47 protein-coding genes and 1 pseudogene (1 of these 48 only partly in view) are annotated in these 50,558 nt (G+C 65.4%); 27 read left to right on the top strand and 21 right to left on the bottom strand.

All coding sequences use genetic code 11. From position 1 onward, the window contains the following. A partial coding sequence (locus NA5_RS41895; protein WP_218020172.1) for a hypothetical protein occupies window positions 1-224 on the top strand: 224 nt, incomplete at its 5' end. Next, window positions 203-2,191, top strand: a complete 1,989-nt coding sequence (locus NA5_RS28165; protein ID WP_062991343.1) for a glycoside hydrolase family 15 protein — start codon at window positions 203-205, stop codon at window positions 2,189-2,191. The genes NA5_RS41895 and NA5_RS28165, both read left to right, overlap by 22 nt. A gap of 39 nt (window positions 2,192-2,230) precedes the next feature. Here the strand turns inward: NA5_RS28165 and NA5_RS28160 are convergent, their stop codons facing one another. Further along, on the bottom strand, window positions 2,231-2,752 hold the full coding sequence (locus NA5_RS28160; protein ID WP_062991341.1) for a hypothetical protein: 522 nt from the start codon (window positions 2,750-2,752) through the stop codon (window positions 2,231-2,233). Between the two features lie 214 nt (window positions 2,753-2,966). Between NA5_RS28160 and NA5_RS28155 the strand changes: the two genes are divergently transcribed. From NA5_RS28155 to NA5_RS28145, 3 genes are all read left to right on the top strand, one after another. Further along, window positions 2,967-3,734 carry a hypothetical protein gene (locus NA5_RS28155; RefSeq protein WP_062991339.1) on the top strand — a complete coding sequence of 256 codons (768 nt, stop codon included), beginning with the start codon at window positions 2,967-2,969 and terminating at the stop codon, window positions 3,732-3,734. Between the two features lie 19 nt (window positions 3,735-3,753). After that, a complete protein-coding gene (gene cyaB / locus NA5_RS28150; RefSeq protein WP_062991337.1) occupies window positions 3,754-4,314 on the top strand; it encodes a class IV adenylate cyclase in 561 nt (186 codons plus the stop codon). Window positions 4,315-4,513: 199 nt separating this feature from the next. After that, window positions 4,514-5,794, top strand: coding sequence for a hypothetical protein (locus tag NA5_RS28145; RefSeq protein WP_157110675.1), 1,281 nt, complete (start codon window positions 4,514-4,516; stop codon window positions 5,792-5,794). Between the two features lie 16 nt (window positions 5,795-5,810). Here NA5_RS28145 and NA5_RS28140 read toward each other — a convergent pair whose 3' ends face one another. Both NA5_RS28140 and NA5_RS28135 read right to left on the bottom strand, forming a co-directional pair. Further along, window positions 5,811-7,343, bottom strand: coding sequence for an MFS transporter (locus NA5_RS28140; protein WP_062991333.1), 1,533 nt, complete (start codon window positions 7,341-7,343; stop codon window positions 5,811-5,813). Next, a complete protein-coding gene (locus tag NA5_RS28135; RefSeq protein WP_062991384.1) occupies window positions 7,340-8,221 on the bottom strand; it encodes an alpha/beta fold hydrolase in 882 nt (293 codons plus the stop codon). The genes NA5_RS28140 and NA5_RS28135 overlap by 4 nt, the downstream gene beginning before the upstream one ends. A gap of 68 nt (window positions 8,222-8,289) precedes the next feature. On the opposite strand from NA5_RS28135, the gene NA5_RS28130 reads away from it, so the two are divergent. After that, the gene (locus NA5_RS28130) at window positions 8,290-8,913 is read left to right on the top strand and encodes a winged helix-turn-helix transcriptional regulator (RefSeq protein WP_062991382.1); all 624 of its coding nucleotides are present in this window, start codon (window positions 8,290-8,292) and stop codon (window positions 8,911-8,913) included. A 50-nt stretch (window positions 8,914-8,963) separates the two neighbouring features. Here NA5_RS28130 and NA5_RS28125 read toward each other — a convergent pair whose 3' ends face one another. Next, window positions 8,964-10,037 (bottom strand): M48 family metallopeptidase, encoded by a 1,074-nt coding sequence (locus NA5_RS28125; protein WP_062991331.1) that lies wholly within the window; start codon window positions 10,035-10,037, stop codon window positions 8,964-8,966. Window positions 10,038-10,143: 106 nt separating this feature from the next. Between NA5_RS28125 and NA5_RS43310 the strand changes: the two genes are divergently transcribed. From NA5_RS43310 to NA5_RS28085, 9 genes are all read left to right on the top strand, one after another. Then, entirely contained in the window at window positions 10,144-10,233 is a 90-nt protein-coding gene (locus tag NA5_RS43310; RefSeq protein WP_324188356.1) for an Ms4533A family Cys-rich leader peptide, read from the top strand. 161 nt (window positions 10,234-10,394) lie between these two features. Continuing rightward, window positions 10,395-11,453 carry a sulfate ABC transporter substrate-binding protein gene (locus NA5_RS28120; protein ID WP_062991328.1) on the top strand — a complete coding sequence of 353 codons (1,059 nt, stop codon included), beginning with the start codon at window positions 10,395-10,397 and terminating at the stop codon, window positions 11,451-11,453. A gap of 208 nt (window positions 11,454-11,661) precedes the next feature. Continuing rightward, window positions 11,662-12,462, top strand: a complete 801-nt coding sequence (gene cysT, locus NA5_RS28115) for a sulfate ABC transporter permease subunit CysT (RefSeq protein ID WP_157110678.1) — start codon at window positions 11,662-11,664, stop codon at window positions 12,460-12,462. Then, on the top strand, window positions 12,459-13,265 hold the full coding sequence (gene cysW, locus NA5_RS28110; protein WP_062991326.1) for a sulfate ABC transporter permease subunit CysW: 807 nt from the start codon (window positions 12,459-12,461) through the stop codon (window positions 13,263-13,265). Before cysT ends, cysW begins: the two co-directional genes overlap by 4 nt. Continuing rightward, window positions 13,262-14,257 (top strand): sulfate/molybdate ABC transporter ATP-binding protein, encoded by a 996-nt coding sequence (locus NA5_RS28105; protein ID WP_062991324.1) that lies wholly within the window; start codon window positions 13,262-13,264, stop codon window positions 14,255-14,257. The genes cysW and NA5_RS28105 overlap by 4 nt, the downstream gene beginning before the upstream one ends. A 262-nt stretch (window positions 14,258-14,519) precedes the next feature. Then, a complete protein-coding gene (locus tag NA5_RS28100) occupies window positions 14,520-15,230 on the top strand; it encodes a hypothetical protein (RefSeq protein WP_157110674.1) in 711 nt (236 codons plus the stop codon). A 512-nt stretch (window positions 15,231-15,742) separates the two neighbouring features. After that, the gene (locus NA5_RS28095) at window positions 15,743-16,834 is read left to right on the top strand and encodes an Hsp70 family protein (RefSeq protein WP_245672431.1); all 1,092 of its coding nucleotides are present in this window, start codon (window positions 15,743-15,745) and stop codon (window positions 16,832-16,834) included. A 127-nt stretch (window positions 16,835-16,961) separates the two neighbouring features. Further along, the gene (locus NA5_RS28090) at window positions 16,962-17,966 is read left to right on the top strand and encodes an AurF N-oxygenase family protein (protein ID WP_062991318.1); all 1,005 of its coding nucleotides are present in this window, start codon (window positions 16,962-16,964) and stop codon (window positions 17,964-17,966) included. A gap of 1 nt (window position 17,967) precedes the next feature. Continuing rightward, window positions 17,968-19,551 (top strand): FAD-dependent oxidoreductase, encoded by a 1,584-nt coding sequence (locus tag NA5_RS28085; RefSeq protein WP_062991316.1) that lies wholly within the window; start codon window positions 17,968-17,970, stop codon window positions 19,549-19,551. A 156-nt stretch (window positions 19,552-19,707) separates the two neighbouring features. On the opposite strand, the gene NA5_RS28080 is transcribed toward NA5_RS28085, so the two are convergent. Then, window positions 19,708-20,469: an SDR family NAD(P)-dependent oxidoreductase gene (locus tag NA5_RS28080; RefSeq protein ID WP_062991378.1), complete on the bottom strand. Its 762-nt coding sequence runs from the start codon at window positions 20,467-20,469 to the stop codon at window positions 19,708-19,710. Between the two features lie 588 nt (window positions 20,470-21,057). Here NA5_RS28080 and NA5_RS28075 point away from each other — a divergent pair. Both NA5_RS28075 and NA5_RS28070 read left to right on the top strand, forming a co-directional pair. After that, window positions 21,058-23,274: an Hsp70 family protein gene (locus NA5_RS28075; RefSeq protein WP_169811371.1), complete on the top strand. Its 2,217-nt coding sequence runs from the start codon at window positions 21,058-21,060 to the stop codon at window positions 23,272-23,274. A 552-nt stretch (window positions 23,275-23,826) separates the two neighbouring features. Then, window positions 23,827-24,636: an HAD family hydrolase gene (locus NA5_RS28070; RefSeq protein ID WP_062991312.1), complete on the top strand. Its 810-nt coding sequence runs from the start codon at window positions 23,827-23,829 to the stop codon at window positions 24,634-24,636. A 165-nt stretch (window positions 24,637-24,801) separates the two neighbouring features. Here NA5_RS28070 and NA5_RS28065 read toward each other — a convergent pair whose 3' ends face one another. Continuing rightward, complete coding sequence (locus tag NA5_RS28065) at window positions 24,802-25,200, bottom strand: VOC family protein (RefSeq protein WP_062991310.1); 399 nt, start codon at window positions 25,198-25,200, stop codon at window positions 24,802-24,804. An 89-nt stretch (window positions 25,201-25,289) separates the two neighbouring features. On the opposite strand from NA5_RS28065, the pseudogene NA5_RS28060 reads away from it, so the two are divergent. Further along, window positions 25,290-26,226, top strand: a pseudogene (locus NA5_RS28060) (helix-turn-helix transcriptional regulator). A gap of 186 nt (window positions 26,227-26,412) precedes the next feature. Here the strand turns inward: NA5_RS28060 and NA5_RS28055 are convergent. Further along, window positions 26,413-27,099, bottom strand: coding sequence for an SGNH/GDSL hydrolase family protein (locus NA5_RS28055; RefSeq protein ID WP_062991308.1), 687 nt, complete (start codon window positions 27,097-27,099; stop codon window positions 26,413-26,415). An 8-nt stretch (window positions 27,100-27,107) separates the two neighbouring features. Beyond that, window positions 27,108-28,511, bottom strand: coding sequence for an MFS transporter (locus NA5_RS28050; RefSeq protein WP_062991306.1), 1,404 nt, complete (start codon window positions 28,509-28,511; stop codon window positions 27,108-27,110). A 105-nt stretch (window positions 28,512-28,616) separates the two neighbouring features. Here NA5_RS28050 and NA5_RS28045 point away from each other — a divergent pair, with 105 nt between their 5' ends. Continuing rightward, entirely contained in the window at window positions 28,617-29,231 is a 615-nt protein-coding gene (locus NA5_RS28045) for a TetR/AcrR family transcriptional regulator (protein WP_062991304.1), read from the top strand. Between the two features lie 21 nt (window positions 29,232-29,252). Here the strand turns inward: NA5_RS28045 and mhpA are convergent, their stop codons facing one another. Genes mhpA through NA5_RS28025 form a run of 4 tightly spaced genes read right to left on the bottom strand, consistent with a single transcriptional unit; the run spans window position 29,253 to window position 34,756 of the window. Then, window positions 29,253-30,785, bottom strand: coding sequence for a bifunctional 3-(3-hydroxy-phenyl)propionate/3-hydroxycinnamic acid hydroxylase MhpA (gene mhpA, locus NA5_RS28040; protein WP_062991302.1), 1,533 nt, complete (start codon window positions 30,783-30,785; stop codon window positions 29,253-29,255). Between the two features lie 22 nt (window positions 30,786-30,807). After that, the gene (locus NA5_RS28035; RefSeq protein WP_062991301.1) at window positions 30,808-32,685 is read right to left on the bottom strand and encodes an acyl-CoA synthetase; all 1,878 of its coding nucleotides are present in this window, start codon (window positions 32,683-32,685) and stop codon (window positions 30,808-30,810) included. Window positions 32,686-32,687: 2 nt separating this feature from the next. Beyond that, complete coding sequence (locus NA5_RS28030) at window positions 32,688-33,626, bottom strand: fumarylacetoacetate hydrolase family protein (RefSeq protein WP_062991300.1); 939 nt, start codon at window positions 33,624-33,626, stop codon at window positions 32,688-32,690. Next, complete coding sequence (locus NA5_RS28025; protein ID WP_062991298.1) at window positions 33,623-34,756, bottom strand: VOC family protein; 1,134 nt, start codon at window positions 34,754-34,756, stop codon at window positions 33,623-33,625. The genes NA5_RS28030 and NA5_RS28025 overlap by 4 nt, the downstream gene beginning before the upstream one ends. A gap of 126 nt (window positions 34,757-34,882) precedes the next feature. On the opposite strand from NA5_RS28025, the gene NA5_RS28020 reads away from it, so the two are divergent. Continuing rightward, window positions 34,883-35,536 (top strand): TetR/AcrR family transcriptional regulator, encoded by a 654-nt coding sequence (locus tag NA5_RS28020; RefSeq protein ID WP_062991376.1) that lies wholly within the window; start codon window positions 34,883-34,885, stop codon window positions 35,534-35,536. Window positions 35,537-35,642: 106 nt separating this feature from the next. Here the strand turns inward: NA5_RS28020 and NA5_RS28015 are convergent, their stop codons facing one another. Genes NA5_RS28015 through NA5_RS28005 form a run of 3 tightly spaced genes read right to left on the bottom strand, consistent with a single transcriptional unit; the run spans window position 35,643 to window position 38,692 of the window. Continuing rightward, entirely contained in the window at window positions 35,643-36,779 is a 1,137-nt protein-coding gene (locus NA5_RS28015; protein WP_062991295.1) for a 2Fe-2S iron-sulfur cluster-binding protein, read from the bottom strand. 12 nt (window positions 36,780-36,791) lie between these two features. Continuing rightward, window positions 36,792-38,279 (bottom strand): phytoene desaturase family protein, encoded by a 1,488-nt coding sequence (locus NA5_RS28010; protein ID WP_062991293.1) that lies wholly within the window; start codon window positions 38,277-38,279, stop codon window positions 36,792-36,794. Then, complete coding sequence (locus NA5_RS28005) at window positions 38,276-38,692, bottom strand: nuclear transport factor 2 family protein (protein ID WP_062991374.1); 417 nt, start codon at window positions 38,690-38,692, stop codon at window positions 38,276-38,278. The genes NA5_RS28010 and NA5_RS28005 overlap by 4 nt, the downstream gene beginning before the upstream one ends. Window positions 38,693-38,806: 114 nt before the next feature. Between NA5_RS28005 and NA5_RS28000 the strand changes: the two genes are divergently transcribed. Next, on the top strand, window positions 38,807-39,403 hold the full coding sequence (locus NA5_RS28000; RefSeq protein WP_062991291.1) for a PadR family transcriptional regulator: 597 nt from the start codon (window positions 38,807-38,809) through the stop codon (window positions 39,401-39,403). Window positions 39,404-39,501: 98 nt separating this feature from the next. Then, complete coding sequence (locus NA5_RS27995) at window positions 39,502-40,218, top strand: PP2C family protein-serine/threonine phosphatase (protein ID WP_218020171.1); 717 nt, start codon at window positions 39,502-39,504, stop codon at window positions 40,216-40,218. A gap of 1 nt (window position 40,219) precedes the next feature. Here the strand turns inward: NA5_RS27995 and NA5_RS27990 are convergent, their stop codons facing one another. From NA5_RS27990 to NA5_RS43305, 6 genes are all read right to left on the bottom strand, one after another. Further along, window positions 40,220-41,023: a sirohydrochlorin chelatase gene (locus tag NA5_RS27990; RefSeq protein WP_062991372.1), complete on the bottom strand. Its 804-nt coding sequence runs from the start codon at window positions 41,021-41,023 to the stop codon at window positions 40,220-40,222. 106 nt (window positions 41,024-41,129) lie between these two features. Then, window positions 41,130-42,419 (bottom strand): sulfate adenylyltransferase subunit 1, encoded by a 1,290-nt coding sequence (locus NA5_RS27985; RefSeq protein WP_062991287.1) that lies wholly within the window; start codon window positions 42,417-42,419, stop codon window positions 41,130-41,132. Between the two features lies 1 nt (window position 42,420). Beyond that, entirely contained in the window at window positions 42,421-43,350 is a 930-nt protein-coding gene (gene cysD, locus NA5_RS27980; RefSeq protein WP_062991285.1) for a sulfate adenylyltransferase subunit CysD, read from the bottom strand. A 73-nt stretch (window positions 43,351-43,423) separates the two neighbouring features. Next, complete coding sequence (locus NA5_RS27975) at window positions 43,424-44,158, bottom strand: phosphoadenylyl-sulfate reductase (RefSeq protein WP_174555281.1); 735 nt, start codon at window positions 44,156-44,158, stop codon at window positions 43,424-43,426. A 14-nt stretch (window positions 44,159-44,172) separates the two neighbouring features. After that, the gene (locus NA5_RS27970; RefSeq protein ID WP_084484472.1) at window positions 44,173-45,972 is read right to left on the bottom strand and encodes a nitrite/sulfite reductase; all 1,800 of its coding nucleotides are present in this window, start codon (window positions 45,970-45,972) and stop codon (window positions 44,173-44,175) included. Window positions 45,973-46,107: 135 nt separating this feature from the next. Further along, complete coding sequence (locus tag NA5_RS43305) at window positions 46,108-46,200, bottom strand: Ms4527A family Cys-rich leader peptide (protein ID WP_357302009.1); 93 nt, start codon at window positions 46,198-46,200, stop codon at window positions 46,108-46,110. A gap of 212 nt (window positions 46,201-46,412) precedes the next feature. On the opposite strand from NA5_RS43305, the gene NA5_RS27965 reads away from it, so the two are divergent. The 5 genes from NA5_RS27965 to hrcA all read left to right on the top strand — a co-directional run. Continuing rightward, on the top strand, window positions 46,413-46,802 hold the full coding sequence (locus tag NA5_RS27965) for an SgcJ/EcaC family oxidoreductase (RefSeq protein WP_062991283.1): 390 nt from the start codon (window positions 46,413-46,415) through the stop codon (window positions 46,800-46,802). Window positions 46,803-46,864: 62 nt separating this feature from the next. Further along, entirely contained in the window at window positions 46,865-48,070 is a 1,206-nt protein-coding gene (gene hemW / locus NA5_RS27960) for a radical SAM family heme chaperone HemW (RefSeq protein WP_371856464.1), read from the top strand. Window positions 48,071-48,271: 201 nt separating this feature from the next. Beyond that, window positions 48,272-48,487 carry a hypothetical protein gene (locus NA5_RS27955; protein WP_062991281.1) on the top strand — a complete coding sequence of 72 codons (216 nt, stop codon included), beginning with the start codon at window positions 48,272-48,274 and terminating at the stop codon, window positions 48,485-48,487. A 503-nt stretch (window positions 48,488-48,990) separates the two neighbouring features. Then, entirely contained in the window at window positions 48,991-49,791 is an 801-nt protein-coding gene (locus NA5_RS27950; RefSeq protein WP_062991279.1) for an alpha/beta fold hydrolase, read from the top strand. A gap of 234 nt (window positions 49,792-50,025) precedes the next feature. Continuing rightward, window positions 50,026-50,558 carry the 5' portion of a heat-inducible transcriptional repressor HrcA gene (gene hrcA, locus NA5_RS27945; RefSeq protein ID WP_062991277.1) on the top strand. It continues 499 nt past the right edge of the window, so only the first 533 of its 1,032 coding nucleotides appear in the window; the start codon lies at window positions 50,026-50,028; its stop codon lies beyond the right edge, outside the window.

Here is a 50,558-nt window from a genome sequence, read left to right as displayed (position 1 = left end):
TGGGGGCGGGGAGAGGCTTGGACGGGCTTCGTCGCATGCGCTTCGACGGCTCGGATGCGAGACGGGCCGCGAACGTCGCTCGTAAGACTCGCTCCGTGGTGGCCGAGTTCACGTTGCATGTTTCGTGGCGGTCAGTGCGCGCTGGTCGATGGGTTTCGGCGCGCTCGGTGGACGATATGGGCGGACGGACCGAAGATGAGGTATGGCGTCTACCGATGATCTGACCGTCGACGAACCTGCTGACCTGCCCGTGCTCAGCAAGCTGAGTCAGGTACGCCAGCACGCCACCTATCCGCCGATCGACGATTACGCATTCCTGTCCGACTGTGAGACCAGCTGTCTGATCGCCAGCAATGGCGGCGTCGAGTGGATGTGCGTGCCACGACCCGATTCGCCGAGCATTTTCGGCGCGATGCTCGATCGCAGTGCCGGTCATTTCCGGATCGGCCCGTACGGGGTCAATGTGCCCGCGGCGCGGCGGTATCTGCCCGGCGGCATGATCCTGGAGACCACCTGGCAGACCGAGACCGGCTGGCTGATCGTGCGCGACGCGCTGGTGCTCGGCCCTTGGCACAACAACGATCAGCGCAGCAAGACCCACCGCCGCACGCCGATGGACTGGGATGCCGAACACATTCTGTTGCGCACGGTGAAGTGTGTGAACGGCACCGTCGAGCTGGAGATGAGCTGCGAACCCGCCTTCGACTACCACCGTGCCCCGGCCCGCTGGGAGTACACCGGCAAGGTGTACGAGGAGGCCACCGCGGTGCGCACCACCGATCCCACCGCAGGTCCGACGCTGGTGCTGACCACCGATCTGCGGCTCGGACTCGAGGGCCGCGAGGCCCGCGCAAGGACCAGGATGAAGGAGGGCGACGAGGTGTTCGTCGCGCTGACCTGGTCGGAGCTGCCCGCGCCGCGCACCTTCGAGGATGCGGCGCAGAAGATGTGGCAGACCACCGAATGCTGGCGGCAGTGGATCACCCTCGGCGATTTCCCGGATCATCCGTGGCGCAACTATTTACAGCGCAGCGCGCTCACGCTCAAGGGGCTCACCTACGCGCCGACCGGTGCGCTGATGGCCGCGGCCACCACATCACTGCCGGAAACACCTGGCGGTCAACGCAATTGGGACTACCGCTACACCTGGGTGCGCGATTCCAGCTTCGCACTGTGGGGCCTGTACACCCTCGGCCTCGACCGCGAGGCCAATGACTTCTTCGCCTTTCTGCGGGACGCCACCACCGGCGACAACGGCGAACCCGTTCCGCTGCAGGTGCTCTACGGTATCGGCGGCGAACGCGACCTCACCGAGAGCACGCTCGACAACCTGACCGGCTACGACGGCGCCAAACCCGTGCGCATCGGCAACGGCGCGTACAACCAGGACCAGCACGATATCTGGGGCACCATGCTCGACGCGGTGTACCTGCACGTGAAGTCCCGGCAACAGGTACCGGAGTCGCTGTGGCCGCTGCTCGAGCGCCAGGTCCAGGCGGCCATCGCGCACTGGCAGGAGCCCGACCGCGGCATCTGGGAAGTGCGCGGTGAGCCACAGCATTTCACCTCGTCGAAAGTCATGTGCTGGGTGGCACTCGACCGCGGTGCGAAACTGGCCGAACTGCACGGCGCGAACGAGCGGGCCGCCGAGTGGTACACCATCGCCGACCAGATCAAGGCCGATATCCTCACCAACGGCGTGAATACCGACGGTGTCTTCACCCAGACCTACGGCGGCGACACCCTGGACGCGTCACTGCTGCTTGTGGTGCTGAACCGCTTCCTGCCGCCCACCGACCACCGGGTGCGCGCCACCGTGCTCTCGATCGCCGACCGGCTCACCGAGAACGGCCTGGTGCTGCGCTACCGGACCGAAACCACCGATGACGGATTGACCGGCGCCGAGGGCACCTTCACCATCTGCTCGTTCTGGTTGGTCTCCGCGCTGGTCGAGATCGGCGAATTGCAGCGCGCCCGTCATCTGTGCGAGCGGCTGCTCGGCTACGCCAGTCCGCTGCGCCTCTACGCCGAGGAAATCGATTCGCGCAGCGGCCGTCATCTCGGCAACTTCCCGCAGGCCTTCACCCACCTGGCCCTGATCAACGCCGTGACCCACGTGATCCGAGCCGAACAGTCACACACCTCCGGCGGATTCCAACCCGCGCATACCCCAGCAAGCCACCCCGCCTGAGGACGTGGGGCGGGTACTCGACTCAGCTTTGCGGGACGATCAACCCTCGTCATCGAATGCGTCGAGCCAGCCGTTCTCATCGACCTCGCACAATGCTCCATCAGCCAGGTGGACTATCAGCTGACTGTTCAGAGGAGCCAGTGCAAGCTTGCGAGAGCTGTCTTCGTTGAAGATCGCGAGCAGCGCCAGAACCGACGGGTCGACGTCGTGGCGCCACGGCTTGATGTCGGACATCTCATTCACGCTCCCGACGCAGCAGAGAGGTCCGACACACTCAGCAGCGCCGCCCAGTAGTCGTCGCGAAACCGCGTCCCACAGATCGAGATGTCCGGGAAATGCCTCGCGAGCGGCCGCGAGATCCGGTGCCGCGGCGTTGTCGAAGAGCACCGTGCCGGGCGCAACGGCTGGAAGCCGTTTGTTGCCGGGCCGCCGAGTGGCGGCGGAGGCGTCCGCCCGATTCTCGATACGCAGAATTCGGGCCTCATTACCGACCAGACGCCAGATGACAACTTTCCGGCCATCCGGCGATTCGGTGGTCCGCAACCTATCGCGTCGGATCATTGCTCCTCGCGGGTCGGTGCTCCCGGTGCTGGGGGACACTGCACCCCGGCACCGGGAGAATTCGACGGGCCGGTTTGGTCTCTCCATCTGCCGATTGCAGTTGCGAAGAGTTCGACAACATCGGCTGGCGCACCGATGTATTTCGCGGGTGCGCCGTTGAACGAAATTCTTTGCGCCAATTGTCGTTCCGGCCCCTGTCTGGGAACGCCAAGACGTGCTGCAAGTTCTGCGCGATCGAGATGTTGCAAGCCTTCTGCGGTTTGTCCAGCAGCACACGGGAGCCAGTCAGCAGCGGCTTGCAACCGCGTTGGAGATGTCCCAAGGTCGTGTCAACGAGCTCATCAACCGCCGTCGGCGGGTAACCAGCCTCGGTTCTTTCGAGAGACTTGCGGGCGGGCTGAGGATGCCCGACAACGCGCGAATGGCGTTGGGGTTGGCTCCGATCGAGAGCAATCACGTGATGCTGACCGATCTCGCTGAGATCACCACCACCTACCCGTCGCAGGCCGATGCGGCGGAGGAGATCCGTGCGCTCGCGAAACTGGCAGAGACCGTGGATGTCATGGCAGTTCGTGGTCTCGGCCTGCTTGGATTGAACGATTCACTCTTGCGTGAACTCGTATCGCCTGAGGCTCGCCTACGAGTCTTGCTGTTGGACCCCGACTCGGACGCCGCAGCGTACCGAGCGAGCGAAATCGGTGAGTCGTCGGAATCGTTTGCCGCTGGCATACGGCTGTCGATCGCGCGTCTGAGGGAACTGGCGTCGGCCGGTCGAACTATCGAGCTCTACACCTACGATCAAGTTCCTGTGTGGCGGATTATCAAGCTGGACAGCACCTTCTTCGTTTCTGCCTTCACCGTCCAGCAGGAGGCTCACTCGTGTCCAACACACCGCGTCGAGCCGAACGCACGCGGCGTTTTGCATCACGCTTTTGCTCGCACGCTCGAACAAGCCGCGGTTACGTCACGCCGCATCATTTGACTCCCCGGAGGAATCGTTCGTGATCGAAGCCGAATACAAAGCGCGACTGTCCGACCCGGAAGCGGTCCGAGAGCGACTGCGCTCGTACGGAGCTGCCGAGGAAGTCAGTTATGAAGATGCGTATTTCGACACCACGGACCGGGCGCTGAACGAGGCCGATTGCGAGCTTCGCCTCCGCACGGTCACTGCAGTCGGTGGCGAGCAGCGACACTTGCTCACTTTCAAAGACGCGGCCGTCGACGTGTCGACGAGGTCGAAGCCAGAGTATGAGACTCACGTGAGTGACAAAAAGGCCATGGCGGAGATCGTGGCTCGGCTCGGATACGGGCCGTTCATCACATTCACCAAGCAGTGCGAGAACTTTCGATTCAATTCGGCGGGCCGAGACATACTGGCGACTGTGGTGACAGTCCCGGAGATCGACGGGACCTTCCTGGAGATCGAGACTCAGGCGGAGGAGGATGACGTCTCGGACGCGCTGGGGGATCTGAGGTCCGTGCTAGTGGAATTGGGTATCGCCCCAGATGAATTGACCACAGAGCAGTACACCGACGCGGTTGCGAAGAGTCGGGGACAGTAGCGACGGCTTGTTGGCGTATAAACTGCTCTTCGGAGATCATGAAGAGGGGGCGATGTCCAATGTCTATGGCTACCAGCGAGTTACACGAGCCGGATGCGTCGATTAGGCAAACGTTCGGTTCTGAGGGGGCTCCGGTGCCGTCGGGATGCTACCGCCTATCCCGATCAGTCTCGGCGAAGTCCGGCGTTTGCTGGCACACGTGACCACTCCAGTCCTCACCAAGGGGCGGCGTGTGCTCTCCTTTCGGGCTCTCGCGAGGGCGACGTATGTCGCCGTCGCGACTCTGCTCACGCTGCTGACCCTCGTCCCTCAGGTTCGCCTGTACCGGGACGATCAGCCTCGCGAAGATGTCATCGCCCAATTACGTTTTCTCCGTGCGAAATTGAACTCGGGATCCGGTGAGAAAATGCAAGGGATGTTCCCCGAGGGATACTTCTTCTCGCACGCCTTGTACGGATTGGCGTGGACCGACGTCGCGCACGTCGATGCCGCGTATCGAGACGACGCGCTCCGAGAGGCGCGATGGGCGCTGGAGCGTCTGGAATCTCCCTCGGGCCGTGCGGTTTTCGACGCACGTCTGCGCCCGGCGCACGGTGTCTTCTATGTCGGATGGTCCAACCGGTTACGCGGGGCCGTGATCGAACTGGCCGGAGCGGACGCGCCGGAGACCGCGCGATTCACCGCCGATTGCGAGGCACTCGCGGCCGCGTTCGATTCCGACGGGCCGTTCCTCGCCGCGTATCCGGGCCAGGCCTGGCCGGTCGACAATGTCGTGGCGGTGGCCGCGCTCAGGCTGCACGATCGTATCGTCGGGTCGCGTTTCGAGCCGGTCATCACCCGATGGCTCACCTCGGCTCGCACGCAACTGGACCCCATAACCGGTCTGCTGCCGCACCGAACGACACCAGTGCGTGAGGGTGCGCGTGGCTCGTCACAATCGATCATCCAGCGATTCCTACCCGAGATCGACCGGGAGTGGGCCAGCCAGCAATACAGCGCATTCCGCCGGTCATTCGTCGACACCACGCTGGGCCTGCCGGGAATACGGGAGTATCCGCGCGGCATCGATGGCACAGGCGATGTGGATTCCGGGCCGCTCATTCTCGGTATCAGTGCCTCGGCGACGTCGGTCACCATCGGCGCGGCCCGAGCACACGACGATAGATCCCTCGCCGGTCCACTCACCAGCCTTGGCGAAAGTCTGGGCATGCCAGTCACTTTCGCCAATTCGAAACGCTACGCTCTCGGCATCCTCCCCATTGGCGATGCCTTCCTGGCCTGGTCCTTCGCCGCGCCGCTCGCCAGCACCGCGACACCGTTCGCGCCCGTGGTCCCCTGGTGGTGGCGCATACCCTGGCACTCGCTCGCCCTGATTTTCCTCACCCTGCTCTGGTTCCCGATCGCCAGGCGACTCGTCCAGCGACGGCGCATGAGTCAGCGAATTATCCCGGCGACCTCACCCTCCGCTTCCCTTGCGTGACAACGCAATAGGTCGCTTACCTGGCTGTTGGAAATTGGGCTGCGGTCCGTTCCAGCGGATTGGGAAGGGCATGCTGGAACCGTCGGCCGGGCAGCGCGATCAGACCTGCGACGGCCGCCGTGTAGCAGAGGGCGGCGACCACGACGCAGCCCACGGAGAGGCCGGACAGGAACGCGTCCTGCGCGGCCCTGAGCAGGCGCGGGTTATTGGCGGCGATCCCGAATGCGACCGGTACCGAGTCGGCGGCTTCGGTGGCCTTCCCGGTGGCGGCGAACGCGCTGTCGAGCAGGTGCGAACCGAAGATCGATGAGAACGCCGAGCCGACCACGGCGACCCCGAGCGTCGAGCCCAGCTCGCGAGTGGCGTCGTTGACCGCCGAGCCGACACCTGCGCGGGCCGGGGGGAGCACGAGCATGATCGACTCTGTCGCCGGGGTAGAGATCAGTCCCATGCCGAGGCCCATGAACATCATCTGCGGGACTATCACAGTCCAGTAGGACGTGTCGGTGTCCGCGGTTGCGGCGACCCATGCCATGGCGGTGCCGAACGACAGGAGCCCGGTAACCACCACTGCGCGGGTACCCAGCCGGGGAGCGAGCAGCCCGCCGACTACCGAGGCGACCGCGATCGACAGCGCAACCGGCAGGATCCGGGCGCCGGTTGAGAGTGGGCCGAACTCGCGGACCACTTGGAAGTACTGGGTGATGAGGAAGATGAAGCCCGATAGTGCGAAGAAGGTGACCGCGACCGCCGCGCTCGCGGCGCTGAAGCGTCGATCCGTAAACAGCCGGACGTCGAGCATGGGATGCTCGGCCGCGCGTTCCACCACCACGAAGGCGACAGTCAGTCCGAGAGCCATCCCGAATCCGATCACCGTGGGGCCGCTGTGCCAACCGCGCTCGGGGGCCTCGATCACTGTGTAGACGAGCACTCCGAGCAGGGCGATCGAGATGGTAAGACCGCGGAAATCCAGGGCGGGAACGGAGGGCGCGCGCGATTCGGGCACCAGAAGGAATCCGAGAACGGCGGCCAGGAGCGCGAGTGGCACCAGTGCCCAGAACACGCTGCCCCAGTAGAAGTGCTCGAGCAGCAGTCCGCCGGTGACCGGTCCGGAGGCGACTCCGACTCCGACGACCGCGCCCCATCCACCGAGCGCGGCGGCGCGCTGTCGGCGGTCGGGGAAGGTGTTGGTAATGATCGACAGTGTGGTGGGGAAGATCAGCGCGGCGAACGCTCCCATGCCGAAGCGTGCCGCGATCAGCGCTCCGGTGCTGTCCACCATGGCTCCTGCCGCGCTGGTTGCGGCGAATCCGAGAAGTCCGGCCAGCAGTGCCGGTTGTCGTCCGTGGCGATCGGAGAGGCTGCCCGCCGCCAGCACCAATGCGGTGAACGCGAGGTTGTAGCCGTCGACGACCCATTGCAGTCCACGGGTGCCAGCGTCGAGCTCTGTGGCGATACTTGGCAGCGCGACATTGACGATTGTGACGTCGAGGTTGATAACGAGTACCGCGACATACACCGAAACAAGGATTCCTGCCTTGCGGCTCATGAGGGTTCCTCCGACCACCACTCGCGGATCGCGGCCGCGAACTGGTCGGGCGCGTCGGACTGCACGAAGTGGCCGCCGCCGTCGACGATCACAGTGTGGTGGCCGGGGAACAGCTCTTCCCACCGCCTGCGCTCCTTGTCCCCGAACACGACGTCGGCGTTGCCCCAGATGATGAGCGTCGGGAGCGACGCGAGGCTGGGAATGTTGGCTTCGACATCGGCGAGAAGGGCCCGCCCGGCCGTAATCTGCCGTGGCAGTACGGCGGTCGCTTCCCGCCGATCGGACGTGGCGAGCGCCTTCCGGTAATGGCCCATCTCCTCCGATGTCGGCTTCCGCAGCCGGTGCCCGACCGGAATCGTGGCATTGACGAACAGGTTGAGCTGTCTGATCAGCAGCCGCCCCACCGGGCCGCCCATCACCTGAGATGCGATGTGCGCCTTGGGATCACCGTTCATCGGCCAACCCCACGTGTTGGTCAGCACCAGACGCTCGAACGCGGCGGGCCGCTGTGCGACGGTGGCGAGGCCGATGGGGCCGCCCCAGTCGTGGGCCACAAGGGTGACCCCGCTCAGGGCGAGGGCATCGACGAAGGAGGTGACGACCTGGATATGTTCCTCGGGCAGATGCCGAGAGCCGGTGCGGGTCGAGGACAGGCCGAAGCCGGGATAGTCGAGCGCGACGCAACGGAACTCGTCGCGCAAGGCACCGATCACGTCGCGATACACAAAGGACCAGGTCGGGTTGCCGTGCAGGAACAGCAGTGTGGGCCCTGAACCTTCGTCGACGTAGTGGATCGTGTGCCCGTCGATGGCGACGAATCTGCTCTGGAACGGGAACAGTTCGTCATCGACCCATGCCGGTCTTTCCGTCTTGCGCATGACCACACCTCACCTCGCGACTAGACTTGATTTATTCAGGCACGCTTTAGAATGTCAAGCAGGTGGAGATGAGTCGAAGTTACGGTCAGTACTGCGGTCTTGCCAGGGCGCTCGATGTCGTGGGGGATCGGTGGAATCTGCTCATCGTCCGCCAGCTCCTCGTGGCACCCGCCCGCTACCGCGAGCTGCTGGATGGGCTGCCCGGTGTGGCCACCAATCTGCTCGCCGACCGGCTGCGCGACCTCGAGGCCGCCGGTGTCGTGGAGCGACGGCTGGCCGAAGAGGGCAACGCCGTGACCTACGCACTCACCGTGTGGGGTGCCCAGTTGCGCGAGCCGATCGAAGGCCTCATCCGATGGTCTACGCCGCTCATGGTCAGTGGCCCCGCCGACGACCGGTTCCGTCCCGAATGGCTCGCTGTGGCGCTGCCCGCCCTGCTCGACGCCAGGGTGCAGGCAGAGCGGTCAGCGACGGTCGGGGTTGCGATCGACGGGCAGCTGTTTCAGTTGCAGGCCACCCGATCGGGCCTAGGTGTCGGCCCGCACGATGGTCGACCTCTCGATGCCGTCCTGCGCGCGGAGGCCGCGATCGTTCTCGGCTTGGCGGCGGGCATGCTCGACCTCGACGGAATCCGTGCACTCGTCGACATCGAAGGCGATGAAACCGCCCTGCGAGCCGTCTTCGCTCAGTGACAGGCCGCGCGATACCTGATGGGGCACGGCAGCTTTCGTTCGAACGGCGGTTATTGTTCGTCGGATTCCCGGTCGGTCCCGGTGCGCCAGTCGTTGAAACGCTTGCCGATCTTGGAGACGGTCTCGCCGACCTCGTGCCCCACGGTGCTCACCGCGGATCCGACATCGCGCCCGAGACTGCGCACCGTGCGGATCAGCGGATCCTCCGACTGGTCGAAGTTCGTCCGATAGGTGCGCGCGGCCTCCTTGATCTCGTCGCTGATCTTGGTGTGCTTGTCGTGTTCGCGGCGCGGGTAATCCCCGCCGAGCATGCGGTTGTATTCGCCGGATTGAATCCAGCGGCGCAGTTCCGCGGCTCGCAGCACCGAAAACGGATGGCTTTGCAATTCCAGGTTGAGCAGCTTCAGGACACCGTCGCGCAGGTCGCCGGAGCGCTCATAGTCATCGGCCTGCTGCAGGAACGCGCCGTGGTTCATCTCCTTGATCCAGGTGCCGCCCGCGGTTTTCATATGCACTCGCACCGACGCCTCGACATCCTGACCGCACAGCAGTCCGGCCCGATCGCCGGACAACTCGGACTTGCGGCTCCACTCCATCAGCGCGGCGACGATCGCGCGCAATGCCCAGCCACCCACCGGCACCCAGCCCAGATTGGCCGAAATGCGCAGCAGATGCATGAGCATGGTGCGGTACACCGCGTGTCCGGACAGCGCGTGTCCGATTTCGTGGCCGACGATGAAGCGCAGCTCTTCGGTGTCCATCAGATCGATCAGTCCGGTCGTGAGCACGATGAACGGCTGGTCCATGCCGATGGTGAAGGCGTTCACCTGCGGGCTCTGCAGTACGAACATCTCGGGGGTGATGCGCGCGTCCAGGACTTCCAGACAGTCCTGCCGCAGCTGGTGCAGGGAACGGAACTGGCGTTCGTCAACGCGAACCGCGGTCGCCAGATAGAGCAGCCGGTGCTGGCGTTCCTGCAGTAATCCGGACAGAGTGCGCAGGACGGTGTCGAAACCGGCGAGCGAGCGCAGCGTCACCAGCGCGGTGCGGTCGGCGGGATGCTCCCACGCACGGGTGCTGATTTCGGGGAACCGGGCGCGAACGCGATCCGGGCTGGTAGTCATGGGATGAAACCCCCCTCTTCCAGGAACTTTGTCGGTTTTTGCCGTCTGCAAGCGGATAGCTAGCGTTGATTCGAGCCGGTGGCATTTCCTCTGCTACAGTCTGCCCGTGTCTTCGAATGCCGTCCCGCAGGTCCGCCATGAATTGGCGTTGATCGCTGTCGGCAATCTCGCGGTCGCGGACATTCTCTGTCGCTGATCGGCGCCGGGCGCTGCTGCGCATCCATTTTCTCTAGACTGGCGCGCAACTTTTCGCAGCAGTGTCCGTACCCCTGACCTTCGGTCGACAAGTCGCGCCGCAGTTCTACCGACGCGACAACTAGTCCACGTCGCGGCGGAGCACAAGGAAAGGTTCCACCCATGTCACCCAGGTCCTTGCTCCTCGGATCGTCCCGATCGCGCCGTCGCCCGGTGATCGCCGCGCTAACCGCCGTGGCCGCCGTCGTGCTCACCGCGTGCGGTGGTGGAGCGAGCGACACGGTGGGCGGTGGCGGTGCCGACGGTAGCGGCGGCACCCTGAACCTGTACGCCTACGCCGTCCCGAAGCCCGGTTTCGACAAGGTCGTGCCCGCGTTCAATAAGACCGACAAGGGTAAGGGCGTCACGATCAACGGCTCCTACGGCGCGTCGGGCGATCAGTCCCGCAAGGTCAAGGATGGCGCCGAGGCCGATGTCGTCAACTTCTCGGTGGAGCCCGATATCACCCGCCTGGTCGACGCCGGTCTGGTCGATCCGAGCTGGAATGCTGACGCCACCAAGGGGATTCCGTTCGGCTCGGTCGTCGCGATCGTGGTGCGCAAGGGCAATCCGAAGGGCATCAAGGACTGGGACGATCTGCTCAAGCCGGGCGTGCAGGTCGTCACCCCGAACCCGTTCAGCTCGGGCTCGGCCAAGTGGAATCTGCTCGCGCCGTACGCGGCAAAGAGCGACGGCGGCAAGAACCCGCAGGTGGGTCTGGATTACCTCAGCCAGCTCATCTCCAAGGAGCATGTGCAGGTACAGCCGAAGTCGGGCCGTGAAGCCACCGAGACCTTCCTGCAGGGCACCGGTGACGTGCTGCTGAGCTACGAGAACGAGGCGATCTTCTCCGAGCGCAACGGTGACCCGATCGAGCACATCGTGCCGCCGACCACCTTCAAGATCGAGAACCCGGTCGCGGTACTGAAGAACAGCAAGCATCTGGATACGGCGAACGCCTTCCGCGACTTCCTGTTCACCACCGAGGGCCAAAAGGCTTGGGCCTCGGCCGGATTCCGCCCGGTCGATCCGAAGGTGGCCGCCGACTACGCAAAGGACTTCCCGACTCCGCAGAAACTGTGGACCATCGCCGATCTCGGTGGCTGGAAGACCGTCGACAAGGACCTGTTCACTGCGAACACCGGCTCCGTCGCGGTCATCTACGACAAGGCCACCAAGTAATTCGGTGATCTGAAACACCCCGCGGTGTGTGCGACGGGCCCGTAGGAGGCAGCTTGCGTAACCACGAAGGGCCCCGCACGCACCGCAGATCGAAGCAGGATACTGGACGATTGTGACTGACAGCAGCAGCGCCGGGATCGGGCATGCGCCCGCTCCCGGCGGCTCCGAAGACGCCGCCCCCAAGGCTCCCGGCCGGACCAGGTCGTGGCTGCGGGTAACCGGTTCGGTGGGTCCGCTCGGCATCGCCACCGCGGTGCTATGGCTCAGCATCATCGTGCTGCTGCCGCTGGCTGCGCTGACCGTCACCTCATTCGATGACGGTTGGTCCGGGTTCTGGGACGCCATCACCGCACCCGCGGCCATCGACTCGCTGCGCATCACGGTGTTCGTCTCCGTGGTGGTGGCGATCATCAATGTGGTGATGGGCACGCTGATCGCGTGGGTGCTGGTCCGTGACGAGTTCCCGGGCAAGGGCATCGTCAACGCGCTCATCGATCTGCCGTTCGCGCTACCGACGATCGTCGCGAGCATCGTGCTGCTTTCGCTCTACGGTCCGCAGAGTCCGGTCGATATCCACCTCAACGCCACCCAGCCCGGCCTGGTGGTGGCGCTGGCATTCGTCACACTGCCGTTCGTGGTGCGCTCGGTGCAGCCGGTGCTCATCGAGGCCGACCGCGAGGTCGAGCAGGCCGCGCTGTCCCTCGGCGCGGACAACTGGACCACCTTCCGTCGCATCGTCTTGCCGACGCTGGCGCCCGCCATCATCAGCGGCGGTGGCCTCGCCTTCGCCCGCGCCATCGGCGAATACGGTTCGGTGGTGCTGATCGGTGGCGCCATTCCACGCAAGACCGAGATGGCCTCGCAGTACATCCAGAAGCAGATCGAGATCGATCGGCCGGTGAACGCGGCGGCGGTCTCGGTCGCACTGCTGGTCATCTCGTTCGCGACCCTGCTGGTGTTGCGGCTGTGGGCCGAGCGCACCGCGCGCAAAGAGCAGGAGGCGCGATGAATCTGTCCTGGCCGACCCGTATTTCGCTGCGCGTGGTTGCGCTCGGCTATTTGTTCATCCTGCTGGTATTGCCGCTGATCATCATTCTGTGGCGCACCTTCGAGAAGGGCATCGGCGCGTTCATCGACTCGATCTCCACGCCCGCGGCGATCTCGGCATTCCAGTTGTCGATCCTCATCGTGGCGATCGTCGTCCCGGTGAATGTCATCTTCGGCATCGTCACCGCGATCGCCCTGGTGCGCGGCAAGTTCCCGGGCCGCACGCTGGTGCAGGGCATCGTGGATCTGCCCTTCGCGGTCTCGCCGGTCGTGGTCGGTGTCGCGCTGATCCTGCTGTGGGGTGCGGACGGCTGGTTCGGCGGACTCGAAGACGTCGGCTTCAAGGTGATCTTCAATCTGCCCGGCATGGTGATCGCGACGATCTTCGTCACGCTGCCGTTCGTGGTGCGCGAGGTCGAGCCGGTGCTGCACGAGATCGGCGACGATCAGGAGCAGGCCGCCGCCACCCTCGGCGCGTCTCGCTGGCAGACGTTCTGGCGGATCACCCTGCCCGCGATCCGCTGGGGGCTGACCTACGGTGTCGTGTTGACCGTCGCGCGTGCGCTCGGCGAATTCGGTGCGGTGATCATGGTGTCCTCCGCGCTGCCGGGTAAGTCGCAGACGCTGACCCTGCTCGTACACGGTCGATACATCAACGACCACAACACCTTCGGCGCCTACGCCGCCGCGACCCTGCTGATGGGCCTTGCCCTCGTAGTTCTCCTGTTGATGACCCTCCTCGAACGTAAGCGGGGCACCAAGTGATCACCGTGACCAATGCGAAGAAGAACTACGGTTCCTTCGCCGCCCTGGACGATGTCAGCATCGAGATCCCGTCGGGCGAGCTGACCGCCCTGCTCGGCCCATCGGGTTCGGGCAAGTCGACGCTGCTGCGCTCGATCGCGGGCCTGGAATCGCTGGACTCCGGTGTCGTCGCCATCGCGGGCAACGATGTCACCCACATAGCGCCGCAGAAGCGCGATATCGGCTTCGTATTCCAGCATTACGCCGCGTTCAAACATATGACCGTGCGCGATAACGTCGCCTTCGGGCTCAAGATCCGCAAGCGTCCCAAGGGCGAAATCGCCAAGCGGGTGGACGAATTGCTCGGCATCGTCGGTCTCGACGGCTTCCAGCACCGGTACCCGGCCCAGCTCTCCGGCGGTCAGCGTCAGCGCATGGCACTGGCTCGCGCGCTGGCGGTCGATCCACAGGTGCTGCTGCTCGACGAGCCGTTCGGCGCACTCGATGCCAAGGTGCGCGCCGATCTGCGCACCTGGCTGCGCAGGCTGCACGAGGAGGTCCATGTGACCACCGTGCTGGTCACCCACGACCAGGAGGAGGCGCTCGATGTCGCCGATCGGATCGCGGTGATGAACAAGGGGCGCATCGAACAGGTCGGCAGCCCGGAGGACGTCTACGACCGCCCCGCAAACGAATTCGTGATGTCCTTCCTCGGCGCGGTGGCCCGGCTCAACGGACATCTGGTGCGCCCGCACGATATTCGCGTCGGTCGCGATGCCAGCATGGCGCTGGCCAAGGACGAGGGCACCGCGGAATCGGCGGGCGTCACCCGCGCCACCGTGGAACGCGTTGTGCACCTCGGTTTCGAGGTGCGCGTCGAGTTGCGCAATGCCGCCACCGGTGATCTGTTCGCCGCCCAGGTGACTCGCGGTGATGCCGAGGCGCTGCAGCTCAGCGATGGGGAAACCGTGTACGCGCGTGCCACCCGTATTCCGGAACTGCCTGCGGGATAAGGGCCCTGTTCGATTCGTGGCGTCCGTCGTGCACGCCGCGAATTCGAGTCCGCTTTATGGCCACGGATTCCGCATGCGCGAAATCCGTGGCCATTACTGGCGTGTCGAAACCGAACTCCGGTTTCCGCGTCTCATATTGTGCTGAATGCGAAACACACGCTAGTGGGTTCCGGTGAATTATCGGAACGTAATCCGATGTGAGCATTCGCAATGGTCGTCGAACGCGGCCCGTATGCGGGCGGCGGGAAGTTGATCGATCACCATGTCAATTCGAAGACAGATGTTCCTCGCGCTGGCTGGTGCCAGTGCGGCGGTGATAATCCAACCCGGTCCGGCAATCGCCGCACCACCACCCGGAACGCCCGCAGTGCGCGCACCGGATGGCCCGGTTATCACCGAGATCCCCGCGGACACGCCCGAAGTGGCCACAGTCGGTCCGGAATCGGTGGGGAAGCCGATCCCGAACTCATATGTCGGTCTGACTCCGGCGCAGTTGATACCGCACGGAATCCAGGGCGAGCAAAGGCATTTCACGCCGAATCCGGAGCAATGGGACAACGCGCGCACGATTGTCGAAGTGGTTCTGCGTCGCGATATGCCCGCCTATGCGGCGGTGATCGCGCTGGCCACCGCACTGCAGGAATCGCTGCTGCGCAACCTGACCGAGGCGGTCGATCACGACTCGCTCGGGGTGTTCCAGCAGCGGCCGTCCGCAGGCTGGGGTACGCCGGAGCAGCTCACCGATCCGCGCTACGCGACCGAGCGATTCCTGGACGCACTGCTGGTCCATGCGCCGGATTACCCGGCGATGCCGCTGTGGCAGGCGGCGCAGGCCGCGCAGCGCTCGGGCTTTCCGACGGCGTACGCGCGGTGGCAGGAGCAGGCCGCGCAGATGGTGTCGCGATTGCTCGGGCCGCGGCAGGGGCCGGTGCGGCGGGCGGCGAGTGCCCAAGCGGTGCTGGGGTGTTGCTGATCATTCGCCAACGGCCGCAATGGTTTTGATTTCCCGCACCGGAATCGCTCGCGAATTCCGATGCGGGAAATCGGAACTCGTTGCTGGAGCAGACAGGCCCGGGCGGTCACGGACTGGTCGGTATCGAACCGGTTGCGGATCTGCTCGCTGTGACCCGTTCGGCAACCTCTATCTATGCCTTCTTTAGATCTGTTTTCGCATGTAAGAACGTGTATCGGTAGGCGGGACGGCATGGTGGCCACTGTCTGGCAAACAGTGACAGGGCATCGTTGAATTCCGACGCGCCGTAAGGAGAATCGGCTAGACATCGGCGCGTCACGTCCCGTGCCAGGTGAGCCGGTATCGGCGCCGTGCTGTGCAACCAGTGTCAGTGGCGGCGGCATGCGGACAACCGTATGTCCGGTGGTTGGCAGGCCGGTCGCGGAGTGGTTGCGTGAATAGGGTTCGAAGCAAATCGGCTCGGCGATCAGAGGATTGCGATGGCGGTTGGTCTCGGTTTGAGCATAGGCACGGTGAACACGGTTTCCGCTCTGGCGGAGGAGGGTTCGGCCAAGGCTCCACCCGGTCGCCGCTCCGCCGCCGAACGCTCGCTCGCCATCACCCGTCGCACCACCCTCACCTTCGACAGCACCGGAATGGCAAGGGTGGGCATGATTCCGCGGCACGGACGCGCCATCACCGAATTCGCCGATCTGAGTCAACCCAAGACCAAGCAGGCCAGGGTCGGGCACCGCGCGCTCACCGCGGCCGATCTGATCGCGGTCGCCACGGAATGTCTGATCACCGAGGCACGTCGTGATCGTGGGGCGGTCGGGGCGCGGGTCATGCTGACACATCCGGCGTGCTACACCGAGGGGCGGGTGGGCGAAGTGCGGGCCGCGCTGGACGCGATCGGCCTGAGTCATGTCGAGCTGGTCGCCGAACCCGTCGCGGCGGCCACCTGGCTCGAGGTCGAACGCGGTCCGTTGATGCCGGGCCTAGCCCTGGTCTATGACCTAGGTGGGGCCAGCCTCGATATCACCCTCGTGCGCGTGGGCGCGGGCCGTCCGCGCAATCCCATTGTCGGCGTACCGATCCGTTCGACGGATTTCGGCGGGCGTGCTTTCGGCGCGCTGGTCGCCGCACGTGCCGGGAACGGGACCGCGCCCGCCGCCATCTCCGGTGTCACCGCCGACGAGTTGCGCACCATTCATATCCGTTCCTCGTTGCAGCTGGTCTATCGCTGTCTGCGGATGGCGGATGTGACCATGGCCGATGTGGACTGCGTACTGGTGGTCGGCGGCGCGGCCCGGCCGGTCGAGGTGGCCCAGGTGCTCGCCGATGAACTGGCGCGTCCGGTGATCACGGCCCCGGATCCGGAACGCACGATCGCCGACGGCGCCGCCATCCTCGCGCGTCGCGCCGCCGCGACGGACGAGGATGCGACCGGACATCACCGTCGGCGCAGAGCTACGACGCGCGCGCTCTTACTTTCCCGGCGCACCAGGCGCCGTTTGACCCGGGTGGCGATCGCGGCGGGGATGTCGGCTGCTGGAGTGGCGCTCGCGCTGGCGCTGCCCGCCGACACGGTGGTCGCGGGATTGTCGCAACTCGGGCTGCGGTAAAGGCAGACCCGGCGGCGTACCGCAGCGTCGCCGGGGATGCCGATCGTCGGTCAGGTTGACGTGACTCCTCGTAGGTGTAACTATGGGATACAGTAAATGTGTCCCACGAGGAGAGGCAGTGACGACGATGTCTACAGCCGTGACGCCCGCAGTCGATCCCGATCTGGCGAAGGCGCAGGAGTATGCCGCCAAGCTGCTGCTGCTCTCCGAAGGTTCGGTGAACAAGCATTTCGACCCGTTCGAGGACATCGACTGGGACAATCCGGATTTCGCCGCCGATGCCGGTGAAGAGCGCTGGGTGCTCCCGGTATCCGGTGATGCGCTCGGTCGCCACCCCTGGTACCAGGCGCTGCCGCTGGAGCGGAAGATCGCGATCGGCAAGTACCGCCAAGCCAATGTCGCCAAGGTCGGTCTGCAGTTCGAATCCATCCTGATCAGCGGCATGGTGACGCACAGCTTCGGCCTCCCCAACGGATCGCCGGAATTCCGCTACTGCTCCCACGAAATGATCGAGGAGCACAACCACACCCTGATGTTCCAGGAGATGGTCAACCGGATCGGCATCGACGTTCCCGGTATGGGCCCGCTCGTGCGCAAATTCAAGTACATCGGCGCGCCGGTGGCCGCCCTGTTCCCGAATCTTTTCTTCATGGCCGTGCTCGCGGGCGAGGAGCCGATCGACCACATTCAGAAGGCGATCCTGCGTTCGGGTGAGGAAGTGCATCCGATCATGCGCGGCGTGATGGCGATTCACGTCGCCGAGGAGGCGCGCCACATTTCCTTCGCGCACGAATTCCTCAAGCAGCATGTGCCCGAGAAGAATGCGGCCAACAAGTTGGTGCTCTCGATCGTCATGCCGATCGTCATGTTCATCCTCGGCCGTTCCATCTACACCCCGCCCCGGTCGTTCTTCAAGGAGTTCGATATTCCGGATGAGGTGCGCAAGGAGTTGTTCTACGGCTCGAAGCAAGCCAAGCAGGAGTTCAGCGACTTCTTCGGCGATGTGCGCACGCTGGCCAACGACATCGGCCTGATGAACCCGATCGGCAAGGCCGTCTGGAAGCTGCTGAATATCGACGGCCACACCACCCGCTACCGCTCCGAGCCGCTGCGCTCGGCCAAGGCGGGCTGACGTGCCCTACGTCGTCACGCAGTCGTGCTGTAGCGACGCGTCCTGCGTCTACGCCTGCCCGGTCAACTGCATCCATCCCACGCCCGACGAACCGGATTTTCTGACGGCGGAGATGCTGTACGTCGACCCGCAGGCGTGCGTGGACTGCGGCGCGTGTGCGAGTGCGTGCCCGGTCGATGCCATCACATCGTCGAAGAAGCTGACCGACGAGCAGAAGCCGTTCATCGAGATCAATGCCGACTTCTATCGGCAGGCGCGCCCGCGCCCGCTGCTGGCGAAGCCGGTGCCCGCGGCCGAGATCCACACCGAGCGTCAGCCGCTGCGGGTGGCGATCGTCGGATCCGGACCCTCTGCCATGTACGCGGCCGATGAACTGCTGACCCAGCCCGACGTCACAGTGACGGTCTTCGACCGACTTCCGGTACCCCATGGACTCGCCAGATACGGCGTCGCGCCGGACCATGCCAACACCAGGCAGGTCAATAAGCTCTTCGATATCATCGCGGCGCAGCCCGGTTTCGGGTCGTACCTGAATATCGAAGTGGGCAAACATATTTCGCACGCCGAGCTGCTGGCGCACTTCCATGCGGTGATCTACGCGGTCGGTGCCTCCTCGGATCGTAAGCTCGATATTCCAGGAGAAGGACTGGCGGGCAATGTATCCGCCACCGACTTCGTCGCGTGGTACAACGGGCATCCGGACCACGTCGGGCGCACCTTCGATCTGTCGCAACGACGGGCCGTCGTCGTCGGCAATGGCAATGTGGCCCTCGATGTGGCGCGCATTCTGGCCAGCGATCCGGAAACATTGGCGGGCACCGATATCGCACCGCATGCGCTGCAGGCATTGCGGGAGAGCAAGATCGAAGAAGTGGTCGTGCTCGGTCGGCGCGGTCTGCTCGAATCGGCTTTCACCGTGCCGGAATTCGTCGGACTGCTCGGCTCGGACGTCGATATCGCCATCGAGGGTGAACTGCCTGCGGTGACCGACGAGCTGCCGTATCAGGTCGAGCAGAAGCTGCGATTGCTGCACAGCGTTGCCGAGCGGCCGTTCGGTGCGCGCAAGCGGATCGTCTTCCGGTACCTGGCCGCCCCGATCGGTATTCTCGGCACGGACGAGGTGACCGGTATCGAGGTGGGCCGTAACGAACTCGTCACCGATCCGGATGGTCGCGTTCGTGCGGTGGCGACGGGGGAGACCGAGCGGTTGGATGCCGGGCTGGTGCTCACTTCGGTGGGGTATCGCGGTGTCGCCTTGCCGGGCTTGCCATTCGACGAACAGGCCGCCGTGATCCCGAACCTGAACGGCCGCGTGCTGGAACAGTCCGGTGGTGCGGTGCTGCCAGGAACCTATGTCACCGGCTGGATCAAGCGCGGCCCCACCGGATTCATCGGCACCAACAAATCCTGTGCGCAGGAGACGGTTCGGCAGTTGGCCGATGATTTCAATGCCGGTCGGTTGGGTGAACCCGAGGGCAACGCAACGGATTTCGACCACATGGTGCGCCGTCGTCGGCCCTCGGTCGTGGCCCGCCGAACCGAGATGCGGACCGGTATCGTGCGCCGTCTGCTCGCCCGTGCCTGAGCGGCGCATGCGCGCCCATGTCGCATTCGTGCTGTGTAACGGATTTCGTCCCACGCCGACATGGTGAGTGCGCGGTAGGGTCCGTGACGACGGTCGGCACCTCGGCGCTCGGCGACGCGATGAGGGCGAATGCCGGGCCGAGGTGCCGATTGACGATTATTTGGCGGTGAATCCGCCGTCGATCGCGAGTGCCGCGCCGGTGATGAAGCTGGCCTCATCGCTCAGCAGGTAGGCGCAGAACGAGGCGATCTCCTCCGGCGTGCTGATCCGGCCGAGCGGATGCAATGCGGCGATGGCCGCCACACCCTCGGGCGTCGCGCCCATCGAGTTGCGGAAAGCTGGCGTGTCGACCGCGCCGGAGACCAGCGCATTGACGCGAACGCCCTGTTCAGCGGCCTCCAGCGCCACCGCGCGGGTCAGCCCGACGACCCCGTGCTTGGCCGCCACATACGGCGCCACCGAACCCATGCCGACTACGCCGAGATTCGAGGCGTTATTGAGTATCGCACCGCCACCTGAGGCGACCATGGCCGGAACCTGGTGGCGCAAACCGTAGAACACACTGGTCAGGTTGAGTTCGAGATCGGCGCGCCACCCTGCCTCGTCGATCTGCTCGACCGGGCCGAACGCATTGACCGCACCCGCATTGTTGAATGCCGCGTCCAGTCGGCCGTATTCGGTGACTGCCGCCTGGGTCAGTCGAGCGACCTCGTCCTCGACGGTGACATCGGTCGGTACGAAGACCGCCCGGCCGCCCGCCGCGCGGATATCGGTCGCGACCTGCTCGCCCGCGTCTTTGCCTCGAGCACCGAGCACCACCGCCGCGCCCTCGGCCGCCGCTCGCATGGCCACCGCCTTGCCGACACCCGAGCTCGCACCGGTGATGAGCACGACCTTGTCCGCGAAACGTGTTGACATCGTATCCGAATTCCCTTCTCGTCCTTGCAATTTCATATCGATGCGGTGGTGCTTGATCTCGGTTCGTCCGAGCGCTCGCTCATCGCTGAATCCAGTCAATCGGTTGATCAGTGGTGCTGCTGGCGGAAATCAGCCGTTGCGTTTGATGTGTCATATTTCTGTGGTTGGGGCGCCCGTGCTACGAAATTCATAGCTCTGGCAATGATTTGGTTACCGACCAGTCGGTGTGGGTTGTCGGTTCTGGGCGGTTGTATTGCGTAAGGCGAATCAGGGCTTCGATTTGGGTTACTGTGTGGTAGCGGAATCCGGCTTACCGCAGTGGAATCGGGCCTTCGGTCGCGAAACGCCGAACGTCCAGGGGTCTGGATGAATCTTTGTCATGTGATCTAGCTGGGAGTTTGAAGCAGGGTCAACGGAAGCCAAACGTTTCATATCAATTCGACATCCGAATCGATCCGGCAGCAGCTAACCTGTGGGTGCTGTTTGGGAAGCGACCGCGGCCACACGGATCTCCTGTGTGATGGACGTGGTCTCGGTGCGTTGACGGGATAGCGAATGACTACAGGTCTGGGTTTCAGCATCGGTTCAGTGAACTCCGTTTCCGCCATGGTGACCGGTGAGCGACCGTTGTCGTCGGTGCGGACGCGCCGCACGGCGGTGACCTTCGACTGTGCGGGCGGCATCCGAATCGGGGGAATCCCCCAATTCGACATGGCGGTAACGGATTTCGCCGATCTGGCGCGTGACCCCGAGTCGATCGTCGTGGGAGGTCGACTCTGGTCGCCCGCGAACCTGGTCGCTGCCGTGGTGAACGGCCTGCTCGAATCCTTCCCGCCGACCGCGGGAGCCGTGGCCACCTATCCCGCGTGCTATTCCGATAAGCAGCTGTCGCTGCTGCGGCAGGCATTGAATCTGGCCGGAGCCGTGGATGTGCTGCTCGTACCCGAACCTGTCGCGGCGGCGGAGTGGCTCGAACAGGAACGCGGACCGCTGGAGTCCGGATTCGTGCTGGTATACGACCTCGGTGGGGCCAGCCTCGATGTGTCCATGGTCCGGGTCGGTCCGGACTGGGAGGATCACCCGATCGTCGGAAAGTCCGTGCGCTCATATGATTTCGGCGGTCGGCCGCTCGGCTCGATGATCGCGCGCTATGCCAGGGTCGCCGAACCCGGCGACAACGGGTCGATGCTGCAGATGACCTCGATCGTCGATGTCACGAGTATGCGCGCCCAACACATCCGGGATTCCCTCGACGTGGTGCGCGAATGTGTGGAATCGACGGGGCGGTGCCTGTCCGATATCAGCTGCGTCCTGCTGGTCGGCGGTGCCACCCGCCCCGTCGAGGTCGCGCGTATTCTCGCTGAACTCGGTCGACCGGTGGTGATGTCGGCCGATCCGGGCCAGACCGTCGCCGTCGGCGCCGCCGGGTACGCGGCCCGCACCTTCGCCCCGCTCTCGACCGGTGGTCGGCATCGAGCGCCGAAGGTCGCCGTATTCTCCAGTGCCGCAGTGGCTTCCGCAGTGGCGGTATCGGCCGTCACGGTATTCGGCGGACCGGACATATCGCCGATGCCGTCCCTGGTGGACGCCTTGCCGGGCAGCTTCCCGCTGGACAACCTATTGTTCGAGCCCGATGTCGAGGCGCTCGCCGAGGCAGGTTCCGCTGCCGTTGGTTGGGCGACCACCGCGGCGGGCTTCGGCTATTCCGGTCGGCCGGCCTACGGGGTCGCACCCTTCGCCCATACGACGCCGACGGGTCCATCGATCGGGCCCTCGGTAGCCGAGGCACATGGCGGCCGACATGGTGAACCGCGCAGTGCGACACCGCATTCCGGTGGTGGCACCTACGCCGACCCGGCGCAGTTCCTGAACCCCCTGCCGTTCATCCAAAGTCCACAGCTGAACCCGGCCGCGCCTGCCAGTGGCACGCCTATTCCGCGCGTCAGTCTTCCGGGTTCGATTCCCGCCCCGCCCAATTCGGCTCCTCCCGGTACCGGGACGACCCCGGGTGCCGCTACTTCGGCGTCCGGCGGCACCTCGACCGGTAACGGTGTACCGGGCACGACCGTGGGCGAAACACACACCGGGACTGGGCCGTCGGGCGGTAGCGGGTCGGGCGGCAGTGCGGGGGATGCGTCCGGCGGTGCGGCTTCGGGCACCAATGGTTCTACGGGGGGTTCCACCGGCGGTTCGTCGGGTACATCGGGCGGTTCGACAAGTAGCGGCGTGTCAGGCGGTTCGACCGGTGGTGGCACGTCGGGGGGTTCGACGAGTGGTGGCACGTCGGGCTCGACGGGTGGTGGGCCGTCGGGAGGCTCCACGAATGGTGGTGCGTCGGACGGTTCCACGGGTGATGGTGCGTCGGGAGGCTCCACGAGTGGCGGTCCGTCGGCAGGTTCTATGAATGGTGGTGTGTCGGGAGGCTCTGTGAATGGTGGTGTGTCGGGAGGCTCCACGAATGACGGTGCTTCGTCCGGTTCGACAAATGGTGGGGCGTCGGGAGGTTCGATGAGCGGTGGTGCCCCGGGAGGCTCGGCGACTGGTGATCACTCGGGCGGCTCCACGACTGGTGGTCACTCAGGTGGTTCGACGGGCGGTGGTATGTCGGGTGGTTCGACGAGCGGAGGCACGGTCGGCGGTTCGACCGGTGGCGGAATCTCAGGCGGGACGAGCGTCGGTTCGACCGGAGGCACCTCGTCCAACGGCAGGGCCTCGGGCGGAACTCCTTCTGGCGGCACCTCATCCGGTGGTACCTCCTCGCACGGCTCGGGCGGCTACGGCGGTGGCGGAGGCGCCCGCAGATAGTCCTTGGTAGCAATTCCCCGGCCTTGCGCCGCCTCCGGCAGTTCGCCGAGCGTAGTGATACGGCGGTCGAATTCGGCGTGGGCGACCACCATTCGACTACGTTCGACGGAGCCTCGGGCCCGAGCAGCGGTACGGCAGAAGCTGTCTGGACACGGCGCTAGTAAGCGCGCGAATTCCCAGGTGCGGTGCGGCTGTTCGTGCCTTCGGTGCGAGTCGGCGGCATCGGCGCCGGTGGCACTTCGTGCCGAGATCCTGTGGGGATCAGTCGAGTGAGGCAGGGTCTGGCAAAGGGCGTTGAAGTCCCGGCGGAAGGGTAAGCAGGCACTGTGAACGATCACCGGCGCAGCGTCGGCGGTTGGGTGAAAGTCGCTGGTCTGGACGGCTGTTGGCTGCTCGGCGGACTGCCACGTGATTTCATACATCGCACCGTTTGTCGGGATTCGCACTTCTCGTAGAGGTGTAAGAGAGTGCGGCGGTGGGTGTGCCGGGCTATTGGCGAGGGTGCGGCACATTCGGACCGGTCGAATTTCGGTGACGCCGAGTGCCATAGCGATGCACAATGGGTTGGTGGTACACGGGGGACCTCAGCTTATTGCGCTGGATGTCGACGGAACGTTGCTGCAGACGGGATCGCCGATCAGTGAACGGGTGATCGATGCTGTGCGGGCGGCGGTCGGGGCGGGCGCGCATGTGGTTGTCACGACCGGGCGGACGTTGATGACGACGCGGCCTGTGTTGCAGGAGCTCGGGCTGGTCGACGGACATGCGTTGTGCTCCAACGGCGCGGTGCACATCGATGTGGCGAAGGGGGAGCCGGTGGCGGTGCAGACCTTCGATCCGGGCCCTGCGGTCGTCGCCTTGCGTGCACTGTTTCCGGAGATGATCTTCGCGGTGGAGAAGGTCGGCATCGGCACCTGGGCGACGGGGGCGAGTCCGGGTGAATTCTCGATCGGCGAATACGTTCTCGTCGATGACGGCGCATTGAGCAGCGAGCCCACCCCTCGACTCAATGGCTGGTGGCCCGACGGCTCCTTGGAAGAGATGCTGCGCCTGCTCACCCGCCTGCGAGTCCCGGATGCGAGCTGGGTGCACGGCGAATTCGGTCCGTGGCTTACTGTTTCGCGCCGCGGCGTCTCCAAGGGTTGGGCATTGGAGCGACTGCGCACCGCGCTCTGCATTCCCCGCGCCGCGACCCTCGCCATCGGCGACGGCTACAACGACCGCGAAATGCTGCACTGGGCAGGACATTCCGTAGCAATGGCGAATGCACCGAACGAGGTCCGCACCTGGGCCGACGAAGTCGCCGACGATGTCGGCGACGACGGCGTAGCCAAAATCCTGGAACGCTGGTTCACCCACTGACCTGAACCAATGATCACCATGCGCTAGTGGCGGCAAAAATTGGCCTCACGAAGCGGTGGGAGACCCCGAGAGCGCGAGTCGCCAAGCGTTCTCGGGGTAAGGCATGCGTTGGGGGAGGAGCGGATAACCCGCGAACGCACCGGTCGGGCGCGCCCGGGGCGGGCCTTAGTTGCGGCCGAGGATTTCCAGGTAGTGGGGGTTCTGCATGATGCCGAGGATGTTGCCGAAGGGGTCTATTACGGAGGCGGTGATGAAATTTCCGTCGCCGCGGGGGGTGATTGGTTCGTATTCCTTGGCTCCGAGGGTCAGGAGTCGGTCGAAGGTTGCCTGCACGTCGTCGACATGCCAGTGCAGGATGGCGCCGCCGGGTGTGTTCTGGGCACCGGCGGGGGCGAATTTGCGGTTGATGATTCCCAATTCGTGCTGGTAGTCGCCGATGCGGAACTCGTAGTAGCCGCCGGGCACCGCATAGTACGGGGCGAAGCCGAGTACCTCGGTGTACCAATCCTTCGCGGCCTCGAGGTCGTCGGCGTAGAGCGAAACGGTGGCCATTCCTCGCAACATCTTGGTCTCCTCTGATCGGGGTCTGTGTGATCCATGATTCCGCGTAAAGTGCTCATCAAATGAGCACTTTTTTGGGCAGAATTGTGTTCATGCGAGCAGATCGGTTGGTGGCGACCCTATTGCTGATGCAGGCCCGCGGACGCGTGACGGCTGCCGAGATCGCGGCCGAACTCGAGGTTTCGGTCGCGACCGCGCGCCGCGACCTAGAGGCGCTCTCGGCCGCCGGGGTTCCGGTCTATCCGCAGCCGGGTCGCGGCGGCGGCTGGTCGCTGGTCGGCGGTGCGCGTACGGATCTCAGCGGTCTGAGCGAACCAGAGGCTCGCGCGCTGTTCCTACTGGCTGGACCGTCCGCGAACGCGGTACCCGAGGTCAAATCCGCGTTGCGCAAGCTGGTGCGCGCCCTCCCGCAGACCTTCCGCACGGATGCGCAGGCCGCGGCCGAAGCGGTGGTGATTGATCCCGCGCGCTGGGGTGAACGTGATCACGCTCGGCCGCAGCTCGTCGAATTGTTGCAGCGCGCGGTGGTAGAACGCCGCAAGGTACGGCTGACATATGAGCGGGCGGGAGAGCGCACTCGGCGCGTCGTCGACCCGTGGGGCCTGGTCGACAAGGACGCCATCTGGTATCTCATCGCGGGCACCGACCGTGGTAGGCGCACCTTCCGCGTCGATCGCATCGTCGATGCCGCGATCACCGATGAAACTGCCGACCGCCCAGCGGATTTCGATCTGTCCACAGCTTGGGAGGAGGTCGTCGGCGAGGTCGAACAACGTCGCGCCGCCACCGACCGCGCTCATCACGTCACAACTACTTCCGATTCTGCGCAAGCAGCAGGGGCGGCACTGCGCCGTGGACGGCCCGGTCGCCGACGGACGCGTCCAGGTCCGCATCACCGCACCGACACCGCGCATGATCGCCCAGCAATTGGCGGGCTGGGGTGCCGAAATCGAGGTGCTGGCACCGCGATCGGTGCGGGCGGAGTTGGCGGTACTCGGTGCCGAACTCGTCGATCGATACGGCGGGTGACCGGACGTGGTGCCGCAGGTGCTGCCCTGACCCGCATTCACCAGGGGATTCGGCGTTTGCGAGCCCCGAACAGGGCTGTTGCAAACGCCGAGAAGGTGTCGTCTCGACGGTCGCAAACGTCGAGGGAAAGACCGCCGAGCCGCGTCCGATCAGATCAGCTCGGACGCGGCCAGGTGCAGGTTTCGATCAGTGCGTGGGTGCGGGGAGCCGCCCGTGCAGTGCGCGCACCATTTCGGTGGCCACCACCGCATGCCCGCTCATGGTGAAGTGGATGAGATCGGCACTCATCAGATCCGGTCGCAGCCGCAGAGGATGGTCCCAAAGCTCAACGAGCACCGCGTCGTAATGTGCGGCCAGTTCGCGGGTGATGTCGTTGAGCGCCGCCATCCGTTCCCGCATCGGGCGCATCGCCGCCATCCGTTCCACCTCCCACACGTCCGCGAGGGTGAAGGTGCTCACCTGTGCCCCGCTGCGGGCCAGCGCGCCGAAGATCGCGTCGAGATTCGCGCGCAACTCGTCGAGATTCCCGCCGGGAGTGAACAGATCGTTTCCGCCGCAGCTGATATGCACCAAATCCGGTGCGAATTCGAGCACCCGCGGCAGCTGGTCGGCGCGGACATGTGCGGATGTCGCGCCGATCCGGCCGGTATTCAGATATGCGAGAGCGGGATTCGCCGCGGTCAACACCGCGGCGACGCGATCCGCCCATCCGGCGGTGTGGTATCCGGGACTCGGATCGCCGACGCCCTGGGCGATGGAATCGCCGAGTACCGCGTAGCGCTGCCATGGCGCGTCGGCGAGCAACTCGGCTGCGGCGGTACTCGACAGCAGCATCGGATCGTTGGCTTCGGTGCGAATATCATTGTGTGTCAAGGTAATTCCTAACTCTCAGCGGGAATGCGCGCCGGAATCGCGATTACCAATGCGGACGCGATGCCGATGCCCGCGCAAACAGCGAACAGCGTGTGGAAGGCAGCCAGCGCATCATCGGCATTGGCGGCGAATACCGCGGCAAGCACCGCGACACCGAGCGCACCGCCCACCTGCCTGGCGGTCAGATTCATGCCGATTCCGGCCGCGAAGCGTTGCGGCGGAAGCGAACTCGCGGCCGCGGTACCGAGCACCGTCACGACGATCCCGACACCGCCACCACCGAACAGTCCGGCCGGAACCCACGCCGACCACAGAGCCGGTGTCGTCCCGAAGACATCGGTGCTCATCCATACATTCGTGCCGGTATACATCAGTGCCCCGAGGACACCGAGCCAGCGCCGGGTGCTCGGCGCCGTGACGCGACCGGCAATAGTCGCGGTCACCATCGAGGACACCGCGCCCACCGTCAATGCGGCGGCCGAACCGAGCACCGAGTACTCCCAGATCGCATCGAGGAACAGCGGTCCGGCGAGCAGCCAGGCGAACATGGTCGCGCCGAAGACGAACGAGGCGGCATTGGCCAGCGCATAGGGCCTGCTCTGCCACAACTCGACCGCGATGGCCGGATTGTGGTGGCGCGCGGAGCGAATCAGGGCGGCCAGGATCAGCAGTGCGCCGACGCCGAAAACAGCGAGCGTGCCGGGTGCGGTCCAGCCCCACCGCTGCCCCTCGGTGACACCGGCGACCACGCCGCCGAGTCCGAGGGCAATGGCGATGGTGCCGATCGGGTCGGGCAGCGCACTGCCGGGTTGGCGGGTGTCGGGTACCGGAATGCGCAGGCCGGGCGCGATCAGCACGATCGCCACCGGGATATTGATGACGAATACCGCCCGCCAGCCGAAGGTCTCGACCAGCGCGCCGCCGATCGCCGGACCGACCACTGCCGCGAAGCCACCCGCGGCGGACCAGGCTCCGATGGCCGCGCCGATCTTTTCCCGCGGCGTGACGGCGAGGACGAGTCCGAGCGCGGACGGCACCATCAGCGCGGCCGTCGCCCCTTGCAGCAGGCGTCCGGCAATGAGCCAACCCGCGGTGGGCGCGAGTCCGCACAGCAGCGATGTCACGGCGAAACCGGCCAGTGCGACCAGGAACAACCTGCGTCGTCCGAGCGCGTCGGCGAACCGGCCCGCCGGGGTGAGCAGTGCCGCGAAGGCGATGGCATATCCGCTTACCACCCAGGTCAGCGTGGTCGTCGCGGTGCCGGGAAAGTCGCGGGCGATCGAGGGAAAGGCGATATTGACGACCGACAGGTCCAGGAAGGCGATGAACGCTGCGCCACAGGCGATGACGAGCGTGCGCACGGCGGCCTTCGAGGTCGGCGGACTATCGGTCCGCGCGGACACTTGAGTCATGGGGGAGATCCTTCGGTGAGGCGAAATCTAAACGTACGACCGTTCGTGCAATAAAAGTACGACCGTACGTTCGTATTTGCAAGCCGAAGGTGGAAGAATGGCGACATGGCACAGTCGACAACCACCGCGCAGGACACCGATCAGCGCCTCGCCAAAGGCGCTCGCTCCCGAGCCTCGATTGCCAGACATGCCGCCGACGTCGCCTCCATCGAAGGGCTGACGGGTTTGAGCATCGGCCGTCTCGCGACCGATCTCGGCATCAGCAAAAGCGGCATAGCCACCCTGTTCGGCACCAAGGAAGCACTGCAGGTCGCAGCGGTAAAGGTGGCCCGTGAGGCCTTTGTCGAGCGAGTGATCGCGCCCAGCCTGACCGAACCGCGCGGCCTATCGCGGCTGCGCGCCATCATGGATCGCTGGTTCGACCACATCACCGAACCGACATTTCCGGGCGGCTGCTTCCGGGTGGCCACCATCGCCGAATTCGACAGCAAGCCCGGCCCAGTCCGTGATGCCATCGCCGAGGATCACCGTGAATGGCTCGACTTCCTGGCCAAGCAGATCCGGCACGCTCAGGAAGCGGGCGATCTCACCACCCGCGACGCCGATGCCATGGCTTTCGAATTCGACGCGGTGATCAGCGCGGCCAATACCGCCCGGCAGATGGGTGATGATCGTGGTGTGGCAACCGCGCGCACCATTGTGAACGCACTGCTGAGCTGAGATCCACTGCAGCACAACAGCTTAACGCGTCGGTTTCGCGACTCGGCGAGCGTGATCGGGAGCGGGTGCCTTGAATCGCGGCAAGTCGGCGATGAGGTCGGACAGCTGACGGCTGGTTCGCAGCACTGTGCCGTCGGGACGGACGAGGGCACCGCGTCCACGCCCGAGCCAACGTCGCAGGTCGTTCCGGGCGATAACGACGACACCGCCGTGCTGTTCGATCGCGCGGCGTTGCGCCGATGTCGGTTGGACGGCGGTGATGATCGCGAAGCGACCCGCCACGATGTCGTCGACGCGACGGCCGTCGATAAGCGCGTTCGGGACCAGCTTGCCCGCGCGACCTCGGTAAAGGCGATGCGCCACAACAAGTTCAGATCGATGCAGCGGCGGTGTCTGTCCGTTGGTGACCAACTCGGCGAAGCCGGGCAGCCGGTGCAACCGTGGCACAACCAGGCGGCGCAGCAGATTTCCGAATTCACCGCCGTCGGTCATGGCCCGTCCGGTGAACTTGGCGAGCCGGATCATGGCGTGCGCGTGCGGTTTTCGTTCGATTTCGTAGGTGTCGAGCACACTCGCTGGCAGTCCCCCGGTGAGGACGCCCGCGAGCTTCCAGGCGAGGTTGGTCGCATCCCGAAGTCCAGCGCCCATGCCCTGGCCGATGAACGGTGGGGTCAGGTGGGCGGCGTCGCCGAGCAGGAAGATTCGGCCCCGACGCCAGCGGTCGGCGAGCTCTGCGCGAAAGGTGTATTCGGCGACGCGCACGAGCCGCAGCTCCTCGGACGGGGTGTTGCCGATCCACGGCGCGATCAGTGCGCGCAGGCTCGTCAAATCGCCGTAATCCGTCGCCGTTTCACCGGGACGGAGTCGGAATTCCCAGCGGTAGCGAGTCGCTCCGATCCGCATATAGGTCGCGGCACGAACCGGATCGCAAACCTGGTGCACCCCTTCCCATTCCCCGAAGTCGGCAGCGGTGTCCACATCGACGACGAGCCAGCGCTGCGCGAAGTTCAGATCGCGCAGCCTGGCCCCGATCGCGGAGCGAACCACACTGTTGGCACCGTCGCAGCCGAGCACATATCCGGCCGAGACCGACTCGGCGGCGCCGGTGCTGCGATCGGTGAAATCGACTCGCACGCAATCATTTTCCGGAAAAACGGCGACGACCTCGGCATTGCCGCGGAGGGTGATGCCCGGATACCGCCGCACATTGGCGCGCAGGATTGCCTCGAGTTCCGGCTGGTCGAACAGGTTCGCTTCCGGGTAGCCGTTGGCGCCGCCCGCCGGATCGCGGTCGAATTGGGCGAGTACGCGCATATGCGGATCGATCAATCGCAGGCCGAGCGCTGGACGCGAGATCGCGTCGAAGTCGTCGCCGACCCCGAGACGTGCCAGGATCCGACGGATTTCGCCGTCGAGATGGACCGCCCGCGGCTGCGGGTATATGCCGTCCCAGCGTTCCAGCACCAGGGTTTCGATGCCGTATTCGGCCAGTAATGTCGCCGCGGTGAGGCCCGTGGGGCCCGCACCGACGACGACCACCGGAACCGACTTCATCGGTGCGCTCCAATCACGAGTGTCATTGCCGGACTATGACTTTCCAGCGGATGGCATACCGGCCGAGTATCGCTCCGGCGGCCCCTTCGGCGGCGGGGTCCACTTCGACAGTCGCGACTATCGCCCCGTCTTCTACTGCCGCCGTGACGGCCCGCACCCCGGCGACCTGCTCGAGTGCGTCCCGCAGTTCACGTCGAGTCGCGTCGGCGCGCAGACCGAGCTTGTACGGCTTGCCGACATCGGTAACCGGCAAAGCATCCAGGACCACGACGGATTTCGGCACCGCCGCCCGTTCGGGCACCCGCTCGCTCGCCCAGGCAAGCAATTCCGATTCGGTGCTATCGGCATCGGCCGCGAGCGTGACATAGGCGACGGGCACTTCACCGGCATGGACATCGGGTCGTCCGACGGCACCGGCCGCGGTTACCTGCGGATGTGACAGCAGCGCGTCCTCGATCAGCGCCGGGTCGATATTGTGCCCGCCACGGATGATGAGATCCTTGGCGCGACCGTGCAGATGGATGAAACCATCCGCATCGATATGTGCCAGGTCGCCGGTATCGAGCCAGCCGTCGACCGTGCTGCCGAGCCCGTCGAGAACGTGGCCGTGCTCATCACGACCGGTCACATAACCGGCGAAAACCGTTGGGCCACTGATCTCCAGCACTCCGATCGCACCGTCGGCCAGCGGTTCCCTGTCGCCCGCCCGTACCACGCGCACCTGCTGGTAGGGCATCCGCTGCCCGACCGCACCCGGTCGCGGCAGGTCGGGATAGCTGCGGGCGGTCGCGCAGGTCGCCTCGGTGAGTCCATAGCCTTCGACCAAGGTGACACCGGTGTGCGTCTGGAAGTTCGTCCGCACCGCCGACGGCAGTGGTGACGCGCCGACCATCGCATAGCGCAGGCTGCTGATATCGGCGTCGACCGGGCATTGCGCCAGCACGGCATATACGGTCGGGACCGCGCTCATAGCGGCAATGCCGTAGTGCGCCACGATCTTCCAGAATTCGCCGTACAGCGCGACATCGCGATAGCCGAGCGGTCCGGCCCACACCACCGGCTGGCCCTTGAACAGCGGCGCGAGCAGCGTCACGACCAGGGCATTGACATGGAACAGTGGGAGCGCGGCGAAGATTGTCGCATCCGCGTCGAGCAGGGAATTGGCGGCGATCATCCACGCATTGGCGATCTCGCCGGAGTGGGTGTGCGCGGCCAGTTTCGGCACGCCGGTGGTGCCGCCGGTGTGGAACAGCGCGGCCAGGTCGTCGGAGGCCGGGAGCTGTCCGATGAATTCGGTCGAATCTTCCTCGGCGGCAAGCTCATCCAGATAGCCGATGCGTACCCCCTCGATCACCGGCAGCGGGTGTGGCTCGGCGGCGCTGGTCGGGCGCAGCACGAGGACGGCGTCGAGCAGGCCGTCATGTGCCAGCGCGAGCGCGGATTCCCAGGTGTCGGTGGCGAGTTCGGGCCCGGCCGCGATCAGCACCCGGGCACCGGAGCGCCGTAGCAGCTCGGCGATATGCCGACCGGACATCGCGCCGTTGATGGGTGCGGCGATACCGGCCAGCTGCGCGGCGAGCGTCGCGGGAATCAGCTCCGCGCAGTTGGGCGACATCAGTGCGACCGCGTCGCCGCGTCGGATATCCAGCCGGTGCAGCAGATTCGCATAACGGCGCACGTCGGCGAGTAGCTCGGAGTAGCTGCGCTGCAATGGTTCTCGCCAACGAGCCGCCTCCGGCAGTACGGTGAGCGCGTTTCGGCCTGGCCAGAGTTCGGCGGCCCGGACCAGCAGTGCGTAGGTCGATTCGGGCAGGCCGCGTTCGGCCAGCGGTACGGATTCGATCTCGGCCAGGTCGCCGGGGCCGGAGTAGCGCGGCCACAGCAGATCCGTTGTCGTCATGTTCACCGCGCGTACCGCACAACCGTGCGCTGGCGACCCAGATCGATCGCGCCGTCATCGGTGGCCACGGTGGCCTCGATGACGTCGCCGTCGCGCAGATACTTCGGGTTCTTTGCCTGTCCCTTGAAGAACAGCTTCCACTTCGTGGCCGCCGGGAGCAGCGAGCCGATGATCTCGACCGGCTTCGGCGGGGCACTGATCGCGGTGCCGATGGGAGTGCCGGTGAGCAGGAGATCGCCCGCGTCGACCCGCTGGAATCGGGTCAGCGCCTGCAGCGTCTCGACCGGGCCGTAGATCATATCGGCGACCGTCATATCCTGGCGCACTTCACCATTGACCAGCAGCCGCAAGCGCAGATCGGTGAACCGCTTCAGCTCATCGGCGTCCAACAGCACCAACGCCGGGCCGACCGGCGTGAAGGTAGGATACGACTTCGCCTCGTAGAACTGGGTTTTCGGCAACTGCACATCGCGTGCCGAAACATCGTTGGTCACAACGAGTCCCGCCACATACTCACCGATATTGTCAGCGGTGATCGCGGTTCCGACCGGCATCGCCTTACCGAAGACCAGACCGATCTCCACCTCGTAATCCAGCAGCCGCACATGCGCGGGCCGGATGACATCGTCGAGCGGGCCGCTGATCGAACCGGAGGATTTGCGGAAGAAGGTCAGCGGCACGGTTTCCGGATCGCCGCCCGAATCCCGCACGTGCGACGCGAAATTCGTCATCTGCGCGACCACTCGGCACGGTGCGGTCACCGGTGACACCAGCGCGAGGCCTTCGACGGGGACGACCTCGGTACTCGCCGCGGCCGCCGCCAGCGCCTGCCGGTCGGCGAGCAACTGACCGGTGGTGGTCGCGGTGGTATCCACTCGCGCGGCCCCCGCCGGTGTCGACACCCACCAGGTGTCGGCGGTTCGAAGAACGGAAATATTCATGATTTGGCAACTTTCAGTAGGCCGCGCAGGCGGTGTAGATCGAATTCGTTGTCCGCACGGAGCGCGTCGAATATGCCGCGCAGTTCGCGAACCGATTCCCGACCGGGTTTGAGGCCGAGGAAGTCCTTGGTGGCGGGTGGTCCCCATTGGGCCAGACCGGATGCGGTCATCGGTGCCCAGCCGGGCTCGAGCGTGCAGTCGAACATGTCGCCATCGCTGAAGTGCTCGACCATGAACCCGTCCGGGTCGCGCCAGTAGTCGAAGATCTGGCTGCCTTGGACGTGCCTGCCGATGCCCCAGGACCGCTGGTAACCGTGGTCGAGCAGATACTCACCGCCCGCGGCCATGGCATCGAGGTCGGCGACTTGGTAGGCGGAGTGCAAGTACCGGTTGACCGGACCCAGCGTCAGCGCGAGTGTGTGGTGGTCGGTAGGGGTGCGGCCGCGGTCGCACCGGATGAAGCTCATGACCGGGCCGCGCTCGCGTTGTCCCGAGTAATAATGGAAATCACTGACGATCATGCCCAGGTATTTCAGATACCAGTCGAGCGTCTCCCGATAACGGGTCGTCTGCATCACCACATGCCCGAGCCGCTGCACCTTGGCTGGTTCGCGCGGCGGGCGTTGGGTCAGGTTGGTGCGTGGCGATTCGTGGCCGAAATTGAAGGTGTGCGGCTGCTGGGCGGGCAGGGCGGCGAGCACATGCGTGTCGGCGACCACCCGCATCCGCAATCCGCTCGGATCGGGCAGTTCGACGGCTGAGCCGCCGATGCTCTCCGGCAGCGGTACCGGCTTTACCCCGGTGGCCTGCGCGAGCCGGAGCAGATCCGTGGCGGCCGCGGCCTGGAATGCGGGCCCGATGAACCTCGACCGGTTGCCCCGGCGGATGACCACACACGGTGCACCGGGGTCGGTGCCACGCAATTGCAATTCGTCGGCGGTGCGCAGCACGGTCGTGAAACCGAAAGCGAAAGCGAAGATTTCGGCGGCGGCCAGATCGGGTTTCTCGAATTCCAGCCACGCCAGGTCATGCACCTTGATGATCGGATTCCGGGCCCGCCCCGGATGCTCACCCGCCGCGGCGCCGAACTCGCTGTGCAGACCCGCATGCGGATCATGCTGGTCGATCATCGGCCTCTCCCTTCGAACAAGTGAACATATCGTCACTTACGAAGGTATGGTCAGTCAAGCAGATCTGAGGAATTCGTCATTACTGACCCGACAGGTTAGGATGGCCGGATGGACCAGGGAGAGGTGATGAGCGAGCAAACCGGGACCGAACCCAATCGCTTGGAGCGGCGCAAAGCCCGTACCCGGGCGGCGCTGGTCAGCGCGGCCCAGTCCTTCCTCGCCGCCGGGAAACCGAATGTGCCGATCCTGGAGATCACCCAGGCCGCCGATGTCGGGATGGGATCGTTCTACAACCACTTCCACAGTCGCGAGGATCTGTTCCACGCCGCGATCGAGGAGGCGCTCGACCTGCACGGCGCGACCCTCGACGTGCTGACCGAGGGCATGGACGATCCCGCGCATATCTTCGCGCAGAGCTTCCGGTTGACCGGTCGTCTGCACCGCAGAAATCCCACGTTGAGCAAGGTGCTGCTCAATCACGGTCTGGCGCTGGTCAGTTCTACCAAGGGCCTCGCTCCCCGGGCGCGCCGGGATATCGAGGAGGCCGTTCGCGCGGGCCGGTTCCAGGTCCGCGATGTGGAGCTGGCCATGACCATCGTCGCCGGTGCCTCGCTATGCCTCGGTCAGCTCCTGCACGACAATCCGGAACGCGACGATGCCGCGGCCGCGGACGAGGTCACCGAGGATCTGCTGCGCATGTTCGGCATTCCGGCGGACGAGGCGCGCGAGATCTGCCAGCGGCCGTTGCCGCCGATCGAAGCGCTGCCGGACACCGCCTGATGTCACGACCGGCCGATCTCGCGCGGGCTGACGCCGAACCGGCGGCAGTGCTCAATGCGCTGTCGGTGCCGAGTCCGGCGGTGATCGGCCGGGCTGACGCCGCTGTTCAGATGTCGATCTCCACATCGCTGATCGGGTAGGCCACGCAGGAGTGGGTGTAGCCGAACTGCTCGTCGGACAGCCGCAGTTTCGCCTCCTCGGCGGTGTGCACCTCACCCTTGACGACCCGTACCCGGCACAGGCTGCATTCGCCGGATCGGCATGCCGCCTCGGGCCGAATGCCATTGTCCTCCAACGCATCCAGCAATGGGCGGTTCCGCGGTGTGCGGAAGGTGGTGTCGCCGACAGTCACGGTGACCTCCTCGCCAGGATTCACGTCGGCGGGCCAATGCGGTTGAGCGGCAGGGTCATTAGGTGCTCCGTTGGCTTCGAAGCGAATTCGCTTGCGCGGCTGACCGAGTGCGCGAAGTTGGCCGAGCGCGTACGGATAGAGCGCCTGCGGGCCGCAGACGTAGACCATACGGCTGTCGAGTTCGCCGGTCAGAGTGCGGATGGTGTCAGCGGTGAGGAATCCGGTGGGTCCGGTCCAGTCGGCGTCGGGTTCGGTGATGACGTGATCGATGACGACACCGGGGTTGCGGGCGGCGAGTGCGGCGAGTTCGGTGCGGAAGATGATGTCGTCGGCGGAGCGGGAGCCGTAGACGAGATGGAAGGTGCGGTCCAGCTCGCGATCGACGATGTCGCGGATCATACTCATCGCCGGGGCGACACCAGACCCACCGGCGAGGAATACCAGGTCGTCGCCATGGAACAGCGGGTTGTGGTGGAACGTGCCCATCGGCCCTGTGGTAGTGAGCACATTCCCGACCTGCACCGTGTCGATGAGCAGATTGCTGATGCGTCCGCGTGGGACTCGCCGCACGGTCAGGTCGTAGTGGTCGAGCGTGGCCGGGCTCGACGAGATGGCGTAGGGGCGGCTGGTGCCGTCGACGAAGACGTTGACGTATTGACCCGCTAGGAAGGGTGGCAGTTCGAGCTGGTCGACGCCCTCGAGCCGGAAGGTTTTGGTGGTCGCGGTCTCCTCGATGATCTCGGTGACGATCAGCCGCAGTCGCCGAGGGTGGTACGCGTCGATAGTGGCGCGGGTTTCGCCGGGATGGTCGCGGGTGTCGGGGATGCGGGAATCGATGTCGGCGAGGATCTGCGCCGCGCCGTCGAATCTTTCCGCGAGGGGGTGTTTCATGATGTGCTCCGTTCAGGCGGCCTTGGCGCGTAGCAGGCGGCGGGCCACGCGCGCACCCGCTTCGAGGGTGGGTTGGAATCCGCCGATGCCTGCCCAGGAACCGGCCAGATGCAGTCCGGGAATGTGGGTTTCGCGTTCGCTGTTGCGGAACAGCCAGTTCTCGGTGGCGTCCTGGTCGTAGCCGTAGATCGTGCCGCCGGGGTGACCGAGGTAGCGCATCATCGTCAATGGTGTTGCGACATCGACTTCTTCGATGGCGTCGCGGATACCGGGGGTGACGGTCTCGCACAGGTCCAGCAGCGTTTCGGCATAGGCGAACTTGGCGCGCGCGTATTCCGAGGGCGCGACATTGCGCCAGATATCGCCGTACTGCAGGGTCATCAGGCTGACATGGGTGGCGCCGGTGGGCGCGAACCCGATGGGCGCGACATCGTAAGAACTGACGCATATTCCGCGCGCGGGCTGGAAGGATCGCCACGCGTCGTAGGTGCGGTCGTCGTCGGTGTCCATATTGACGAACGTGGTGCTGGTGGTGAATCCGAGTTCGGCAGGGGTGGCGTCCAGGCCCATGTGCAGTACGAAACCCGAGACGCCGATTCGCCTGGTGCCCAGGTCATCTCGCACCACGGCGGGCAGATCGATGCCTTCGAGCATTCCGTAGGTGATCGGCAGCGCGGCATTGGAAACAACATCGGACGCGGTGACTTCGGTGCCGTCATCGAGTCGGACGCCCGACACCTGGCCTGCATCGGTGAGAATTGCCTCGACCGCGATGTTGAACCGCACGTCGCCGCCCGCCTGTAGGAAGGCGTCGAGGATGGCGGTGGACATGGCTTGCGAGCCGCCGCGCAGGTGCCATGGCTTGAATTCGAAATAGGCGAACAAGGTCAGCGCCAGATCCTGGAACCGCAGCTTCGACGGCGGCTGTCCGAGATAGGTCCAGTACATGCCGAGCGCCACCTTGATCCGGTCGTCGTCGAAGTACTCGTCGAGCACCGCCTTCAGTGGCCGGAGTCCGTATTCGAACAGCACCGGGTCGATCTGCTCGACCGGCATCCCGCGCATGGCGGCGATCTGCCAGAACGTCACCTTTTTGAGCAGTTCGAAGAACTTCGCGGTGCGGTCGCGGTTGCCGGGGAACTCGGCTTCGATGGCGTCGATCGCGGCATCCCAGTCGGCGGGCAGCGTGAGGTCGAGTTGGCCGGGAATCACCGCGCGGTACAGGTCGTGCTCCTGGACGAATTCCAGCTTGTCGGCGATACCGAGCTGCTGGAAAAGCCCCTCCCGCAACGACATCGGCTGACCCTCGACGCCCACACCGGAGAGTTGGTGCAGCGCGACCTCGAATTCGAAACGTCCACGGCGGAAGGAGGTTCCGCAGCCGCCCGGCACATTGTGCCGCTCCAGCAATAGCGTTCGCGCACCCGCGCGCTGCAAGGTGGCCGCGGCCGTCAGTCCGGCGTTGCCCGCGCCGATGACGATGGCGTCGTAATCATTCACGCCTGCGCCGCCTCACGCCGGATTTGCTCGGTGGCCTCGGCCTTGATCCGCTCGAACTGCTCACCCATCCGCGTGGACAATGCCTGCGCGGCCGATAGCGGACGCACCATCACCATGAAGTCGTCGATCTTGCCGTGCTCGTCGAAATGCAGGAAGTCGCAGCCGGTGAGCTGCTTGCCGTCGACAGTGGCCTCGAAGACGAAGGCGTGGTCGCGACCGTTCGCGTCGGCTATCTCGCGCACGTAGCGGAAGTCCTCGAAGACGCGGATGACGGCGCGCAGGATGGCCGCGGTGATGGCCTTGCCCGGATACGGTTTGAACGCGACCGGACTGGTGAACACCACGTCGTCGGCCAGCAGTGCCTCGATGGCGGCCTCGTCACGTGCCTCCACGGCTGCGCGGAAGGGGTGCATCGCTCCACCTTTCATAGTCAATTATTTGTCTATCAAGCCCGAACAGTATCCGTGTGGCGCACCTCATGTCCAGAGTTGATTAGACAAGAATTTTCATAGTGATAGCCTGGGGCGATGGCGTTACGTGATGCGGTGCTTGCCGCTCTGCTGGAAGGGGAGGCGTCCGGCTATGACCTGGCCAAGGGCTTCGACGCCTCGGTGGCCAACTTCTGGATGGCCACTCCCCAGCAGCTGTACAAGGAACTCGAGCGGATGGCCGCCGACGGCCTCATCGAGACCCGGGTCGTGCACCAGGAGCGCCGCCCGAACAAGCGCCTGCACGCCATCACCGCGGCCGGTCGAGCCGCGCTGCGCGCGTTCATCGCCGAGCCCGCCAAGCCGACCGCCGTCCGTGACGAATTGATGGTCAAGGTGCAGGGCATGGACACCGACGATGCGCCGAACGTGCGCGCTGGGATGGCCGAGAAGCTGGAATGGTCCGAGGCGAAACTGGCCCGCTACGAACGGCTGCGCGCCCGCCTGCTCGACGGGCGCAGCGAGCAGGCGTACCTGGTCGAGGCCGAGCGCATCGGTCCCTACCTCACCTTGCTGCGCGGAATCTCCTTCGAGCAGGAGAACATTCGCTGGGCGGAGTTCGTCCTGGCGACTATCGATAGGCGCATCGCTTCGGGGGCTGCGGCAGCGGATCTGGACTCGATCACCCCGCGCTGAGCATCCGCACCGCGTCTTCGGCCGAGCGAACAGGGTGCGCGTCCAGCCCGTCCCTCAGGGCGCTCCGCGCAATGGCGCCCGTATGCCAGAATTCGCGAGTGCGCAATCCCATGGTCGACGTTGCGGTGGGCAGCGATATCGGCAGGCGCTATGTGGCGAATTTCGATGTCACCTATCTCCGTGAGCGGCCGCTGCTCGCGGTGGTGGCCGATGGCATGGGAGATGGACCGGGGAGTGCGGCGGCGGGGCGGACCGCGGTCGATATCTTCGTCGACCACGTCGCGGATGCGGTGGAACTCGGGCCGGACACGCTGCGTGCCGCGGTGGCGGCGGCGCATGCTCGGGTGAGTCTGATCGGCCAGGAATTGCGAACGTTGGCCGGATGCACACTGACCGCCATGGTCGCCGCGCCGCAGGGCTGCTGGCTCGTGCAGATCGGCGACTCCCGGATGTATCGGCTGCGTGCCGGGCTGCTCGAACTGCTGACGACCGACCATACGATGGCGTGGCTCGGTGCGGTGCACGGCTGGTATCCGTTCGATTCGCCGCAGGCAGCCGCGGCGCGGTATCAGCTGACCCGTTACATCGGGCACGGGGACGGGCCGGAACCGGATGTGCTGAGCGTGACGATGCGACCCGGCGATCGGTACCTGCTCTGCACCGACGGCGTCTCCGAGCAGGTCGCCTACGACGATCTCCGGAACTGGTTGAGCCGTGGCGTTGATCCGCAGGCCGTTGTCGTCCGGCTTTTGGCTGCCGCCGATCGCGCGGGGGGAAACGATAACGCGACGGCCATCGTCGTCTATGTCGACTGAGTCAGGCAGACAGGCTCAGAGCATCCGTGAGCGCGGTGTCGTAACGGTCCCAAACGATTTCGGTCAATGCCGTATCCGGTCCGATGACTTGCGTGTGCACCACATCTGGCGCGGCGGCCACCAGGCGATCGGTGAGCAGGCCCGGTGCGAGGAACCACGGCGCCACCAGTACCCGCTCGGCACCTCTGGCGTGCAGACGTGAAATTGCCTGGGCGACAGAAGGTTCCGTGGTCGCGAAACATATCTCGGTATGCCAGCCGGTCATACCGGCGAGCTGTCGAGCGACCTCGCCGGTCCGGGCATTCGCTGCCACCGCTGCCGCCCCGACCGCCGCCACGACGACTCCGATCGCCTGCCCGTCGAGTGGTTCGCCACCCTGTGGCCGAGCGCTATCTCCCAGTGCGGCCAGGGTGCGGTCGCGCAGCGTGGTGATGAGTCGCGGGTCCGGACCGAGTACATCGGCTTGGGTCAGCGTGAGCTGCGGGTGGGCGGTGCGGGCGGCGGCGAGTAATCCGGGTAGATCGACTCGCGCGTGAAAAGCGCTGCCCAGCAGCAGCGGAGTCACAACCGCATGCGTATGTCCTTGCGCGGCAACAGCATCCACGACCTGCTCGACCGATGGCGCATTCAGATCGAGAAATGCGAGCCGCACATCGATATCCGGCCGGGCGGCGGCGATATCGGCGACCACGGCCGACATCGTCGCGGCCGAGCGCGGATCCCGACTGCCGTGCGCCACCGCGATGAGCGCCGGTCCGGGTTCCGCATACCCGCCGATCGGTGTGACCCGAAGCGGCCCGAACATCGGTCTGCTCGGTCCGCGTCCGCGGTCCGACAAGCGCTCCAATTCCGCCCACATGGACCCGCCCGGCAGCCGCGCCACCGAGCCGATACCGCCGGGCGAATTCACCTCAGACTCCGACCTCGACCGCGGTCAGCACGTCACCGACCAGTCCCGCGGCGAGAGTATTGCCGCCCGCCGGATCGATGAGCAGGAAGCTGCCGGTGTGCCGGTTGACGCGATAGTCGTCGGCCGCGATCGGCTCGGCGACGCGCACCGAGATGCGGCCGATATCGTTGAGCGCCAACGATTCCGGGCTCGCCTGCGCGGTCAGGTTCTGCTCGTCGAACCGCTCGACGAGTGCGCCGACGATCGCCTGCGTGGTGCGGGTGCCGTGCTTGAGCAGCAGTCGCGCGCCGGGGCGCAGCGGCTTATCGCCGAGCCAGCAGACGGTCGCGTCGAAGGAGTCGATCGGCTCCGGCGCGTCGGTGGGGGAGGCGATGATGTCACCGCGCGAGATATCCACATCGTCGGCCAGGATCAGCGTGACACTGCGACCGACCTGGGCGACGGCGAGCTCGCCATCGGGGGTATCGACCCGCTCGACGGTTGAGCGAATTCCCGAGGGCAGCACCACGATTTCGTCACCTGGTGAAACCGAGCCCGCCGCGATCTGGCCCGCGTAGCCGCGGTAGTCCGGGTATTCGGCGGTGCGCGGACGGATCACGTACTGCACCGGGAAACGCAGGCCGATCGCATGCTCGCCCGAGCTATCGGCATCCACCGGCACCGATTCGAGGTGCTCGATCAGCGAAGGGCCGTCGTAGTACGGGGTGTTCGCCGAGCGCGAGGCGATATTGTCGCCGTGCAGTGCGGAGACCGGAATCTCGAGCACGTCCTCGGCGGCCCAGCCGAGGGTGCTGGTGAGGGTGTTGAATTCGGCTGAGATCGCGGCGAATACGGTCGCCGGATCGTCGACCAGGTCGATCTTGTTCACCGCGAGCACCAGCTTCGGCACGCCGAGCAGTGCGAGTACTGCGGCATGCCGACGAGTCTGCTCGATGACGCCCTTGCGCGCGTCGACAAGCAGGATCACCAGCTGCGCGGTGGACGCGCCGGAGACGGTGTTGCGGGTGTACTGCACGTGCCCGGGCGTATCCGCGAGCACGAAAGACCGCTTGGGCGTTGCGAAGTAGCGGTAGGCGACATCGATGGTGATGCCCTGCTCGCGTTCCGCGCGCAGCCCGTCCACGAGCAGCGAAAGATCCGGCGTGGCAAGGCCTTTGTCCACCGACGCCCGGGTGACGGCGTCGATCTGGTCGGCCAGTACGGATTTCGTATCGTAGAGCAGGCGTCCGACCAGGGTGGACTTACCGTCGTCGACAGAACCGGCGGTGGCCAGCCTCAATAGGTCGGACATATCAGAAATATCCCTCTCGTTTGCGGTCTTCCATCGCGGCCTCCGACACTCGGTCGTCACCACGAGTCGCACCGCGCTCGGTCAAACGGGACGCGGCCACCTCGGCGAGAATCGCCTCGTTATCGGCCGCGTCGGAAAGAATCGCGCCGGTGGAGGACCCGTCGCCGACGGTGCGGTAGCGCACCGAACGGGTCTCGAGCACCTCGCCCTCGCGTGGGCCGCCCCAGACGCCCGGCGTCATCCACATGCCGTCGCGCTGATACACCGGACGCTCGTGCGAGTAGTAGATGCTCGCCAGATCGATGTCCTCGCGCGCGATGTAGCGCCAGATATCGAGTTCGGTCCAGTTGCTCAGCGGGAAGACTCGGACGTGCTCGCCGGGAGCGTGCTTGCCGTTGTACAGATTCCACAGCTCGGGCCGCTGCCGCTTCGGATCCCATTGTCCGAAGGCGTTGCGCAGCGAGAAGATTCGCTCCTTGGCGCGCGAGCGCTCTTCATCGCGGCGGCCGCCGCCGAAGACCGCGTCGAAGCGGTGCTCGGTGATGGCGTCCAGCAAGGGAACCGTCTGTAGCGGATTGCGGATACCGTCCGGCCGCTCGGTGAGTCGGCCGTCGGCCAGGTAGTCCTCGACCTTCGCGACATGCAGTCGCAGGCCGTACTTGTCGACCACCTTGTCGCGGAATTCGAGCACCTCGGGCAGGTTGTGCCCGGTGTCTACGTGCAACAGCGCGAACGGCAGCGGCGCGGGCCAGAAGGCCTTGAGCGCCAGATGCAGCAGCACCGTGGAATCCTTACCGCCGGAGAACAGGATCACCGGCCGTTCGAATTCGCCCGCCACCTCACGGAAGATGTGGATCGATTCCGACTCCAACGCCGCGAGGGTGTCGAAATCGGTGATGCCGAAGGAACGTGCGCTGATGGTTTCGGTCATGCTGTGTCCTCTTTCGCATGCCCGAGGGGCCCTACGTGGTTACGCAGGCTGCCTCCTCCGGGCCCTGACTCGGTCATGCTGTGTGCAACCCGCATTCGGTCTTGGCGAGGCCGGCCCAGCGGCCGCTTCGCGGATCGGAACCCGGCTCCGGCTTCCGTGTGCACGGAGCGCAGCCGATCGACGGATATCCCTCTTCCACCAGGGGATTGACGAGGATGCCGTGCTGTTCGATATAAGCCTGCATCTCGTCGTCGGACCAGGCGGCGATCGGGTTGATCTTCACCAGTCCGAACGCCTCGTCGAACGAGATGAGCGGGGCGTTGGCCCGGGTCGGGGCCTCCACGCGGCGGATGCCGGTGACCCAGGCGTTGTAACCACCGAGCGAGCGCTTCAGCGGCACAACCTTGCGCAACCGGCAGCATTCACCGGCATCGCGCGCGAACAAATCCTTGCCGAGCAGCCGATCCTGTTCGGCCACAGTATTTTCCGGCCGCACATTGATCACATTCACGCCGTATACGGCTTCCACCGCGTCGCGGGTGCCGATGGTCTCGGCGAAGTGGTAACCGGTATCCAGGAACAGCACGTCCACGCCCGAATGCACTTGGGCGGCAAGGTGAACCAGCACACCGTCCTGCATATTCGAGGCGACGATGTAGCCGGCGCCGAAGGTGTCCTCGGTCCACTGGAGCAGATCCAGTGCCGAGGCGTGTGGCCCGAGTTCGGCCGCGCCCTTTTCGGCGATCGCCCGCAACTCGTCTTCCGACAGCTTCGCGGGCAGGTCCGCCTGTACTTGATCCGTTGTCACGCTAGTTCTCCCATTTACCGAAGGTCGGCCTCGTCGGCACGAACCGCCCACTGAGCGAACCGTTCGCCGTCCTCGCGGTGCTTGATGAAGTTGCGCACCACCCGTTCGATGTAGTCACCGAGTTCATTGGTGGTCACCTTGTGCTGACGCAGTTTGCGACCGAAGGCGCTGTCGAAGCCGAGGCTGCCACCGAGATGAACCTGGAAACCCTCGACATGATTCCCGACGCCGTCATCGATCAGCTGACCCTTGAAACCGATATCGGCGACCTGCGCACGCGCGCAGGAGTTCGGGCAGCCGTTGATATTGATGGTCACCGGAACATCGAGCTGCGCATTGAGATCCGCGAGCCGCTCCTCCAGCTCGGGCACCAGCGCCTGGGACCGCTTGCGGGTCTCGGCGAAGGAGAGCTTGCAGAATTCGATTCCGGAGCAGGCCATCAGATTCCGGCGCCACAGCGACGGACGTGCCTGCAGCCCAAGGGGTTCCAGCTCGTCGATCAGCGCGTCGACTTTATCGTCGGCGATGTCCAGAACGATCAGCTTCTGATACGGGGTGAACCGGATCCGGTCCGAGCCGTACTTCTCCGCCGCCTCGGCGACCTTGGTGAGCACGGTGCCCGAAACCCGGCCCGCGATGGGGGAGAAGCCGATCGCGTTGAGCCCGTTGCGCAGCTTCTGCACGCCGACGTGATCGATCGGCTTCTTCGGCTGCTCCGGCGCGGGACCGTCGATCAGCTTGCGCTTCAGGTACTCGTCCTCGAGCACCTGACGGAACTTCTCGATGCCCCAGTCCTTGATCAGGAACTTCAGCCGGGCCTTGGTGCGCAGGCGGCGGTAGCCGTAATCGCGGAACAGCGAGACGACGGCCTCCCACACATCGGGGACCTCATCCAGCGGCACCCACGCGCCGACGCGCTGGGCCAGCATCGGATTCGTCGACAGACCGCCGCCGACCCACAGATCCAGACCCGGGCCGTGCTCGGGGTGATTCACCCCGACGAACGCGACATCGTTGATCTCGTGCACCACATCCTGCTGGCCCGAGATCGCGGTCTTGAACTTGCGCGGCAGGTTGGAGTACTCCTTCTTGCCGATGTAGCGGCGCACGATCTCGTCGATCGCGGGCGTCGGGTCGATGATCTCGGTCAGCGATTCACCGGCCAGCGGCGAACCGAGCACCACACGCGGGCAGTCGCCGCATGCCTCGGTGGTCTTCAGGCCGACGCCTTCGATCCGCTTCCAGATCTCGGGGACGTTCTCGACCTCGATCCAGTGGTACTGGACGTTCTCGCGGTCGGACAGGTCGGCGGTGTCGCGGGCGAATTCGGTGGAGATCCCGCCGAGGGTCTTCAGCTGCGCGACGTTCAATGCGCCGCCATCGCAGCGGATGCGCATCATGAAGTACCTGGCCTCGAGAATGTCGATGTTCTCGTCACCGGTCCAGGTGCCGTCATAGCCCTGTTCGCGCTGGGTGTAGAGACCCCACCAGCGGAACCGGCCGCGCAGATCGCCCTTGTCGATGCTGTCGAAGCCCTGCTTGGAATAGATGTTCTCGATCCGGGCCCGGACATTGAGCGGGTTGTCGTCCTTCTTGGACTGCTCGTTCGGGTTCAGCGGCTCGCGGTAGCCGAGCGCCCACTGGCCCTCGGCCTTGCGGCGCACCGGCTTACCGGTGCGGACTCGCGGGCCCGTCGGTGCCTCGGTCCTGGGACGGTCCGGGCGGACGCGTCGTTCGGAGGCCGGGCGCTGCGGGCGCGCGTGCGGCCCGGAACCGGGCTGATCCGTTGGACCGGCGTCGGTGCTCGACGTCATGGGGTCGCTCCTGCTGGGTGGGGGTACATCCGTGCTGAAGGCGTGAGGGGCTGAACTCACGCCTGCGGTGTCAGCGGGCCGATGTCCGTCGAAATCGGGAATTACCGGGCGATCCCGGGAATGCGCGCCGCTGAGCTACCGGTGCGAACCGGGCAGACAGCAGGCGCTGCAGACGCGCTTGTAGTCGACGTGGCGACGTGCCACAAGTCGTACTCCAGATCCGCGCATGCGGCCTATTGTGCCACGTCAGCGTGGCCCTTCCGACCGCCCGGCCATATTTCCCGCGAAATCGAGGGAAATTCCCTGGACTATGCGGTTCGATTGTGATGGCTGTCATAGTTGGCGGCCTGAATGCGTCGTGTGATTCGTCCAGATCGTCATCCGTGACGCGAAACACTCGGATTGACCTCGAGCTAGGTCGAGGTTGCAAGCTCGGTGGCATGAGTACCGATACCGAACTCGACGCCATCCGCGCGGTCGTCGCCACCGTCCAGCACTCCCAGCAGAACGAGCTCGTGGACGAATTCGTCGGCCTGTTCCGCGAGGACGCCATCTGGACGACCGCAGGCGGCAAGCGACTGTTCGGCCGCGCCGCCATCGCCGAGTTCACCGCCCAGGTGCTGCCGGGCGCGATGCGGGACGGCACGGCGACCTACGAGGTCGAGCATGTGCTGTTCATCCGGCCGGACGTCGCCGCGGTCAAGGTGGTCCAGCGGTACTTCGACGGCGACGGTCAGCTGACCGGACAAGGCTCGCCGATGTACGTCATGGCCAAGGAGGACGGCCGCTGGCTGCTCACCGCCAACCAGAACACCATGGTCGCCGACTGATATCCGCCGCGCAGCGGGTGCCTGGTGACAGGGTGCGGGACAGTGGCGGTCACACTGGAGTGGTGAGTTCCGCCGCCGCCCCGATCGAAACCGAGACGCCTGCCCTCGTGCTGCGCGACTTCGGCGACGGGCCGTTCGGGATCTACATTCACGTTCCGTTCTGTGCCACCCGCTGCGGGTACTGCGATTTCAACACCTATACCGCCGGTGAGCTGGGCACCTCGGCGTCACCGCAGTCCTGGCTCGAGGCGCTGCGCGGGGAATTGGCGACTGCGGCCGAACGGTTCGCTGCGCTGCCGACCGCCACGCCCGAGGTGGCGACGATCTTCGTCGGCGGTGGCACGCCGTCCCTGCTCGGCGGTGACGGCTTGGCGGATGTGCTGGACTCGGTGCGCGCGAACTTCACCTTCGCGGTCGATGCCGAGGTGACCACCGAATCCAATCCGGAGTCGACCTCGCCGCAATTCTTCGAACGGATCCGCGCGGCCGGGTTCACCCGGGTCTCGCTCGGCATGCAATCCGCGGCCCAGCATGTGCTGAAGGTGTTGGATCGCACCCATACGCCGGGCCGGGCGGTGGCCGCCGCAAAAGAGGCTCGCGCTGCCGGATTCGAGCATGTGAATCTCGATCTGATCTACGGCACCCCCGGCGAACGCGACAGCGACCTGGACGCGAGCCTGGACGCGGTGCTGAGCGCGGGCGTCGATCACGTATCGGCCTACTCCCTCATCGTCGAGGACGGCACCGCACTGGCCCGTCGGGTTCGCCGTGGCGAACTCCCCGCCCCCGACGACGATGTGCTGGCCGCCCGCTACGAACGCATCGACGCACGCCTCGGCGCCGCGGGCCTCACCTGGTATGAGGTATCCAATTGGGCCGCAGGCGATTCCGCGCGCTGTCGGCACAACCTCGGCTACTGGGACGGCGGTGACTGGCTCGGCGCAGGCCCCGGTGCGCACAGCCACGTCGGCGGTGTCCGGTGGTGGAACGTCAAACACCCTGCGCGCTATGCGGATACCGTCGCGCGCGGCGGTCTTCCGGCCGCGGGCTGGGAAATCCTCACCGCCGACGAGCAACACACCGAACGCGTCATGCTCACCGTCCGCCTGCGCACCGGTCTGCCCCTGAACGAATTGGCCCCAACGGAATCCGCCGCCGCCACCCGAATCATCGCCGACGGCCTGGCAGTTCGCTCGGGCGACCGCCTGATCCTCACCGACCGTGGCCGCCTACTCGCCGACGGCGTGGTCCGAGACCTGCTGACCTGAGCGTCTTCGGATCTTCGCCATGGATATCCGTTCGTGGCCGCCGTCGGTGCCATCTCGGTCGCTGTTGCCCCGCTGCTGGATATCGACGACGGCGAGCATTGTGACTCATTCGCACTTCACCGACGGGTTCATCGAATGCTGGCGGTTGCACTATCACAGATCGGTAAAGACGCGTAGGCTGCGGACAACCCAAGGAGTCTTATGCCATCGGCACGACATATCACCCTTATCTCCGAGCAGAGCGAGTTCGCTGAAGCCCGGGCCGCGGAAAAGGCCGAAAATGCGCGACAGTGCGCGATAGCCGCCCGGACGGTCGCCAGCCACGCCGAGGACGCGGCTGACTGCGAGTCTCTGCTCGCGATGCTCGGCCTGGACGCCCTGGCGGGCAAGATGGCCAGGGCAGCGTCCGACCTGTAGTTGCGGGCTCGCCCACCCGCCGCCTGCGCCGGAGTGGGACTTCGACAAACCGCTTCCGCGGCTGGTCGAACACCTGCGGCAGAACCGAACCGCGCAACGTGAAGAGTGGGGCCGGGCGGCTCCCGCACAAGCTTTGACTACGTTGCACAACGTCTACCGTGTGCGACGTAGTCACTCGCTATGCGACGTGCTCGAGCCTTTGCGGCACCTCCCGGGTTGAGCGTCGGTGTCGGGGCAGCATCAACCCGTGACGTCACCACTACGAGATCTGGCTTGCCCTGAGGCAACGCCATGTCCGTTGCAGCGGAGTTAGGGACCATGAGCGCTCGCGGGTGGGCGGTGGTTTCGCGTTCCGCGTTGCCGTGCAGGTGCGCGCGGGTGGTCGTAGTCGGCGTTCACGCGGAAGGGCGTAAGCGACCGATCGGTCCATCTTGCCGTTGGTGCTCGGTAAAAGGTGACAACATCATCAGCCGACAGCATCAACGACGACAGGCAGGGCTCTGATGAATATCACCCGTAGTCTCCGCGCCTGCATCGCGGCGCTCACCCTTGCTTTCACGCCCGTCCTCGCGGCCGCACCCGCGACCGCCGACCCCCTCCCGACGATCGTGCTCGTGCACGGTGCCTTCGCCGACACCACGAGTTGGGACGGCGTGGCCGCGTCACTACGCGACCACGGTTATCGAGTGGTTGTTCCCGACAACCCGCTGCGTGGTCCCGCCTACGACGCCGCGGCCATCCAGCGCACGCTGGACACCATCTCCGGACCCGTTGTCCTGGTTGCGCATTCGTATGGCGGTTTCGTCATCAGCAACGTCCACGACCCGAAAGTTCAAGCGCTGGTCTACATCGCCGCCTTCGCCCCCGTACAGGGCGAATCCGCCCTCCTCGAAATCAATCCGATCAGCTTCCCCGGCAGCCAGTTATTGCCCCCGGCGCTCCAGGTACGCCTCGTCGACGACGCAAATGGCGTGGCAGGCAAGAACCTCGACGGCTACGTGGCCCCGGACTACTTCAACTCCGTCTTCGCCCAAGACGTCTCCCCCGCAGTGGCCGCCGACATGATCGCCCACCAGCGCTCCCTGGCCGTATCCGCTAATCTCGAACCCTCTGGTGTCCCCTCTTGGTCCTCGACACCGAGCTGGTACCTCGTCTCGGCCAACGACCGGGTAATCCCGCCTGCCTCGCAACGCTTCATGGCGAACCGTATGGGTGCCAACACCAGCGAAATCGCCGCCTCCCACGCATCTCTGGTCTCGCAGCCGACGCAGGTCGCTGCTGTTGTAGAGGCCGCCGCAAAGTAACCAGTCCATCGCCGGGACCTCCGGCACGCAGGTGATCGGCTGGCCGAATCGGCTATCGCTCAGCGGGATCGGCCGGCCGACCAGCGTCCAGGGTGTGCGAACGGGCAATTGTCGAGTGGGCAATTAGACTTGATAAACAGATGTACCAAGTAACCTGCATCGAATTCGGGTGGATGCGGACGGTGCGCACGTGACCGTTACGACGTGCCCGAGGACGAGCGAGGAGGTGGGCCGATGTCGAGCACCGAGGATCGGCGCTTCGAGGTCCTGCGTGCGATCGTCGCGGACTATGTCGCGACCAAGGAGCCGATCGGATCGAAGACTCTGGTGGAGCGGCACAACCTGGGGGTATCCAGCGCGACGGTTCGCAACGATATGGCGGTGCTGGAAGCCGAGGGCTACATCACCCAGCCGCACACCAGTTCTGGTCGTATTCCGACCGATAAGGGCTACCGGCAGTTCGTCGATCGCATCTCCGAGGTGAAGCCGCTCTCCCCGGCCGAGCGGCGGGCGATCATGGAATTCCTGGAGTCCGGTGTCGATCTCGACGATGTGCTGCGCCGCGGTGTCCGGCTGCTTGCTCAGCTCACCCGCCAGGTCGCGGTGGTCCAGTATCCGACGGTGTCGGCCTCCACGGTCCGCCACATCGAGGTGGTCGCGCTGAATCCGGCGCGGTTGCTGCTGGTCGTGATCACCGATACCGGTCGCGTCGACCAGCGCCTGGTGGAACTCGGCGCGCTCATCGATGATCAGGATCTCGCCGCGCT

The organism is Nocardia anaemiae NBRC 100462, from assembly GCF_001612725.1.
In the GTDB taxonomy this organism is placed as follows: Bacteria; Actinomycetota; Actinomycetes; order Mycobacteriales; family Mycobacteriaceae; genus Nocardia; species Nocardia anaemiae.
The sequence above is the reverse complement of the archived record's forward strand: the minus strand, read 5'-3'. Positions and strand labels throughout refer to the sequence as shown.

Bases quoted from the DNA above. Each gene is read 5' to 3' on its own strand.
- NA5_RS28045 (WP_062991304.1), top strand. From the start codon at position 28,617: ATGGCACAGTCGACAACCACCGCGCAGGACACCGATCAGCGCCTCGCC.
- NA5_RS28165 (WP_062991343.1), top strand. From the start codon at position 203: ATGGCGTCTACCGATGATCTGACCGTCGACGAACCTGCTGACCTGCCC.
- NA5_RS28000 (WP_062991291.1), top strand. From the start codon at position 38,807: ATGGCGTTACGTGATGCGGTGCTTGCCGCTCTGCTGGAAGGGGAGGCG.
- NA5_RS28070 (WP_062991312.1), top strand. From the start codon at position 23,827: ATGCACAATGGGTTGGTGGTACACGGGGGACCTCAGCTTATTGCGCTG.
- NA5_RS28020 (WP_062991376.1), top strand. From the start codon at position 34,883: ATGAGCGAGCAAACCGGGACCGAACCCAATCGCTTGGAGCGGCGCAAA.
- NA5_RS27990 (WP_062991372.1), bottom strand. From the start codon at position 41,023: ATGTTCGGGCCGCTTCGGGTCACACCGATCGGCGGGTATGCGGAACCC.
- NA5_RS27985 (WP_062991287.1), bottom strand. From the start codon at position 42,419: ATGTCCGACCTATTGAGGCTGGCCACCGCCGGTTCTGTCGACGACGGT.
- NA5_RS28005 (WP_062991374.1), bottom strand. From the start codon at position 38,692: ATGCACCCCTTCCGCGCAGCCGTGGAGGCACGTGACGAGGCCGCCATC.
- mhpA (WP_062991302.1), bottom strand. From the start codon at position 30,785: ATGAAGTCGGTTCCGGTGGTCGTCGTCGGTGCGGGCCCCACGGGCCTC.
- NA5_RS28160 (WP_062991341.1), bottom strand. From the start codon at position 2,752: ATGATCCGACGCGATAGGTTGCGGACCACCGAATCGCCGGATGGCCGG.
- NA5_RS28015 (WP_062991295.1), bottom strand. From the start codon at position 36,779: ATGAAACACCCCCTCGCGGAAAGATTCGACGGCGCGGCGCAGATCCTC.
- cysD (WP_062991285.1), bottom strand. From the start codon at position 43,350: ATGACCGAAACCATCAGCGCACGTTCCTTCGGCATCACCGATTTCGAC.
- NA5_RS28120 (WP_062991328.1), top strand. From the start codon at position 10,395: ATGTCACCCAGGTCCTTGCTCCTCGGATCGTCCCGATCGCGCCGTCGC.
- NA5_RS28065 (WP_062991310.1), bottom strand. From the start codon at position 25,200: ATGTTGCGAGGAATGGCCACCGTTTCGCTCTACGCCGACGACCTCGAG.
- NA5_RS28080 (WP_062991378.1), bottom strand. From the start codon at position 20,469: ATGTCAACACGTTTCGCGGACAAGGTCGTGCTCATCACCGGTGCGAGC.
- NA5_RS28035 (WP_062991301.1), bottom strand. From the start codon at position 32,685: ATGACGACAACGGATCTGCTGTGGCCGCGCTACTCCGGCCCCGGCGAC.
- NA5_RS28050 (WP_062991306.1), bottom strand. From the start codon at position 28,511: ATGACTCAAGTGTCCGCGCGGACCGATAGTCCGCCGACCTCGAAGGCC.
- NA5_RS27965 (WP_062991283.1), top strand. From the start codon at position 46,413: ATGAGTACCGATACCGAACTCGACGCCATCCGCGCGGTCGTCGCCACC.
- NA5_RS28140 (WP_062991333.1), bottom strand. From the start codon at position 7,343: ATGAGCCGCAAGGCAGGAATCCTTGTTTCGGTGTATGTCGCGGTACTC.
- NA5_RS27950 (WP_062991279.1), top strand. From the start codon at position 48,991: ATGAATATCACCCGTAGTCTCCGCGCCTGCATCGCGGCGCTCACCCTT.
- NA5_RS27970 (WP_084484472.1), bottom strand. From the start codon at position 45,972: ATGACGTCGAGCACCGACGCCGGTCCAACGGATCAGCCCGGTTCCGGG.
- NA5_RS43305 (WP_357302009.1), bottom strand. From the start codon at position 46,200: ATGCGCGGATCTGGAGTACGACTTGTGGCACGTCGCCACGTCGACTAC.
- NA5_RS28130 (WP_062991382.1), top strand. From the start codon at position 8,290: ATGAGTCGAAGTTACGGTCAGTACTGCGGTCTTGCCAGGGCGCTCGAT.
- NA5_RS28025 (WP_062991298.1), bottom strand. From the start codon at position 34,756: ATGATCGACCAGCATGATCCGCATGCGGGTCTGCACAGCGAGTTCGGC.
- NA5_RS28090 (WP_062991318.1), top strand. From the start codon at position 16,962: ATGTCTACAGCCGTGACGCCCGCAGTCGATCCCGATCTGGCGAAGGCG.
- NA5_RS28030 (WP_062991300.1), bottom strand. From the start codon at position 33,626: ATGAATATTTCCGTTCTTCGAACCGCCGACACCTGGTGGGTGTCGACA.
- NA5_RS28100 (WP_157110674.1), top strand. From the start codon at position 14,520: ATGTCAATTCGAAGACAGATGTTCCTCGCGCTGGCTGGTGCCAGTGCG.
- NA5_RS28135 (WP_062991384.1), bottom strand. From the start codon at position 8,221: ATGCGCAAGACGGAAAGACCGGCATGGGTCGATGACGAACTGTTCCCG.
- cysW (WP_062991326.1), top strand. From the start codon at position 12,459: ATGAATCTGTCCTGGCCGACCCGTATTTCGCTGCGCGTGGTTGCGCTC.
- NA5_RS27955 (WP_062991281.1), top strand. From the start codon at position 48,272: ATGCCATCGGCACGACATATCACCCTTATCTCCGAGCAGAGCGAGTTC.
- NA5_RS28125 (WP_062991331.1), bottom strand. From the start codon at position 10,037: ATGACTACCAGCCCGGATCGCGTTCGCGCCCGGTTCCCCGAAATCAGC.